The sequence below is a fragment of the Lentzea waywayandensis genome, assembly GCF_900115955.1.
GTDB lineage: Bacteria > Actinomycetota > Actinomycetes > Mycobacteriales > Pseudonocardiaceae > Lentzea > Lentzea waywayandensis.
Genome location: NZ_FOYL01000001.1, coordinates 798,575 through 856,245 on the forward strand (window position 1 = coordinate 798,575; position 57,671 = coordinate 856,245).

At 70.2% G+C, this 57,671-nt stretch carries 15 protein-coding genes and 1 pseudogene (2 of these 16 running past the window's edge); 8 read left to right on the forward strand and 8 right to left on the reverse strand.

The genetic code is table 11. The features are described 5' to 3' along the window. Together BM417_RS48980 and BM417_RS46590 are read right to left on the reverse strand one after the other, a co-directional pair. Nucleotides 1–24,288, reverse strand: the 5' portion of a protein-coding gene (locus BM417_RS48980; protein ID WP_245821662.1) for a type I polyketide synthase. It extends 2,952 nt beyond the left edge of the window; 24,288 of the gene's 27,240 nt are visible here — the first part of the coding sequence; its start codon is at nucleotides 24,286–24,288; the stop codon falls past the left edge of the window. Between the two features lie 36 nt (nucleotides 24,289–24,324). After that, nucleotides 24,325–32,136 (reverse strand): type I polyketide synthase, encoded by a 7,812-nt coding sequence (locus BM417_RS46590; protein ID WP_143138485.1) that lies wholly within the window; start codon nucleotides 32,134–32,136, stop codon nucleotides 24,325–24,327. Nucleotides 32,137–32,412: 276 nt separating this feature from the next. Here BM417_RS46590 and BM417_RS03625 point away from each other — a divergent pair, with 276 nt between their 5' ends. The 3 genes from BM417_RS03625 to mhpA are packed head-to-tail and all read left to right on the forward strand — an operon-like array spanning nucleotide 32,413 to nucleotide 36,279. Continuing rightward, entirely contained in the window at nucleotides 32,413–33,435 is a 1,023-nt protein-coding gene (locus tag BM417_RS03625; protein ID WP_093588251.1) for an FkbO/Hyg5 family chorismatase, read from the forward strand. Between the two features lie 35 nt (nucleotides 33,436–33,470). Beyond that, nucleotides 33,471–34,679 (forward strand): 3-deoxy-7-phosphoheptulonate synthase, encoded by a 1,209-nt coding sequence (locus tag BM417_RS03630; RefSeq protein WP_093588252.1) that lies wholly within the window; start codon nucleotides 33,471–33,473, stop codon nucleotides 34,677–34,679. A 25-nt stretch (nucleotides 34,680–34,704) separates the two neighbouring features. Then, nucleotides 34,705–36,279 (forward strand): bifunctional 3-(3-hydroxy-phenyl)propionate/3-hydroxycinnamic acid hydroxylase MhpA, encoded by a 1,575-nt coding sequence (gene mhpA, locus BM417_RS03635; RefSeq protein WP_093588253.1) that lies wholly within the window; start codon nucleotides 34,705–34,707, stop codon nucleotides 36,277–36,279. A 55-nt stretch (nucleotides 36,280–36,334) separates the two neighbouring features. Here the strand turns inward: mhpA and BM417_RS03640 are convergent, their stop codons facing one another. Both BM417_RS03640 and BM417_RS03645 read right to left on the reverse strand, forming a co-directional pair. After that, nucleotides 36,335–37,633: an HNH endonuclease signature motif containing protein gene (locus tag BM417_RS03640; RefSeq protein WP_093588254.1), complete on the reverse strand. Its 1,299-nt coding sequence runs from the start codon at nucleotides 37,631–37,633 to the stop codon at nucleotides 36,335–36,337. Nucleotides 37,634–37,719: 86 nt separating this feature from the next. After that, nucleotides 37,720–40,470: a helix-turn-helix transcriptional regulator gene (locus BM417_RS03645; protein ID WP_177320258.1), complete on the reverse strand. Its 2,751-nt coding sequence runs from the start codon at nucleotides 40,468–40,470 to the stop codon at nucleotides 37,720–37,722. Nucleotides 40,471–40,755: 285 nt separating this feature from the next. Between BM417_RS03645 and BM417_RS03650 the strand changes: the two genes are divergently transcribed. From BM417_RS03650 to BM417_RS03665, 4 genes are read left to right on the forward strand one after another with little or no spacing between them, the layout of a single operon-like run. After that, on the forward strand, nucleotides 40,756–42,129 hold the full coding sequence (locus BM417_RS03650) for a glycosyltransferase (RefSeq protein ID WP_093588256.1): 1,374 nt from the start codon (nucleotides 40,756–40,758) through the stop codon (nucleotides 42,127–42,129). 7 nt (nucleotides 42,130–42,136) lie between these two features. After that, nucleotides 42,137–43,192 (forward strand): DegT/DnrJ/EryC1/StrS family aminotransferase, encoded by a 1,056-nt coding sequence (locus BM417_RS03655; protein ID WP_093588589.1) that lies wholly within the window; start codon nucleotides 42,137–42,139, stop codon nucleotides 43,190–43,192. A 3-nt stretch (nucleotides 43,193–43,195) separates the two neighbouring features. After that, nucleotides 43,196–44,365, forward strand: a complete 1,170-nt coding sequence (locus BM417_RS03660; protein ID WP_093588257.1) for a cytochrome P450 — start codon at nucleotides 43,196–43,198, stop codon at nucleotides 44,363–44,365. A 19-nt stretch (nucleotides 44,366–44,384) separates the two neighbouring features. After that, the gene (locus BM417_RS03665) at nucleotides 44,385–44,579 is read left to right on the forward strand and encodes a ferredoxin (protein WP_093588258.1); all 195 of its coding nucleotides are present in this window, start codon (nucleotides 44,385–44,387) and stop codon (nucleotides 44,577–44,579) included. A 2-nt stretch (nucleotides 44,580–44,581) separates the two neighbouring features. On the opposite strand, the gene BM417_RS03670 is transcribed toward BM417_RS03665, so the two are convergent. Next, on the reverse strand, nucleotides 44,582–45,292 hold the full coding sequence (locus BM417_RS03670; RefSeq protein ID WP_093588259.1) for a LysR family substrate-binding domain-containing protein: 711 nt from the start codon (nucleotides 45,290–45,292) through the stop codon (nucleotides 44,582–44,584). Nucleotides 45,293–45,348: 56 nt separating this feature from the next. On the opposite strand from BM417_RS03670, the gene BM417_RS03675 reads away from it, so the two are divergent. Continuing rightward, nucleotides 45,349–45,711 (forward strand): DUF5997 family protein, encoded by a 363-nt coding sequence (locus BM417_RS03675; protein ID WP_218164343.1) that lies wholly within the window; start codon nucleotides 45,349–45,351, stop codon nucleotides 45,709–45,711. Nucleotides 45,712–45,732: 21 nt separating this feature from the next. Here BM417_RS03675 and BM417_RS03680 read toward each other — a convergent pair whose 3' ends face one another. From BM417_RS03680 to BM417_RS48985, 3 genes and pseudogenes are all read right to left on the reverse strand, one after another. Further along, nucleotides 45,733–46,917 (reverse strand): cytochrome P450, encoded by a 1,185-nt coding sequence (locus BM417_RS03680; protein WP_093588261.1) that lies wholly within the window; start codon nucleotides 46,915–46,917, stop codon nucleotides 45,733–45,735. Further along, nucleotides 46,914–51,998, reverse strand: a pseudogene (locus tag BM417_RS03685) (SDR family NAD(P)-dependent oxidoreductase); the annotation flags it as partial. The pseudogene BM417_RS03685 and the gene BM417_RS03680, both read right to left, overlap by 4 nt. Before the next feature lie 33 nt (nucleotides 51,999–52,031). Further along, nucleotides 52,032–57,671, reverse strand: partial view of a type I polyketide synthase gene (locus BM417_RS48985; RefSeq protein ID WP_143138486.1) — the end only. 14,184 nt of this gene lie beyond the right edge of the window; the window shows 5,640 of its 19,824 coding nt (coding positions 14,185–19,824); the start codon falls outside the window, past its right edge; its stop codon occupies nucleotides 52,032–52,034.

Sequence of the window (57,671 nt, forward strand, 5' to 3'; positions counted from 1 at the left end):
CACGTCGATCACCGACCAGCCGACGAGCCTGCCGATCGCCGCGTCGCACTCGTTGATCCAGTGCGCGAACGTCTCGTCCTCGTCCAGCAGGTCGACCGCCATGCCGTGCCACTGGCTGCCCTGGCCGGGGAAGATGAACACCGGCGCACTCTCCTGCGCGATGCCTTGGACCACTTCGTCCCCGATGAGCACCGCACGGTGGTCGAACACCGACCTGGTCGTCAGCAACGAGAACGCGAGATCGTGCGCATCGCCCTCCAGTGCGCGCACCTGCTCGATGCGCGCTTTCAACGAGGCCGGCGACTTCGCCGACACGACCAGCGGCACCGCGCCGACCTGCTGAACGAACTCCGGCCGACTGGCCTGACCTGGGGCTTCTTCGAGGATCATGTGGGCGTTCGTGCCCGAGATGCCGAACGCGGAGACGCCCGCGCGGCGCGGGTGGCCGTTGGTCTCCCAGCCACGGGCCTCAGTGAGCAGCTCGACCGTGCCGTCGGACCAGTCGACGTGCGAGGACGGCGCGGCGACGTGCAGCGTCTGCGGCAACAGGTTGTGGCGCAGCGCGAGCACCATCTTGATCACGCCCGCGACGCCCGCCGCCGCCTGCGTGTGGCCGATGTTCGACTTCACCGAACCCAGCCACAGCGGCGACGACCGGTCCGCGCCGTAGGTGTTGATCAGAGCCTGGGCCTCGATCGGGTCACCCAGGGCCGTACCGGTGCCGTGCGCCTCGACGACGTCGACATCGCCCACGGACAGACCGGCGTTCGCGAGAGCAGCACGAATCACGCGCTGCTGTGAGGGGCCGTTGGGTGCGGTCAGGCCGTTGGACGCGCCGTCCTGGTTGACCGCCGAGCCGCGGATCACCGCGAGCACCTGATGCCCGTTGCGCACCGCGTCGGACAGCCGCTCCATCACGACCATGCCGACACCCTCGGACCAACCGGCGCCGTCGGCGTCGTCGGAGAACGCCTTCGACCTGCCGTTCGCCGCGAGAGCACCCTGCCGGGTCAGCTCGGCGAAGGCGAACGGCGTGGTCATGATCGTGGCGCCGCCGGACACGGCCAGCGAACACTCACCGCCGCGCAGTGCCTGCACCGCGAGATGCATCGCAACGAGAGAGGCGGAACATGCCGTGTCGACGGTGACGGCCGGCCCCTCGAAACCGAACGTGTAGGACAGGCGACCCGAGATCACCGACGCCGCGAGACCCGTGGCCGCGTGACCCTCGGTGTCCTCGGCCGACGACGTCAGCAGCGTCGCGTAGTCCTGGCCGTTCGTGCCGACGAAGACACCGGTCTGCGACCCCCGCAACGACAGCGGATCGACGCCGACCCGCTCCAGCGCCTCCCACGTGGTCTCCAGCAGGAACCGCTGCTGCGGATCCATCGCCATCGCCTCACGCGGCGAGATCCCGAAGAACGCCGGGTCGAAGTCCGCTGTCCCGGCGAGGAAACCGGCCTCGCGCGTCACCGACGTCGACAGCACCGATTCGACGTCCCAGTCGCGGTCGACCGGGAACGCGCCCATGCCGTCCCGTCCGTCGACCAGCAGCTGCCACAGCTGTTCCGGCGTGGTGACGTCACCGGGGAAGCGGCAGGCCATGCCGACGATCGCGATCGGTTCGTCGTTACGCGCAACGACGTTCTCCGCCGATTCGGCTTCTCCCCCGCGCAGGTGGTCGGCGAGGCGGCGCGGCGTCGGGTAGTCGTAGACGAGCGACGCGGGCAACGTCCGCCCGGTCGCCGCCGACAGCTGGTTGCGCAGCTCGACCGCGGTCAGCGAGTCGAACCCGAGGTCGCGGAACTCCTTGTCCACGCCCACCGCGTGCGGCCCGGCGTAGCCGAGCACCGCCGCGACGGCCGTCCGGACGACCTCCAGCACGTCACCACTGACCTCGATCTTCTTGCGTGCCTTGGGCTTCTTCTCCGGCAGGATCGCGATGGCGACGGTCGGCGCGTCCTCCGCGACCGCCCGCCACATCGACTCCACGGCCAGGTCAGGCCGCATCGTGATCGCGCTCAGGTCCGCGCCGACACCGTCCGCCATCCCGGAACCGGCCCACGCGCCCCACGCGATCGACGTCGCCGCGAGGCCCTGCGCGCGCCGGTCCCGCGCGATGGCGTCGAGCACGGCGTTGGCGGCCGCGTAGTTGGCCTGACCGGGGTTGCCGAGAGCGCCCGCGACCGACGAGAACAGCACGAACGCGTCCAGTTCCCGATCGCGCGTCAGTTCGTCGAGCACCAGGGCCGAGGCGACCTTCGACCGGAACACGTCCGCGAACCGTTCCGGCGCAAGGCCTTCCAGCACGCCGTCGCTCAGCACGCCGGCCGTGTGCACGATGGCGTTCGGTGAGTACGTGTTCAGCAGGCCGGCAACGGCCGCACGGTCCGCGACATCGCACGCCACGACTTCCGCGCCCAGTTCTTCCTGGAGCTGGGCGGCTCCCGGCGCGTCCAGGCCTCGTCGGCTGACCAGCACGATCTTCTCGACGCCGCGCTGCTTGAGGTCACGGGCGACGTGCGTGCCGAGCGCGCCCGTGCCACCGGTGACGATGACAGTGCCGTGCGGCTCCCACATCGCGTCGGTGGGCTGCGCCGCGTCGTAACGCCTCGCGAACACGCCCTCGGCCCGGATCTCGATCTCGGTCTCGTCGCCGGCGAGCACCGCTGCCAGCTCGGTGATGTCACCGGTGACGTCGACCAGACCGCCCCACTGCGTCGGCAGTTCCAGCGCGGCGACCCGCCCGAGGCCCCAGACCGCGCTCTGCGTCGCGCTGGTCGCGGCACCTCGCGTGACTGCCCACACCGGGGCGCTCACACCCTTGCGCGCCAACGACTGGATCAGCTCCATCGTCGCGATCACGCCGCGCGGCACGCCGTTCTCGTCCGCCTCACCGTCCAACGCGAGCAGCGACACGATCCCGTCGAACGGCGTGTCCGGCACCTCCTGCACCACGATGCCGTTGACGGCCGCCGCGACCTCGCGGGCGAAGTCGTCCTCGGCGCCGAGCACCAGCCACGTCCCGGAGATCGAGCCACGCGCGGTGATCCGCTCCCACGACTCGCGGTGCCGCCAGGAGTCCACAGTGGACTTGGCTCGGTCGACCGGCGCGGCGTCGAGCACAGTCGGCCAGTAGCGCTCGTGCTGGAACGCGTACGTCGGCAGGTCGATCCGCCGCGCTCCCGTGCCCTCGAACAGCGCGCTCCAGTTCACGGTCGCGCCGCTGACGTGCAGGCGGGCGAGCCCGGCGACGAACGCCTGCTCCTCACCGCGATCCCTGCGCAGCAACGGAATGCCGCTGACCATCGCCGACAGCACGCCGTCCGGCCCGATCTCCAGGAACGTGCTGCCGTCGAGCGCGCGCACCGTGTCGTGGAAGCGCACGGTCTCCCGCACGTGCCGCACCCAGTACTCGGATTGTTGAACAATCCCACCAGCCAACAACGGGATCGTCGGATTGTTGAACGAAATCCCGGCGATGGCCGCGCGGAAGTCGTCCAGCATGGGCTCCATCAGCGGCGAGTGGAACGCGTGGCTGACCTGCAACTGCTTGACCTTGCGCGGCCCAGATCCAGACGCGGATCCGGACGTAGGATCGTTGAGTTGTTCAACAATCCTACGTGCCTCTTGTTCCACACCCGCGATCACCACGGCGTTCGGACCGTTGACCGCGGCGATGGACACGCCCTCGGTGAGGAGCGGGGTGATCTCCTCCTCGCCGGCCTCGATCGCGAACATCGCGCCACCGGTCGGCAGCGCCTGCATGAGCGAAGCGCGTGCGGAGATCAGCGTGCACGCGTCCTCGAGGCTGAACACGCCGGCGACGTGCGCGGCCGCGATCTCGCCGATCGAGTGGCCCGCGAGCCGGTCGGCCTTGATGCCGAACGACTCCGCGAACCGGTACAGCGCCACTTCCAGCGCGAAGATCGCGGGTTGGGCGTTGCCGGTCTGGTTCAGCGCGTCCGCGTCCTCGCCCCACATGACCGACCGCAGCGCGGGGTCGAGGTGCACGAGCACGGCGTCGAAGGCGTCCGCGAACACCGGGAACCGCTCGTACAGGTCCCGGCCCATGCCGAGCCGCTGCGACCCCTGCCCCGTGAACAGCAGCGCCAGATCGCGTTCACCCGCCTCTCCCCTGGCGATCTCCACGCCGTCCACCAGCACCACCCGGTGCTCGAACGCACTGCGCGACACCGCCAGCGAATAGGCCAGGTCGAGCCGCGAGGCGTCGACCGAGCCGAGGCCAGCGAGCTGATCGGCCAGCGCCTCCTCGGACCGGCCCGACACGACGAGCGGCACCACCGAGGCGGTCGCCGTGACCTCGGGAACCGCGGCCGCGAACTCCGGCGCCTCCTCGATGATCACGTGCGCGTTCGTGCCGGAGACACCGAACGACGAGACGCCGGCGCGGCGCGGGTGGCCGTTCGCGGGCCAGTCCCGGCGCTCGGTGAGCAGTTCGACGTTGCCGGTCTGCCATTCCACGTTGGACGACGGCGCGTCGACGTGCAGCGTCCGCGGCAGCACTCCGTTGCGCAGCGCCATGATCATCTTGATCACACCGGCGACACCGCCGGCGGACTGCGGGTGGCCGAGGTTCGACTTGATGGAGCCGAGCAGCAGCGGGGTCTCCCGGTTCTGCCCGTACGTCGCGAGCACGGCCTGAGCCTCGATCGGGTCACCCAGGGTCGTGCCCGTGCCGTGCGCCTCGACGGCGTCCACTTCGGACGGTGTCAGCCCGGCGTTCGCCAGCGCCTGTCGGATCACGCGCTGCTGCGACGGGCCGTTCGGCGCGGTCAGGCCGTTCGAGGCGCCGTCCTGGTTGACCGCCGAACCGCGCAGCACGGCGAGCACCTCGTGACCGTGGCGGCGAGCGTCCGACAGGCGTTCCAGCAGAACCACACCGGCGCCTTCGGACCAGCCGGTGCCGTCGGCGGACTCCGCGAACGCCTTGCAGCGACCGTCTGGCGCGAGTCCGCCGGCCGCGGTGAACGCGGAGTAGGCGTTCGGCGTGGTCATCACCGCGACGCCACCGGCCAGTGCCAGGTCGCACTCACCGTTGCGCAGGGCCTGTGCGGCCCAGTGCATCGCGACCAGGGACGACGAGCAGGCCGTGTCGATCGTGACGGCCGGGCCTTCGAGTCCGAGCAGGTAGGAGATGCGGCCGGACAGCACAGAGGCGGAGAACGCCGTCGTCGCGTACGGGCCGGTCTCCTCCAGCGACCGGTTGAGCAGCGACTCGTAGTCCTGGCCGGTGGTGCCGACGAACACGCCGGTCAGGCTGCCCTTCAACGACGTCGGGTCGATGCCCGCGCGTTCCAGCGCCTCCCACGAGGTCTCCAGGAGCAGACGCTGCTGCGGGTCCATCACGACGGCCTCGCGCGGCGAGATGCCGAAGAAGCCCGCGTCGAAGTCGGCGACGGCGTCGAGGAACCCGCCCTCGAACGTCGAACTGGCGAGCCGTGCCAGGTCCCAGCCGCGATCGGCCGGGAACCGCGAGATCACGTCCCGTCCCTCGAAGACCAGGTCCCACAACGACTCCGGCGTCGTCACGCCGCCGGGGTACCGGCAGCCGATGCCAACGATCGCGATCGGGTCGTCGGTGGCGATCGTGGCCGCGCGGACCTCGATCTGTTGTGCGCCGCCGAACAGCTCGTCGCGCAGGTGCTGCGACAGCGTCGTCGCGGTCGGGTAGTCGAAGACGAGCGTCGCGGGCAGTGCGAGTCCAGTCGCGGTCTTCAACCGGTTGCGCATCTCGACCGCGGTGACCGAGTCGAACCCGAGTTCGCGGAACGCGCGGGCCACCGGAACCTGGTCGCTTTCCTGGTAGCCCAACGTCTTGGCGGCTTCGGCGCGCACGAGGTCAAGCAGTGCGCGGTCGCGTTCGGCCTCGGTCAACCGGGCGAGGCGCTGCTTGAGCTCCGACTCCTCGACGACCTCGTCGGCCAGCGCCGCGCGCACCTCGGCGATGCCGCTGAGCAACGGGCTCGGGCGTTCGGCGGTGAAGCTCGGCGCGAACTTCGCCCAGTCGATGTTGGTGACGGTGAGCTGGGTCTGGTCGTCGGCGACGGCCTGGCGCAGCACCTTCATCGCGAGCTCCGGCGGCATCGCGCCAATGCCGATCCGTTGCAGCGCCTCGTACATGCCGTGATCGGCGGCCATGCCGGCGTCCGCCCACGCGCCCCACGCGATCGACGTCGCCTGCAGACCCTGCGAGCGGCGCAGGTGAGCGAGGCCGTCCAGGTAGGCGTTGGCCGCGCCATACGCGGGCTGGCCGCCGCTGCCCCAGCTCGCCGCACCCGACGAGAACAGGATGAAACGGGCCTGTGGCGCGAGTTCGTGCAGTTGACGGGCCGCGGTGATCTTCGTGTCGAGCAGCGCGGTGACGTCCTCGTACCGGATCTCGTCGATCGGGGCGTCGCCGGTGCCGATGCCCGCCGCGTGCACGACCGTCGTGAGGTCGTCGATGCTCGCGAGCAGGGCTGCCAGGGCGTCCCGGTCCGCCGCGTCGCAGGCCGCGATCGTGACGCGGGTGGTCGTTTCGAGCTCCGCCTTGAGTTCTGCCGCGCCGGGCGCGTCCAGGCCGCGGCGGCTGGTGAGCACCAGGTGCTCGGCTCCTGCCTCGGCCATCCAGCGGGCGACGTGCCCGCCGAGCGCGCCCGTGCCGCCGGTGATCAGCACCGTTCCCGACGCCTGGAAGTCCGGGCTGTGGTGGGCGTTCGCGCGGACGAGACGGCGGGCGAACACGCCGTTGTCGCGGATCGCGACCTGGTCCTCCGTACCGGTCAACGCGGCCGCGAACCGTTGTGCGGCCTTGTCGTCCAGCGTCGCGGGCAGGTCGATCAGGCCGCCCCAGCGGCGGGGCAGGTCGAGCGCGGCGACGCGGCCGAGGCCCCAGAGCGCGGTCTGCGCCGGGTCGACCTCCTCGCCACCGACCGCGACGGCGTTGCGGGTGACGGCCCAGATCGGCGCGCTGACACCGGCTTCCGCCAGTGCCTGTACCAGCGTGATCGTCGCCTGCAGGCCGGTCATCGCGATGACGCCGTCGATCGTCTCGGGCAGGCGTGCGATGAGGTCCGCGCGGGTGATCTGCTCGTCGACGTCGAGGTGAACGGCGCCGAGCGCGTCGATCACGTCCTGAGCGGCCGTGCCGGACGTGACGACCAGCCAGGAGCCGGCCGGGGTTCCGCCGACGGTGACCGGGGTCCACTGGTCGCGGTACCGCCAGGTGTCCATTGTGGATTCGGACTTGCGGCGGTTGCGCCACTGCGCGAGCGTGTCCGCGACGCCCTGTCCGACGCCCATCTCCTCCAGGCCGCCGTTGTCGACGAGCTCCCAGAACTCGGCGTCGACCGGGTCGGAGGTGTCCTTGACGAGCGGCTCGGGCCAGAACCTCTGGTGGTCGAACGGATACGTCGGCAGTGCGATGGCCCGGCCGCCGGGGTACTGCCACCGGACGTCGAGGCCCGCGACCCACGCCTCGGCGAGCGAGGTGGTGAACCGGTGGCTGCCGCCCTGGTCGCGGCGCAGCGAGCCGATCGCGACGATCTCGGTGCCGATCGCCTCCGCGGTCTGCTGCGCGGGCAGCATCAGCACGGGGTGCGCGCTCGACTCGATCAGCACGCGGTGGCCGTCCGCGACGAGTTGCTCGACCACCTTCGCGAAGCTGACGGGCTTCCGGGCGTTCTGGAACCAGTACTCGGCGTCGAGGGTCGTGGTGTCGATGCGCCCGGCCGTGACGGTCGAGTAGAACGGCACGGTTCCGGGCTGCGGCGTGATGTCCGCGAACAGCTCCAGGATCCGGTCGCGGAGGCGGTCGACCTGCGCGCAGTGCGAGGCGACCGTCGAGCCGATCACGCGGGCGCGGATGTCCTGGGCGACACAGCTTTCCACGAACTTCTCGAGCGCGGGGACGGCACCGGCGACCGTGCAGGCGTGCGGGCTGTTGACGCCCGCGATCGCCAGCTCCGGCGGCAACAGCTTCTCGACTTCCGGCGCGGGCAACGCGATGCTCGCGACGGCACCGTTGCCGACGAGTTCGTCCGCGAACAGCTGCGACCGCTTGACCACGATCTGCGCGGCCTGGTCGAGGGTGAGCGCTCCCGCGATGTAGGCGGCGGCGATCTCACCCTGCGAGTGGCCGACGACCGCGGCGGGCTCGACGCCGTTCGCGCGCCACGTCTGGGCGAGCGAGATCATGATCGCGAACAGGGCGGGCTGCAGGACCTCGATGCGGTCCAGGAGTGCGGCCTCGCCGCGCAGCACGTCGATGACCGACCAGCCGACGTGTCCGGCGATCGCCCGGTCGGCCTCGGCCATCCACCGCGCGAACGTCTCGTCCTCGTCGAGCAGCGCGACCGCCATGCCGTGCCACTGGCTGCCCTGGCCGGGGAACACGAACACCGGCCCCGGCCCGGCGTCTGCCACCGCACCCTCGACGACCTCGTCGCCGACGATCACCGCGCGCTGGTCGAACCTGCTGCGCGCGGCCAGCGAGAACCCGACGTCGACCGGGTCGGCCTCGACCGCCCGAATCCGTTCGACCTGCGCCCGCAGCGAACCCGCCGACTTCGCCGAGACGGCGAGCGGTACGGCGCCGCCCTGCTGAGTCGATGCCGGTCGGGCGGCTGCCTGGGGCGGCGCTTCCAAGATCACGTGGGCGTTCGTGCCGCTGATGCCGAACGACGACACACCGCCGCGACGAGGCCGGTCCACCTCGGGCCAGTCGCGGGACGAGGTGAGCAGTTCCACGGCGCCCGCGTCCCACTCGATGTGCGACGACGGCGCGGACACGTGCAGCGTCTGCGGCAGCACGCCGTGGCGCAGCGCCATGATCATCTTGATGACGCCGGCGACACCGGCCGCCGACTGGGTGTGGCCGATGTTCGACTTGATCGAGCCCAGGTAGAGGGGTTCGGCGCGGTCCTGCCCGTAAACGGCGAGCAGCGCCTGAGCCTCGATCGGGTCGCCCAGGGAGGTGCCCGTGCCGTGCGCTTCGACGGCGTCGACATCTAGCGGGGTCAAGCCGGCGGACGTGAGCGCCGCGCGGATCACCCGCTGCTGCGACGGGCCGTTCGGCGCGGTCAGGCCGTTGGACGCGCCGTCCTGGTTGACGGCGGTGCCCTTCAGGACCGCGAGGACGTTGTGGCCGTTTCGCAGGGCGTCCGACTGGCGTTCCAGCACGAGCAGGCCGACGCCCTCGGAGAACCCGGTGCCGTCCGCGCCCTCCGAGAACGCCTTGCACCGCCCGTCCGACGAGACGCCGCGCTGCCGGGAGATCTCGATGAACGTCGCCGGCGTCGACATCACCGCGACACCACCGGCGAGAGCCAGCGACGACTCCCCCGTCCGCAGCGACTGCGCCGCGAGATGCATTGCGACCAAAGAGGAAGAGCAGGCCGTGTCGATCGTGACGGCCGGGCCTTCCAGACCGAGCACATAGGACACTCGGCCGGACGCGACCGACGGCGACGAGCCGGTGCCGTGGTGGCCCTCGAACTCACCGCCGAGCAGCTGCGCGTAGTCGTTGTACATGACGCCCGCGAACACGCCGGTGTCGCTGCCGCGCAACGAGACCGGGTCGATCCCGGCACGTTCGAACGCCTCCCACGCGGTCTCCAGCAGCAGGCGCTGCTGCGAGTCCGTCGCGAGGGCCTCGCGCGGCGACATCCCGAAGAACGCCGGGTCGAACTCGCCCGCGTCGTGCAGGAAGCCGCCGAGACGTGTCGAGGAGGTGCCGATGTCGTTGCCGGAGAACAGGGTGTCAAGGTCCCAGCCGCGGTCGGACGGGAACTCGGAGATCGCGTCCGTGCCGTCCAGCACCAGCCGCCACAGGTCCTCGGGCGTGCTGACCCCGCCTGGGAAGCGGCAGGCCATGCCGACGACGACGATCGGGTCGTCGTCCGACACCGTCCGCGTGGTGACGACATCGCCGCCGTCCGCGCCGAACAGCTCGTCACGCAGGAACGTCGCGAGCACGTGAGCGGTCGGGTAGTCGAACACCAGGGTCGCGGGGAGCCGCAGTCCGGTGACGGCGGTGAGGCGGTTGCGCAGGTCGACTGCGGTCAGCGAGTCGAACCCGAGGTCGCGGAACGCCCGTGAGGCGTCGAAGTTCTCCAACGCCAGCACGGCGCCGACCTGCGCGCGGATCAGGTCGAGCAGCGCGTCGAGACGCTCGGCGTCGCCCAGCGGGCGCAGCTTCGCGGCCAGACCGGTCGCCGCGTCCGAACCGGCGACCGCGCGGCGGGCGCGAGTCCGGATCAGACCGCGCAGCAACGAGGGAACCTCGCCCTGCGCCCGCAGCGTCGCGAGGTCGAGGCGTGCGGGCAGCAGCACCGCTTCCCCGGTCGCGAGCGCCGCGTCGAACAACGCGGTGCCCTGCGCCGGCGTGATCGGCGGCATTCCGGCGCGCACCAGGCGTTCCCGGTCGGCGTCGGTCAGCGAACCGGTGAGCCCGACCGTCGCCTCCCACGTTCCCCAGGCCAGCGAGACGGCGTTGCCGCGATGCTCGGCTAGCGCGTCGAGGAACGCGTTGCTGGCCGCGTAGTTGCCCTGGCCCGCGCCGCCGAGAATGCCGGCGGCGGAGGAGAAGAACACGATCCTGGCGTCGGGCAACAACTCGTGCAGGTGCCACGCGGCATCGACCTTGGGCCGCAACACCGTGTCGAACTGCTCGGGCGTGAGCGACTCGATCACGCCGTCGTCCAGCACGCCCGCCGTGTGCACGACCGACTTGACCGTGTGCTTCTTCAGCAGCCGCTGCAGCGCCTTGCGGTCACTGACATCGCATTTGACGACCTTGACGGCCGCGTCGACCTCCCAGTCGGGCTTGCGACCGCTCCTGCTGGCCAGGATCAGCTCCGTGACGCCGTGCTCGGCGACGAGGTGCTGGGCGATCACGCCACCGAGCCCGCCGGCGCCGGTGATCAGCACCGGGCTCTCCCAGACGGTCTCCTGGGCCGCCACAGCGCGCTGAAGCCGGGGCGCGAAGAGCTGTCCCTGCCTGATGCGCACCTGCGGCTCGTCCGCGGCAAGCGCTTGCGGCAGAAGAGCTTCGTCGTCGATGTCGGCCAGCACGAACCGGCCGGGATGCTCGGTCTGCGCCGACCGCACCAGGCCCCACACGGCCTGCCCGGCCAGATCGCCTTCGCGGGTCACGAAAGCCAGGCGCTCGGTACGTTCGCCGGAGATCCACTCCTGGAGTTTGGCGAGCACTCGGGTCGTCAGTGTGCGCGTCGACTCGATGACGTTGCCGTCTCCTGCGACGTGCTCGATGACGAAGTTCTCGGCGGCCTCGGACGGCAGGGCCACGGACGTCCACTCGATGCGGAACAGCGAGTCGCGGTCGACCTCGTTGCGCGGCAACGCGACGGGCCGCACGACGAGCGACTCGACGGTCGCGACGGGCTGGCCGGTGGTGTCGGCGAGCGCGATCTCCATCGTGTCACCGCGGGAGCGCAACCGAACCCGCAGCTCCGTCGCTCCGGTGGCGTGCAGTGACACGCCTTCCCACGAGAACGGCAGCCCTGCGCCGTCCTTCGCGAGCAACGCGGCGTGCAGCGCGGAGTCCAGCAACGCCGGGTGCAGGCCGAAGCCAGCGGTCTCCTCGGACGTGGTGACCTCGGCGTACACATCGTCACCGGAACGCCACACCGCCCGCAGGCCCTGGAACGCGGGCCCGTACTCGAAGCCCATGTCCGCGAAGCGTTCGTAGGCTCCTTCGACGTCGACACTTTCGGCCTGAGGAGGCCATGCGGTCGCGTCGAAGTCGCTGGTAGCGCTGCCGGTCGACACCGTGCCGGACGCGTGCTGCGTCCACGGCGCGTCGTTCTCGGTGCGCGAGTAGATCGCGACCTGGCGGCGTCCACTGGCGTCCTCGGACTTCACCGCGACCTGTAGCTGCACGGATCCGTCGAGGACGAGCGGTGCGGAGATCGTGAGCTCGTCGAGTGTGTCGCAGCCGACCTCGTCACCGGCGCGGACCGCGAGCTCGACGAAAGCCGTGCCGGGCAACAGAACCGTGCCGCTGACTGCGTGATCCGCGAGCCACGGGTGCGAACGCGCCGACAGCCTCGACGTGAACAGCACATCCTCGCTGCCCGCGACGCTGACCGCCGCGCCGAGCAGCGGGTGTTCGCCGGGCCGTACCTGCCCGGACGGCCAGAACCGCCGCCGCTGGAACGCGTACGTGGGCAGGTCGATCAGCTTGCCACCGGGGAAGTCCCATCGAACGTCGAGGCCGTTGACGTGTGCCTGTGCGAGCGCGGTGAGCAGATGCGCGCCTTCGTTGCGCCGCAACGTTCCGAGCACCACTGCCTCGGTGTCGTGGTGCTCGACGGTCTGCTCGACGCCGAACGTCAGCACCGGGTGCGCGCTCGGCTCGACGAAGAACCGGAAGCCGTCGCGCAGCAACGCGCTGGTGGCGTTCTGGAACTCGACGGTCTGCCGCAGGTTCGTGAACCAGTAGCCGGCGTCCATGATCGCGGTGTCGATCGGTTCGCCGGTCACCGTGGAGTACAACGGAATCGTGCCGGTGCGCGGCTGCAGCTCCGCCAGATCCGCCAGCACCCGCTCGCGGATCGCCTCGACCTGCGGGGTGTGCGAGGCGTAGTCGACCGCGATCATGCGCGCCCGGATGCCCTGCGTCTCGCACTCCAGCACGATCTCCGCGAGTGCCTCGACCTCGCCCGCGACGACCGTCGCCCTCGGCCCGTTGACGGCCGCGACCGCGACCCGATCCTCGAACCGCGCGATCCGCGGCCGCACCTCGTCCACCGGCAACGGCACCGACAACATGCCGCCCTTGCGCGACAACGCCTCGTCCACGGCCTGCGAGCGCAGCGCGACCACACGAGCCGCGTCGTCGAGGGAGAGCGCCCCGGCGACCGCCGCCGCCGCGATCTCACCCTGCGAGTGCCCGACGACCGCCTGCGGCTCGACTCCGTGCGAACGCCACACCTCGGCCAGCGACACCATGACCGCCCACAGCACGGGCTGCACGACGTCTACCTGGTCCAGCGGCAGTTCGTCGCGGAGGACCTCGATCAACGACCAGGTCACGAACGGCCGCAGCGCCGCGTCGCACTCGGCGATCTTCTGTGCGAAGACCTCGTTGGTGGCGAGCAGTTCGCTGCCCATGCCGACCCACTGCGAACCCTGGCCGGGGAACACGAAGACGGTCTTGCCCGCGGTCTTGACCTGGCCGGTGACCACGTCCTCACCGATGACGACCGCGCGGTGCTCGAACGCCGTCCGGGCGGCCAGCGTGAACCCGACGTCGACCGGGTCGGCCTCGACCGCTCGGATCCGCTCGACCTGGGCTTCCAGCGCCTCCGCGGACTTCGCCGACACCAGCCACGGCACCGGACCGGTCTGGGGCGATCCGGACTGGGTTTCAGGAAGGCTCGGGGCCTCCAAGATCACGTGCGCGTTCGTGCCGGAGACGCCGAACGACGAGACACCGGCGCGGCGCGGGCGGGAGACCGAAGGCCACTCGCGCGTCGAGGTCAGCAGTTCGACGGCCCCGGCTTCCCAGTCGACGTGTGACGACGGCTCGGTGACGTGCAGGGTGCGCGGCAGCACGCCGTGGTGCAGTGCCTGCACCATCTTGATCACCGACGCGACACCGGCGGCGGCCTGCGAGTGGCCGATGTTCGACTTGATGGAGCCGAGCAACAGCGGTTCGGCGCGGTCCTGGCCGTAGACGGCGAGCAGGGCCTGGGCCTCGATCGGGTCGCCCAGCGGCGTTCCGGTGCCGTGCGCCTCGACGGCGTCGACATCGGTGACCGAGAGACCGGCGGATGCCAGGGCCGCGCGGATGACTCGTTGCTGCGACGGGCCGTTCGGTGCGGTGAGGCCGTTGGAGGCGCCGTCCTGGTTGACCGCGGATCCACGGACGACCGCAAGGATGCGGTGACCGTTGCGCAGCGCGTCGGACTGGCGTTCCAGCACGACCTGGCCGATGCCCTCGGCCCAGCCGACGCCGTCCGCGGAGTCGGAGAACGCCTTCGAGCGCCCGTCCTCGGAAACGCCGCGCTGCCGGGAGAACTCGATGAACGTCGACGGCGTGGACATCACGGTCACACCGCCGGCCAGCGCAAGCGAGCACTCCCCCGACCGCAGCGACTGGATCGCCCAGTGCATCGCGACCAGCGACGACGAACACGCCGTGTCGACCGTGACGGCAGGGCCCTCAAGCCCGAACACGTAGGACACGCGGCCCGAGGCGACGCTGCCCGCGCTGCCCTGGCCCTGGTGTCCTTCCATGTCGCCGCCACCGACGACGGACTGGTAGTCGTTGTACATCAGGCCGGTGAACACGCCGGTCGCGCTGCCCCGCAACGACGCCGGGTCGATTCCCGCGCGCTCCAGGGCTTCCCAGGCGGTCTCCAGCAGCAGGCGCTGCTGGGTGTCGGTCGCCAGCGCCTCCCGCGGCGACATGCCGAAGAACGACGGATCGAACTCGGCCGCGTCGTGCAGGAACCCGCCGGAGCGCGTGTAGGACGTGCCGATGTGGTCGGGATCCGGGTGGTACAGGCCTTCGAGGTCCCAGCCTCGATCGGACGGGAACCCGGTGACGGCGTCGACCTCGTCCATCACGAGCCGCCACAGCTCTTCCGGCGTCGTGACGCCGCCGGGATAGCGGCAGGCCATGCCGACGATCACGATCGGATCGTCCGAAGTGGACACCAACGCGGGCAGATCCGTTGTGGCGGCAACGGCTCCGAGCAGCTCGTCGCGCAGGTAGGACGCCAGCGCGCCGGACGTCGGGTAGTCGAAGATCAGCGTCGCGGGCAGGCGGATGCCGGTCGACGCGGTGAGGCGGTTGCGCAGTTCGACGGCGGTCAGCGAGTCGAAGCCGAGGTCGCGGAACCGCTGCGCGGGGTCGATCACCTGGGCGTTGACGTGCCCGAGAACCCCGGCGACCTCCACGCGGACGACGTCGAGCAGCGCTTCGAGCCGGTCGGCCTCGGAGAGCGCGGAAAGCCGCGAGACGAGCGTGACCGCGGTGTCCGAGCCGGCGACCGAACGCTTCGAGCGCGTCCGGACCAGGCCGCGCAGCACCGGCGCCACCTCGCCCTTGGCCCGCAGCACGGCGAGGTCGAGCCGGAACGGCGCCAGCGCTCCGCCGCCGTGCGCTACGGCCGTGTCGAACAGCTCGACGCCCTGCTGCACCGAGATCGGTGGCATGCCGGCGCGGCGCATGCGTTCGACGTCCACTTCGGACAGATGCCCGGCCATGCCGCCTTCCCAGGCGCCCCAGGCGAGGGAGACGGTGTTCGGCCGGTGTTCGGCGAGCGCGTCGAGGAACGCGTTGGCCGCGGCGTAGTTGCCCTGGCCCGCGCTGCCGAGCGTGCCGGCGACGGACGAGAACAGCACGAACCTGTCCAGGTCACCCGCCAGTTCGTGCAGGTTCCACGCGGCGTCGACCTTGGGCTTGAGCACGGTCGCGAGGCGCTCGGGCGTGAGCGACTCGATCACGCCGTCGTCCAGCACACCGGCGGCGTGCACGATCGACCGGACCGGGTGCTTCTTCAGCAGCTTCTGCACGGCTTTGCGGTCCGACACATCGCACTTCGCGACGGTGACGCGTGCGTCCAACTCGGCGACCCACGCGGGTTTCTCGCCGCGTCGGCTGACCAGCACCAGCTCCTCGACGCCCTGCGCGACAAGGTGTTTCGCGATGACGCCACCCAGTCCGCCGGTGCCGCCGGTGATCAGCACCGGTCCCTGCCAGGTGACCTCGCTCGAAACGCTGGCCGCCCGTGCGAGCCTGGTGGCCTTCACCACGCCATCGCGGATGATCAGCTCGGGCTCGTCGATGCCCGACGCCCGTGCGACGAGCTCACCGGAGTCGGTGTCGATGATGCCGAACCGGCCGGGGTGCTCGGTCTGTGCCGACCGCACCAGACCCCGCACCGCCGCTCCTGCCAGGCAGCCCTCGCCGGTGACGAACACGAGCTTCTCGGGCCGTTCGCCGGCGATCCACTCCTGCAACCGCGCCAGAGCCCGCGCCACGAGCGCGTGCGTGGCCTGGACGACCTCGCCTTCGGCGACGACGTGCTCCACCACGACGTTCGCGGCGGGTTCGGCGGGCAGGCCGACCTCGACCCAGTCCAGCTGGAACAGCGAGTCGCGATCGGTCGTGCTGAGCTGCTCGGCCGAGACGGCGCGCACCACCAGCGCGTCCACCGAGGCGACCGGTGCGCCGGTGGTGTCGGCGAGCGCGATGGCGAGGTTGCCGCCGTCGCGGGTCAGCTTCACGCGCAACGCCGTCGCACCCGTCGCGTGCAGTTGGACGCCCTCCCACGAGAACGGGAGCCCGGCGCCGTCGTCCACGAGCAGCGCGGCGTGCAGCGCGGAGTCCAGTAGCGCGGGGTGCAGCCCGAAGCCGCTCACCGACACGCCCTCGGGCAACGCGACCTCGGCGAACACGGTGTCGCCGCTCCGCCACGCCGCCCGCAGCCCCTGGAACGCGGGCCCGTACTCGAACCCGTTCTCCGCGAACCGCTCGTAGGCGTCCACGACGTCGATCGCCTCGGCGCGTGGCGGCCATTCACCGACCTCGGCGACGGTCCCGCCGGATCCGAGCACACCGGTGGCGTGCTCCGTCCACGGCTCGTCGACCGCGACCTCGGGGCGTGAGTAGACGGTGATCGACCGGCGGCCGTTCTCCTCGACGCCCACGATCAGCTGAACCTGGACGCCGCCGCTCTCCGGCAGCACCAGCGGCGCGGCGAGCGTGAGCTCCTCGACGCGATCCAGCCCGACCTCGTCGGCCGCCCGGACCGCCAGTTCGACCAGCGCGGCGCCCGGCACGAGCACCGTGCCGTGCACGGTGTGGTCGGCGAGCCACGACCGGCGCGACAGCCGCGCCGTGAACAGGTAGCCCGCGCCACCCGCGAGCTCAACCGCCGCACCGAGCAGCGGGTGCCCCACCGCGCCGAGCCCGGCCGACCTGACGTCGGACTTCGCGGTGTTCTCCGGCCAGTACGACTGGTGCTCGAACGCGTACGTCGGCACGTCGACCCGTCGACCGCCGGTGTACAGCTGTGCCCAATCAACGTTGATTCCGTCAACGTGTACATGACCGAGTGCAGTCAACATTGACTCAACATCAGACTTGACCCGCGTCAACGTCGGAATCAACCCGTCGACCATCGCCGTCAACTGCGCGTCCGGTCCGATCTCGACCAGCGTGACATCGCCCAGTTGCGTGACGTTGTCGTGGAAACGAACGGTGTCGCGGACGTGGTCGACCCAGTAGCCAACAGTCGTGACATCGCCGGAGGTCGACATTCCCACAACCGGCTCGTGGAACTGGATGCCGCTGATCGCCTCACGGAAATCGTCCAGCATCGGCTCCATGAGCGGCGAGTGGAACGCGTGGCTGACCTTCAGCCGCTTGTTCTTCCAGTTCTCCGCGAGTACCAGAACCTCTGCTTCCACGCCGGCGATGACCACGGACCGAGGCCCGTTGATGGCGGCAATGGCCACGCCCTCGGTCAGCTGAGCGCGCACTTCCTCCTCGGACGCGATCACCGACACCATCGCGCCACCGGCCGGCAACGCCTGCATGAGAGCGGCGCGCATCTGGACGAGCTTCGCCGCGTCTTCAAGGCTGAGCACTCCGGCGACGTGCGCGGCGGCGATCTCACCGATGGAATGCCCGGCGACCTGGCCCGGCTTCACACCGAACGACTCCAGCAGCCGGAACAGCGCCACCTCGACCGCGAAGATCGCAGGCTGCGCGTAGCCGGTCTGGTTCAGCGCCTCGGCGTCGTCGCCCCACATGACTTCACGGACGCCTTGGAGGTGCTCCAACACCTCGTCCAACGCACGCGCGAACGCCGGGAACGCCTCGTACAACTCGCGGCCCATGCCCAGCCGCTGCGAACCCTGCCCGGAGAAGACGAAAGCGAGCGGCTTCCCGGTCACCGCGCCCTGGGCGACGGCCTGCCCGCCGAGCACCACGGCCCGATGGTCGAAGGTCGTCTTCAGCGCGAGCGAGTACCCGATGTCCCGCGCGTCGCCTTCCAGCGTCAGCACTCGGCCGACCTGGGCGTCCAGCGAGGCCGCGGACTTCGCCGAAACCAGCCACGGCACTACGCCGTTCGGCGGAATCGATTCCGACTGCCTGGCCCCCAGGGGGCTTTCGACCCCCATCTCAATCATCTCAGGCGGGTCTGACAGTTCTGGCGCGCTCGGCGATTCCAAGATCACGTGCGCGTTCGTGCCCGAGACGCCGAACGACGAGATGCCTGCGCGGCGGGGACGAGCGGCTTCCGGCCACGACGTGGGCTCGGTGACCAGGGTGATGTCGCCGGCTTCCCAGTCCACGTGCGTGGAGGGCTCGGCCGCGTGCAGGGTCGCGGGGACGAGACCGTGGTGCATCGCGTGCACCATCTTGATCACGCCCGCGACGCCCGCGGCGGCCTGGGAGTGGCCGATGTTCGACTTGATGGAGCCGAGCAGCAGCGGCGACGGCCGGTCCTGGCCGTACGTGGCGAGGAGTGCCTGGGCTTCGATCGGGTCGCCCAGAGTCGTGCCGGTGCCATGGGCTTCGACCACGTCGACATCGGCGACCGACAGACCCGCGGAGGCCAGGGCCGAGCGGATCACGCGTTGCTGTGAGGGGCCGTTCGGGGCGGTCAGGCCGTTCGAGGCGCCGTCCTGGTTGATGGCCGAACCTCGCACGACGGCGAGGATGGTGTGGCCGTTGCGAATGGCGTCGGACTGGCGTTCCAGGACCAGGAGGCCGACGCCCTCGGACCAGCCCACTCCATCAGCGGTGTCGGAGAAGGACTTGCAGCGGCCGTCGGCGGACAGGCCGCGCTGACGGGAGAACTCGATGAACGTGGACGGGGTCGACATCACCGTCACGCCGCCCGCGAGGGCGAGGGTGCACTCGCCGTTGCGCAGGGCCTGCGAGGCCAGGTGCAGTGCCACCAAAGAGGACGAGCAGGCGGTGTCGACCGTGACGGCCGGGCCCTCGAAGCCGAAGGTGTAGGAGACGCGGCCGGACGCGAACGTTCCGGCGCTGCCCATGCTCTGGTAGCCCTCGAACTCGCTGCCGCTGATCACGACCGAGTAGTCCGTGTACATGACGCCCGCGAAGACACCGGTCGCGCTGCCTCGCAGGGAGACCGGGTCGATGCCGGCGCGTTCCAGGGATTCCCAGGCGGTTTCGAGCAGCAGGCGCTGCTGCGAGTCGGTCGCGAGGGCTTCGCGCGGGGACATGCCGAAGAACGCCGGGTCGAACAGCGGTGCGTCGTGCAGGAAGCCGCCCGAGCGGGTGTAGGAGGTGCCGATGTGGTCGGGATCCGGGTGGTAGAGCGCGTCGACGTCCCAGCCGCGGTTGGACGGCATGTCGGTGACGGCGTCGACGCCGTCGACCACGAGGCGCCACAGGTCTTCCGGCGACGACACGCCTCCGGGGTAGCGGCAGGCCATGCCGACGATGACGATCGGGTCGTCGGAGACCGCGGAACGGGCCTGCGCGACAGGAACGACCGCGTCCGAGCCGAAGAGCTCGTCGCGCAGGTAGGAGGCGAGCACACCGGCGTTCGGGTAGTCGAAGATCAGGGTCGCGGGCAGGCGCAGGCCCGTGACGGCGGTGAGCTGGTTGCGGAACTCGATGGCGGTGAGCGAGTCGAAGCCGAGTGACTGGAACGCGCGGCCGGGGTCGATCTCGTCCGTGCCCGCGTGGCCGAGGACGGTGGCGACCTGGCCGCGCACGAGGTCCAGCAACGCTTCCAGGCGCGCGGTGCCGTCGAGCGACGCCAGGCGGCCGGTGAGCGAGACGGCGGTGTCCGAGCCCGCGACGACACGGCGTGGGCGGGTCTTGATCAGACCGCGCAGCATCGGCGGAATGTCGCCGCGGCCACGCAGCACGGGCAGGTCGAGGCGCACGGGGACGGCGTTGCCGGCGGTGATGGCCGCGTCGAAGAGCTCGACGCCCTGCTCGACGGTGATCCCGGGGATTCCGGTGCGCGCCATGCGTTCCGCGTCGGCACCGGACAGCATGCCCGCGATCCACGGACCCCACGCGAGCGACGTGCCGGGCAGGCCGTTCGCGCGGCGGTGTTCCGTGAGACCGTCGAGGAACGCGTTGGCGCCGGCGTAGTTGCCCTGGCCCGCCGTGCCGATCGTGCCCGCGACCGAGGAGAACACGACGAACGCGTCGAGGTCCGTGGCCAGCTCGTGCAGGTGCCAGGCGGCGTCCACCTTGGCGCGCAGCACGGTGCCGACGCGGTCAGGCGTCAGGGACTCCACGGTGCCGTCGTCGAGGACGCCCGCGGTGTGCACGATCGCGCGAACCTCGTGGCGTGCCAGCAGATCGGCAACGGCGGTACGGTCGGAGACGTCACACGCCTCGACGGTGACCTGCGCTCCCAGCGCTTCCAGTTCCGTGACGTCAGCCTCGCCGCGCCGGGAGACGAGCAGCAGCTCGCGGACGCCGTGCGTGGCGACGAGGTGGCGTGCGATCACCAGGCCGAGTCCACCGGTGCCGCCGGTGATGAGAACCTTGCCCTGCCAGGCGAACTCTCCGGCCGGAGTCAGGCGGGCCAAGCGCGGCACGAACACCTCGTTGCCGCGCAACCGGAGCTGCGGCTCGTCCAGCGCGAAGACCTCCGCCGGAACGTCGCCGTCCGCCTCCACCAGCACGAAACGGCCGGGGTGTTCGGTCTGCGCCGACCGCACCAGGCCCCACACGGCCGCCGCGCCCAGGTCGCCGGGGCGGGTGACGAACGCCAGGCGGTCCTGTCGTTCGTCGGCGATCCACTGCTGCAGGCGCGCGAGCACCCGCGACGTCAGGGCGTGCGCGGACTCGATCGGAGAGCCTTCGGAGACGACGTGCTCAACCTCGGCCGCGGCGGTCTCGGCAGGGAGCGCGACGGGGGTCCAGTCGACGTGGAACAGCGCCTCGCGCGCGATTCCGGAGTCGTCGGCGGGGATCGGGCGGGTGACGAGGGAGTCGATCGAGACGACCGGGGTGCCGTGGGGGTCCGTCGCGGCGATCGCGAACGACTCGCCCTGGGGCCGGATCCGCACGCGTAGCGCGGACGCACCGGTCGCGTGCAGCGAGACGCCTTGCCACGCGAAGGGCATGCCTCCCTCGGACGTGCTGAGGTCGGCAGCGTGCAGGGCCGCGTCCAGCAGGGCGGGGTGCAGGCCGTAGCGGTCGGTCTCGTCCGCGATGGTGACCTCGGCGTAGACGTCGTCACCGACTCGCCAGGCCGCTTGCAGGCCTTGGAACGCCGGTCCGTACGCGAAGCCGTTGTCCGTGAAACGCTCGTAGAACCCTTCCAGGGAAACGGGTTCCGCTCCCTGCGGCGGCCACACCGAGGTGTCGAGAGCGGTCGCGGTGCCCGAGGTCAGGTAGCCGGTGCAGTGTTCGAGCCACGGCGTGTCCGGGTCGAGCCGTGAGTACACGGCGATGGAACGGCGTCCTGTCGTGTCCTGGGCGCCGACCGCGACCTGGAGCTGCACCGGGTCGGTGAGCACGAGCGGCGCGGAGAGGGTGAGTTCGTCCAGGCGGTCGAGGCCGAGCTCGTCGGCGGCGCGCAACGCGAGTTCGACGAAAGCGGTGCCGGGGAACAGGATTCGGCCGCCGACGACGTGGTCCGCGAGCCACGGCTGGGTGGTGGCCGAGAGCCTGCTGGTGAACACGACTCCCTGGCCGTCGGCCAGTTCCACCGCCGCGCCGAGCAGCGGGTGGGAGACGGAGGTGAGGCCGAGTCCGGAGGCGTCGGCGTTCTTCGCGGTCGACGGCCAGAAACGCTGGCGCTGGAACGCGTACGTCGGCAGGTCGGTCCTGGTGGCGCCTTCGTAGAACGGCGTCCAGTCGACGTCGGTGCCCGCGACGTGGAGGCGGGCGAGCGCGGTGATCAGGGTCTGGGCTTCGGGGCGGCCCTTGCGCAGCGAGGGGATGCCGTCGACCAGCGCGGACAGCACGCCGTCCGGGCCGATCTCCAGGAACCTCTTGTCGCCCAGGGCTTGCACGGTGTCGTGGAAGCGGACCGCGGCGCGGACGTGGCGGACCCAGTAGTCGGCGTTCGCGACGTCGCCCAGCCCCGGGATGGTGGGGGCGTGGAAGGTCAGGTGCGCGATGGCGGCGCGGAAGTCGTCGAGCATCGGGTCCATCAGCGGCGAGTGGAACGCATGGCTGACCTGGAGCTGCTTCGACTTGCGATCCTCGAACCTGGCCACGACCGCGCGGGCTTCGTCTTCCACACCGGCGACGACGAGCGAGTCCGGGCCGTTGATCGCGGCGATCGACACGCCCGTGGTGAGGTGCGGGGTCACCTCGGCTTCGGTGGCCTGGAGCGCGATCATCACGCCGCCTTGCGGCAGGGCCTGCATGAGCCGGGCCCGGGCCTTGATGAGGGTGCAGGCGTCTTCGAGGCTGAGCACGCCCGCGACGTGTGCGGCGGCGATCTCGCCGATCGAGTGGCCGGCGACGTGGTCGGCCCGGACCCCGAACCCCTCCAGCAGGCGGTAGAGCGCGACCTCCAGCGCGAAGATCGCGGGTTGCGCGGTGCCGGTCTGGTTCAGCGCTTCGGCGTCGTCGCCCCACATCGCGCTCAGGTCGAGGTGCTGGGCGACCTCGTCGAACGCGCTGCGGAACACCGGGAACGCCTCGTACAGCTCTCGACCCATGCCGAGGCGCTGCGAGCCCTGCCCGGTGAACAGCATCGCCAACTGCTTCTCGCCGGCGACGCCGCGCGCGATCTCGGTGCCGTCGAGCAGGACCGCGCGGTGCTCGAACAGCGTGCGCGCCGACAGGGCGCGGCCGACGTCCTTCGCGTCTGCGGTGACGTCGCGCAGCCGGGCGACCTGAGCGGTGAGCGCCGCCTCGGACTTGGCCGAGACGAGCCAGGGGCTTTCGGCCCCCATCTCCATCGTCTCAGGCAGATCTGACAGTTCCGGGGCGGGCGGCGCTTCCAGGATCAGGTGCGAGTTCGTGCCCGAGACGCCGAACGACGAGATGCCGATGCGGCGCGGCCGGTCGACGGACGGCCACGGGGTGGCCGAGGTGAGCAGCGAGACCGAGCCCGCCGTCCAGTCGACGTGGGAGGAGGGCTCGGTGACGTGCAGGGTGCGCGGCAGGAGGCCGTGTCGCATCGCCTGCACGACTTTGATCACCGAGGCGACGCCCGCCGCCGCCTGCGTGTGACCGATGTTGGACTTGATGGAGCCGATGTAGAGCGGGACGGCGCGGTCCTGCCCGTAGGTGGCGATCAGGGCGGCCGCCTCGATCGGGTCACCCAGGGTGGTGCCGGTGCCGTGCGCCTCCACGGCGTCGACGTCGGCCGGCGCCAGACCGGCGGAGGCCAGCGCGGCGCGGATCACGCGTTGCTGCGACGGGCCGTTCGGCGCGGTCAGGCCGTTGGACGCGCCGTCCTGGTTGACGGCCGAACCGCGCAGCAGACCCAGCACCTGGTGGCCGGCGGCGACGGCGTCCGACAGCCGTTCCAGCACCAGCATGCCGGCGCCCTCGGCCCAGCCGACGCCGTCGGCCGAGTCGGAGAAGGCCTTGCAGCGGCCGTCGGAGGCGAGGCCGCGCTGCAGGGTGAACTCGATGAACGAGCTCGGCGTGGCCATGATCGTCACGCCGCCGGCCAGCGCCAGCGAGCACTCACCGCCGCGCAGGGCCTGCATGGCGAGGTGCATGGCGACGGAAGACGAGGAGCAGGCGGTGTCGACGGAGACCGCGGGACCCTCGAAGCCGAACGTGTAGGAGAGACGGCCCGACAGCACGGACGCGATGAGGCCGGTGGAGGCGTGCCCGTCGCCGTCCACCGACACCAGGTCCGCGTAGTCCTGGCCGTTCGTGCCCACGAAGACGCCGGTCTGCGAGCCGCGCAGCTCCGCGGGATCCAGGCCCGCGCGTTCCAGGGCCTCCCACGTCAGCTCCAGCATCATGCGCTGCTGCGGGTCCATGCCCAGGGCCTCGCGCGGCGAGATGCCGAAGAAGTCCGCGTCGAACGAGGCCAGGTCGGTCAGGAAGCCTCCTTCCTGCGCCAGCGACTGGTCACGCAGCGAGGACAGGTCCCAGCCGCGATCCGCCGGGAACGGGGAGACCAGGTCCCGTTCGGAGACGACGGCCTCCCACAGCTGCTCGGGTGTGGTCACCCCGCCGGGGAAGCGGCACGACATGCCCACGATCGCGATGGGCTCGCTGTGCTTCTGCTCCAGTTCGAGGACGCGTTCGCGAGACCGGCGCAACTCGACCGTGACTCGCCTCAGGTAGTCGGCAACCTTGTCCTGCTGCTCTTCCTGCACTGGTCCGTCCTCATTTCGTGCGGGCAAACACTGCTTCTACGAGAGGTCGAGCAACTCGTCGTCGATGATGTTCAGGAGGTCCTCGACGGAGACGTTGCGGATGTCGTCGTCCGAAGTGGACACCGGCTTCTTCAGGCGCCCGAGCAGCTTCTCGAGGCGCTCGCGGATCGCGTCGTGGTCGGCGGACGACGACGCCACCGCGGCTTCGAGCCTGGTGAGCTCGGCCAGCGCGGAGCCGTCCGTCGCGGTGGACAGACCGGTCAGCAGGTGCTCGGCGACCAGGCGTGGCGTCGGGTAGTCGAACACCAGCGCCGACGGCACGGGCAGGCCCGTCGCGGACTTCAGGCGGTCGCGCATCTCCACGGCGGTCAGCGAGTCGAAACCCTGGTCGCGGAACGCCTTCTCGGCGTGGATCGACTCGACACCGGAGTAACCGAGCACCGCGGCGGCCTCGGAGCGCACCAGGTCCAGCAGCACCCGCGAGCGATCGTCCTTCGACAGGCCCGCGAGCTTCTCCCGCAACGCCACCTCGGTGCCGGCCACGTCGGCATCGGGCACCAGGGCCGCGACGACCTCGGGAATCGACGAGAACAGCGGCGACGGGCGCGACGCGGTGAAGCCCGGCGCGAACCGGGCCCAGTCGGTGTTCGTGACGGTCAGCACGGTCTCGCCGTCCGACACCGCCTGCACCAGCGCGGTCAGCGCCAGCTCGGGATCCATCGGCAGCACGCCGTGGCGGCGCAGCTGGTCGTAGGCGTGCGGGTCGGTGGCCATGCCGGCCTCGGCCCACGCGCCCCACTGCACGGACGTCGCCACCAGGCCCTGGCCGCGCCGGAACTGCGCGAGACCGTCCAGGTAGGCGTTCGCGGTCGAGTAGGCGGGCTGGCCACCGCTGCCCCACGCCGCCGCACCGGACGAGAACAGCACGAACGCGTCGAGGCTCCCGGTCAGCTCGTGCAGGTTCCGCGCCGCCACCATCTTGGCGCGCAACAGATCCCTGAGCTGGTCGGCGGACAACTCCAGCAGAGGTGCGTCGCCACTGTCGATTCCGGCGCAGTGCACAACGGCCGTCAGCTCGGGCAGGCCTTCCAGCAACTCCGCGAGGGCGGCACGATCGGCGACGTCGCAGGCCTCGACGGAGACCTCGGCGCCGAAGCCTTCGAGCTGCGCCACCAGGTGCTCGATCCCCGGAGTGAGCGAACCACGACGGGAGGTCAGCACGATGTGCGAAGCACCCCGCGCGGCAACGGAACGAGCCACGAACCCACCCAGCGCGCCGGTGCCGCCGGTGATCAGGACCGTGCCGGACGGCTCCCAGTCGTCGCCGTGCTCACCGCGCGGCGCGGGCACCAGGCGACGTGCGAACACACCGTTGCCGCGCACCGCGATCTGGTCCTCGCCCAGCGAGTTCCGCAACGCGGCCTGCAGCCCCTGTGCGATCTGGTTGTCCACGCCGCCCGGCAGGTCGATCAAGCCACCCCACCGGCGCGGCATCTCCAGAGCGGCGACCCGGCCCATGCCCCACAACGCGGCCTGCACCGGTGACGTCACGATGTCCCCGTGACCGGTCGACACGGCACCGCGTGTCACCGTCCACAACGGAGCCTCGACGCCTTCAAGGGCCTTCAGCAGCTCCAACGTTCCGGACAGCGGATAAGGCACGTCACCCGTATCGTCCGCGACGCCGAGCAACGACACGACGCCCGTGAACTCCCGGCCGGCCAGCCCCGAGACCTTGTCCAGCGGCACGGCGACGCCGCCGAGGATCTCCACGACGTCCCGCGTCCAGCTGTCCTGTTCCCCCGGCGGTACGACGACCAGCCACGACCCGGAGAAGGCGTCGGACAGCGAGAGCCGGTTCCACGACTCCCTGAACCGCCAGGAATCCACAATGGACTGCGAGCGCTGCCGTGTTCGCCACGACGCCAAGGCCGGTACCACCGCCGCCGCGACCTCGGGATCCAGCTCCAGCACGGACGCCAGCTCGTCGTTCTCGACGAGCTGCCAGAACGCCGCGTCCAGCGGATCGGCCTTGCCGACCGCGACCTCGGGCTCCGGCCAGAAACGAGAACGCTGGAACGCGTAGGTCGGCAGGTCGACGCGCACCGCGCCGGTGCCGTCGAACAGCACGGTCCAGTCGACCGGCACACCCACGACGTGCATGCGTGCCAACGCCGACACCGCCGACGCATCCTCCGGCCGTTCGCGGCGCAGCATCGGCACGACAACGGTGTCCAGCGGCACCGCGCCCGTCTCGGTCATCTCCGCCACCAGCGCCGACAGCACGCCGTCAGGTCCGAGTTCCAGGAACGCCGACACGCCCTGACGTCCCAGCGCCCGCACGCCATCGGCGAAACGGACAGCCTCGCGCACGTGCCGCACCCAGTACTCCGGTGAGGTCAGCTGTTCGCGCACGGCGAGCTGCCCGGTCACGTTCGACACGACCGGGATCTGCGGCTCGGAGAACGACAGTCCCTCGACGACCGCGCGGAAGTCGTCCAGCATCGGGTTCATCAAGGGCGAGTGAAACGCATGGCTGACCGGGAGACGCTTAGTCTTGCGATCGGCGAACCTGGCCACGACCGCCTCAACACCGTCCTCGGTGCCCGCGATGACGACGGAACGAGGCCCGTTCACCGCCGCGACAGACACCTCGGAACCCAGCAGCGGCAGCAGTTCCTCTTCCGTGGCCTGCACCGCGACCATCGCACCACCCGACGGCAGCGCCTGCATCAGCCGCGACCGCGCGTCGACCAGCCGGCACGCGTCCTCCAGGGAGAGCACTCCGGAGACGTGCGCGGCGACGATCTCGCCGATGGAGTGCCCGCCCACGAAGTCCGGCCGCACACCGAACGACTGGGCGAACCGGAACAGCGCCACCTCGATCGCGAACAACGCCGGCTGCGTGTACCGGGTCTCGTTCAGCGCGTCGAAGTCGTGGCCCCACATGACATCGCGCAGCGTGCTGTCCAGGTGCTCCAGCACCGCGTCGAACGCCGCGGCGAACACGGGGAACCGCTCGTACAGCTCGCGTCCCATGCCGAGCCGCTGCGACCCCTGCCCGGAGAACAGCACCGCGAGCGGACGCTCCGAGGCCACGCCGCGCGCGATCTCCGTGCCGTCCACGACCACAGCGCGGTGTTCCAGCTGTGTCCGCGTCGACACCAGCGACGCCGCGACGTCCAGAACGGGAGCCTGCACCGCCCGGAACCGCTCCAGCTGCGCGTCCAACGCGACGGAGTTCTTGGCCGACACCACCCACGGCACCACCGAGAGCACCGACGACGGCTCCTCCGGTGTCACCTCGACCTCGGGCGCCTCCTCCAGGATCACGTGCGCGTTCGTGCCGGAGACACCGAAACCCGACACGGCGGCGCGGCGTTCCCGCGACACCGACGGCCACGGCTGTTCCGAGGTCAGCAGCTCGACACGGCCACTCCCCCACTCCACGTGGGTCGACGGCGAGGTCACGTGCAGGGTGCGCGGCAACGTGCCGTGCCGCAACGCCATCACCATCTTGATCACGCCCGCGACACCCGCCGCGGCCTGAGTGTGGCCGATGTTGGACTTGACCGATCCCAGCCACAGCGGCCCGGAGGAATGGGGCCCAGTCCGGTCCTGGCCGTAGGTCGCCAGCAATGCCTGCGCCTCGATCGGGTCACCCAGGGTCGTGCCGGTGCCGTGCGCCTCCACCGCGTCCACGTCCGAAGTGGACAAACCGGCGGACGCAAGCGCTTGCCGGATCACGCGCTGCTGCGACGGGCCGTTGGGCGCGGTCAATCCGTTCGACGCGCCGTCCTGGTTGATCGCCGAGCCGCGCAGCACCGCGAGAACCGTGTGACCGTGGCGGCGAGCGTCGGACAACCGCTCCAGCACGACCAGACCGGCGCCCTCGGACCAGCCCGTGCCGTCGGCGGAGTCGGAGAACGCCTTGCACCGGCCGTCCGCCGACAGTCCGCCCTGCCGGGAGAACTCCACGAACGTCTGCGGCGTCGACATGATCGTCACGCCGCCGGCCAGCGCGATCGACGACTCGCCCGACCGCAGCGACTGCGCGGCCCAGTGCAGGGCGACCAGGGACGAGGAGCACGCGGTGTCGACGGTGACGGCCGGCCCTTGCAGCCCCAGGGTGTAGGCGACGCGGCCGGACACGACGCTGCCCGCGGTACCGGTCGTCCAGTACCCCTCGGTCCCGGCGGGCGCGTCCAGCAGCCCGGCGCCGTAGTCGTGGTACATCACGCCCGCGAACACGCCACCGTTGGTGCCGCGCAACGTCGAGGGGTCGATGCCCGCGCGTTCCAGGGCCTCCCACGAGACTTCGAGCAGCACCCGCTGCTGCGGGTCCATCGCCAGCGCCTCGCGTGGCGAGATCCCGAAGAACTCGGCGTCGAAGTCGGCGGCGTCGTGCAGGAACCCGCCGCTGCGCGTGTGCGAGGCGCCGTCGAACAGCTTCTCCAGGTCCCAGTTGCGGTCTGCGGGGAACGGCGACACGACGTCGCCGCCCGCCATCACCAGCCGCCACAGGTCCTCCGGCGACGACACCCCACCGGGATAGCGGCAGGCCATGCCGACGATCGCGATCGGCTCGTCCGGCGCCGACCGCACCATCTCCAGCGGCACGACGGAAGCCCGTTCGCCCAGCAGCTCGGCCCGCAGATGCCGGGCCAGCACGACCGGGGTCGGGTAGTCGAACGCGACCGGCGCGGACAGGTGCAGTCCGGTCGCGGCGGTCAGTCTGTTGCGCAGGTCGACCGCCGTCACCGAGGTCAGGCCGAGCTCGCGGAACGTCTTCTTCGACTCGGCACGCTCGGCGCCGGTCAGTCCGAGCACGCCCGCGACCTCGGTGCGCACCAGGTTGAGCAGGAAGATGTCCTGCTCCTCCGGTGACATCGCGACCAGGCGCTGGCGTAAGGCGGAGAGGTCACGCTCGTCCGGGGTGGCGAGCCGCGCGGAGACGTCGATCAGGCCGCGCAGCAACGCCGGCACCTCGGTCGACGACGTCTGCTCCCGCAGCGCCGCGCTGTTGATCCGCATGATGACGGCCTGCGCGAGCCCGGCCGAGGTCGCGACGTCGAACATCGCGCTGAACTCGTGCGCCGACAGCTCGCCCACCCGCGACGCCGTGGTCGGCGCGTCCGTCGACCCGACCGCGAGGAACGTCGCGGCAAGCTCGCGCTTGCGGCGGTAGCGGGCCAGCGCGTCGAGGAACGAGTTCGCCGCCGCCTGCTCGCCGGAGCCGACCAGGCCCAGCGCGCCGGCGACCGTGCAGAGCATGACGAACGCGGTGACGTCGCCGCTCTTAGTGAGCTGGTGCAGGTTCACCGCACCGTCCACAACGGACCGGAACACGTCGGAGCGCGGCACGTTCGCCATCGGCTTCGCGGGATGCTCTCCCTCGCCGTGGATGACCGCGGTGATCGGCCGCTTGAGCTTGCCCAGCACCTCGGCCAGTGCCGCGCGGTCCGCCACCTCGCAGGCCGCGACCGCGACCTTCGCGCCCAGCCCGGACAGTTCCGACTCCAACCGCGCCGTCGCCTCGTCGGCGCGGCCACGCGGGCTGATCAGCAGCAGGTGGCGCGCACCGTACGCGGCGACGAGATGCCGGGTCAGCGCGGAGCCCATGGTGCCGTCCGCGCCGGTGACGACCACGGTGCGCCTGGGATCGATGCGCAGCACCTCGTCGCTGTCGACCGACGCCGAAACGCGCTTCAGCCGCGGCATCAACGCGATGCCCGACCGGATCGCGAGCTGCGGTTCATCGGCGGCGACCGCGCGCGGCAGCACACTGGTGGACGGCGGCAGGTCGTCGATGTCGATCAGCGTGAACCGGTTCGGGAACTCGACCTGCAACGACCGCAACAGTCCCCACACCGGCGCGTGCACGAGGTCGCGCACGTCCTCGACACCGGCCGCGACCGCGCCGCGCGTCAGCACGACCAGGCGGGAGTGCGCGAACCAGTCGTCGTTCACCCACGTCCGCAGCACACCGCCGACCTTGCGCAACGCCTCCTGCGCCGCCGTCGTGAGCCTGCCGCCGGTGTCCATGTCGTCGGGACAGCACAGCACCGCGACGTCCGGTGCGGGCTCTCCGTCCACAACGGACACGTGCAGCGAGGCCGCGTCGGGATGCGTGGCGACGTGCACACCGGCCGAGGCCAGCGACGCGGTCAGCCCGAACATGTCGGGGCCGACGACCGCCCAGCGCCTGGCCAGTTCGAGCGAACTGGTGCGCACGGACGGCATCGGCGCCCAGTCCATGCGCAGCAACGACTCGTGCTGCCCGCCACTCGCGGCCCGCAACCGGGCCGGGCGGTCGAGCAGCACGTGCCGCGTGATCTTGCCCGAGGTCGTGCGCGGGATGTGGTCGATCTCGTACAGCTCGTCCGGCACCTTGAAGTTCGACAGCTGCTCGCGGCAGGCGTCGTACAGTCGCACGGGGTCGAGGCCCTGTTTGCCGGGCACGACGAACGCGATCGGCACCTCGCCGAGGATGTCGTGCGGCTTGCCGACCACGGCGGCGTCGGCGACACCGGGGACCTTGAGCAGCACCTCCTCCACCTCGCCGGGGTGGATGTTCTCGCCGCCGCGGATGATGAGCTCCTTGACGCGACCGGTGATCGTCACGTAGCCGTAAAGGTCGCGCTTGGCCAGGTCGCCGGTGCGGTACCAGCCGTTCGGCATCGCCTGCGCCGTCGCCTCCGGCTGGTTGTGGTAGCCCGCCATGAGGCTCGGGCCGCGCACCCACACCTCGCCCTCGGCCTCCACGTCGACGTCGACGTCGACACCGGTGTCCGGGTCGACGAGCCGCACCGCGAGACCCGGCACCGGCAGGCCGACCGAACCCGGAACCCTGGTGCCCTGCGGCCAGTTCACCGCGATCAGGCCACACGTCTCGGTGCTGCCGTAGCCGTCGAGCAGCGCGACGCCGAACAGGGCCTCGAACTCGACGCGCAACGCAGGCGGGCACGCGGCACCCGCGGTCAGGCAGCGTTTCAAGGTGCCGGACGAGACCTCGCGCGTGCGCGCGACTTCCAGAAGATGGTGGTACATGGCGGGAACACCGCACATGAACGTGTAGTCGTCGCCTTCCAGCGCGGTCAGCACCTCGTCCGCGGCGAACCCGTCGAGGACGCGGGCCGAGGCACCGACCGCCGTGACGCCGACGACGCACAGCACGTGGGCGAGAGAGTGGTGCAGCGGCAACGGCCACAGCACCTTGTCCTCGTGGTTCAGGCCGATGACCGGGGCGTAGCAGGCGGCGACCGACCACAGGCAGCTGCGCTGGGTCGACAGCACGCCCTTCGGTTTGCCGGTGGTACCGGAGGTGTAGAGCATGAACGCCACGTCGTCGAGGCCTTGGTCGTCCCGCGCGGGCACAGCCGGGTCCGTCGAGGTCAGATCCTGGTACGACACAACGGAACCGCCACGCGGGAGCGGTTCGTCGCCGCTCACGACCACCTGGAGGTAGGGACGGCCCGGCAGGAGCTTGCGGACCTGATCGAGGTGCGCGAAGTCGGTGATCACGACGCGGGCGCCGCTGTCGTCCAGCACGTAGGCGAGCTCGGCGTCGGCGGAGTGCGGGTTGAACGGCACCGCGACCGCGTTCGCGCGCGTGACGCCCAGGTAGCTCTCGATGATGTCGACGCTGTTGCCCAGGAAGATCAGCGCCCGGTCACCCGGCTGCAGCCGCAGGCCGGCGAGATGACCGCCGAGCCGCCAGGTGCGCCGCTCCAGTTCCGCGTACGTGACCGCGCGGCGCGAGTCCGCGAACGCGACCTTCTCCGGCACGTTCGCGGCGTGGTAGCGCAGCAGTTCGGACAACGGCCGGATCAGTTCGGTTCGAAACATCCCGACGTCGCTCCCTATTTACTGGCTTACTGGAGACGTGGCCTGCACCTCGAGCGATGCTAGCCTCGGCCTCATCGAGCCGGTAAGTAGGAAATCCCCTAGCACCCCCCTAGGACCCCCCTATCATCCGGCCGAAAGTGCTTTCTCCTGGCGCAGGAGTTTTGCGGAGCCCGCCCGGTGGCTAATCTTTGATCACCGGCCCGGAAGAGCAGCCGGAAACAATAAATCGGCTCCACTCCGCAAAATGATTTACCTACTCCTCGGAGGGGCATTCCAATGACTCAGGCGCAGCAGACGGTGAACCTTCCCAGCTCGGTGTTCACCGGCCTCACCGAAGTCAGCGACGTCGCGGCGACCGGAAACGTTCTCGGAGTCATCAACTACACGACCGAGTGCACGGACCCGCGTGTCGAGAATGGCCTCCTCACGCTCGACCTGCACATGGCGAGCGACCTCGGCGAGGCATTCGCGGAGGTGTGGACGACCACCGGCGCCGTCGAGACCGGCGAGCACCACGGCGTCGTTTACGCCCACGACGGCGAGTACCTCCTCGTCGCCGGGCGGATCGCCCCGACGGGCCGCTACACCGAGGACACCCGCGCCGCCTACGTCGCCGCCCTCGACCTGATGGACGGGCTCGGCTACAAGAACTGCTTCCGCATGTGGAACTTCCTCAACGACATCAACGGCGACAACGCCGAGGGCCTGGAGATCTACCGGGACTTCTGCAAGGGCCGCGCCGAGGCGTTCGAACTCTTCCACTTCGGCGACAAGGAGGTCCCGAGCGCGACCGGAATCGGGTCGCAGGGCGGCGGGATCGCGTTCTACTTCCTCGCCTCCCGCTCCGCCGCGCTGACGTCGGTGGAGAACTCCAAGCAGATGGCCGCCTACCACTACCCGCGCCAGTACGGCCCGCGCCCGCCCAAGTTCGCGCGGGCCACCTACCTCGCCGGCACGCACACCGACCGCAGGTCAGGACAGATCTACGTGGCCGGCACCGCCAGCATCCGCGGCCACGAGACCCTGCACGACGGCGACATCGTGGCGCAGGTGAAGTTGTCACTCGACAACATCGAGCACCTCATTTCCGACGAGAACCTGGCGGACTACGAGATCACGCAGGGCAATTCCTTGCTGAACCTCGACAACATCAAGGTGTACGTCCGTCACCGTTCCGACATCCCGGCGGTCCGCAGGATGTGCGAGGAGCGTTTCTCCCCGAACGCCCGGATCCAGTACCTGAACGTCGACGTCTGCCGCGCCGATCTCCTCGTGGAGATCGAGGGCGTCATCGCCTGACTCGTCCAGCCGAACCAGATACAGGAGCGAGAACAATGCCTCAGACGGTGAAGCTGACCGAGTTCACGCAGACGCAGACGGCGGCCCCGTGGATGACGTTGCCGGCGACCCAGCAGCCGCACTGGCACCACCACCCCGACTACGACCTGATCGAAGCCGAACTGTCCGGCGCGCTCCCCCTGGTCGCGCATTCCGAAATTCGCGAGGCGAAACGTGCCCTGGGTCTCGCCGCCCTCGGCGAGGCACGCGTCCTGCAGCTCGGCGACTGCGCGGAATCGTTTTCGGACGTCGACCCGGTGACAACTTCCGGAAAGGTGCGCAACATCGGGCGCATCGCGTCCCGCCTGGCGGAACGGACCGGGCAGCAGGTGGCTCGTTTCGGACGCATGGCCGGGCAGTACGCGAAGCCCCGTTCGAGCAACTTCGAAACGATCGACGGCGTCGATCTGCCGTCGTTCCGCGGCGAGCTCGTTAATTCCTTCGAGCCCGACGTTTTCGCCCGCCGCCACGACCCCGAACGAATGCTTCAGGCCTACGACGCATCGGCTTCCGTCATCCGAGAAGTGCGCGCCCATTGGTCGGGAAGTGTCGAGGAACTGTCCGGTGGTCCGTGGGTGGCCCACGAGGCATTGGTGCTGGACTACGAGAACGCGCTCATTCGCACCGACGAGCGCACCGGCGAGCAGTTCCTCACCTCGACGCACTTCCCGTGGATCGGTGAGCGCACCCGCCAGCTCGAGAACGCGCACGTCAGCATGTTCTCCGCGATCGCGAACCCGATCGGCGTGAAGGTCGGCCCGACCGCCGACCCGGAGACCGTCGTGCGGCTGTGCCAGCTGCTCGACCCGCGCCACACGCCCGGCCGTCTGACGCTCATCGTCCGCATGGGCCGCGAGGACATCCACGTCGCCCTGGCGCCGATCGTGCGTGCCGTGCAGCGCGCCGGCCACCCCGTCGTCTGGATCTCGGACCCCATGCACGGCAACACGGTCACCGCCGAATCTGGGCGAAAGACTCGACATGTCACCCATATCATCGAGGAGGCCACGGCGTTCCGGCACATCCTCGAGACCGAGGGCGCGCACGCGGCCGGCTTGCACCTGGAAGTGGCCGCGACCGACGTGACGGAGTGCGTCGGCGGGTCCGTCCCCGACGAGAACGCTCTCTCCGCGCGCTACGAGACCCTCTGCGACCCGCGGCTGAACCCCGAACAGGCGCTCGGAGTGATCGACTCGGTGTTCTGATTCCCCCAGGCAGACAGGGAAACTGATGAAGTCACACACCGCCGACGTCGCGGTAGTCGGCTGCGGCCCGGTCGGCCTCGTACTGTCGATCCTCCTCGCGCACAAGGGATGGCGGGTCGTCCTCCTGGAGAAGTACCGCGGCCAGTACCCGTTCCCGCGCGTCGTCGCGTTCGACGGGGAGACCGCGCGCTCGTTCGCCTCGGCCGGCATCGGCGCCGACCTGATGGAGCTCGGCGAACCCCTGGGGCAGTACATGTTCCAGAACGCCGAGGGCCGCGAGCTCTTCTCCTTCGAGGCGCCGTACGAGCCCGGCCGCGACGGCTGGCCGATCGCGACCGTGATGCACCAGCCGACGTTCGAACGGGCGTTGCGCGAGCACGTCCTGACCTTGCCGAACATCACGACGTTGTTCGGGCACAAGGTGGAGGCGGTCGAGGACCACGGCTCGCACGTGTCGATCACCGCGCCCGGCCCGGACCACGAGGGTGACGTCACGGCCTCCTTCGTCATCGGGTGCGACGGCGCCAACAGCTTCGTCCGCGATGTCATGGGCTCGCGGATGATCGACCTGAACTTCAAGCACGACTGGCTGCTGGTCGACGTCGTCTTCCACGAGAAGCGCGCGTTCCGGCCGAACGACGTGCAGGTGTGCGACCCGGCCCGCCCGACGACGATCGTCGCGTCCGGCCGAGGGCACCGGCGCTGGGAGTTCATGCGGCTGCCCGGCGAGTCCATCGAAGAGATGTCCACCGTGGAGCGCATGTGGGAGCTTCTGGCGCCCTATGACGTGACTCCCGCGAACGCCGACCTGACGCGCAACATCGTCTACACCTTCCAGGCGGCGATGGCGGACAAGTGGCGCAACGGCAGGATGTTGCTGGCCGGGGACTCCGCGCACCTGATGCCGCCGTTCGCCGGCCAGGGCATGTGTTCCGGCATCCGCGACTCGGTGAACCTGGCGTGGAAGCTCGACCTGGTGCTGCGGGACCTGGCCTCTGACTCGTTGCTCGACGCGTACCAGGCCGAGCGTGCGCTGCAGGTGCGGCACACGATCGAGATGTCCATCGAGGTCGGCAAGATCGTGTCGGAGCTGGACCCGGTGGCCGCCGCCCGGCGGGACGCGTTCCTCATCGCGATGCAGGCCAAGCCCGAAGGCGTGGACCTCGCGCCGTCCGCCTACGCGCTGGAGGACGGCATCGTCCGGCGCACTCCGGACATCACCCTGCCGCACGGCGAGCTGTCGCCCCAGGGCGTGGTGGCGCGGGGAACCCAGCGGGACCGGTTCGACGACGTCGTCGGACGCGGGTGGCAGCTGATCACGACGCTCGACCCGTACGAGGCGCTGGGCGAGGACGAACTGGAGTTCCTGAAGTCACTGGGAACGCACCTGGTGCGGGTGATGCCGGCCGGGATTCCGCCGAAGATCGCTCGGGCGCACGAGGTCGTGGACGTCGAGCGGCTGTACCTGCCTTGGCTGGCCGGGTACAGGAAGGTGGCTGCTCTGGTGCGGCCGGACTACTACGTGTTCGGGTTCGCGGCGGACAGGGCCGACCTGCCCGCGCTGGTGAACGACCTGAAGGCGCAGCTGCCGTTGCTGTGAGCACGGTGGAGCGCAAGGACTCCCGTGTCCGGGGAGCCCTTGCGCGAGGTACGTGCTAGACCAAGGCAGGGTGAGGGCGCGGTTGCGGCAGTACCCAGGCGGGCGTCAGCGTGCCCGTTCTGTCGGTGCGGTTCGCTGAGGGTTGGGTCCCCTCGAAGCCGTGGAGCACGTTGCGGCGGGCCGCGCGGTCCGGATCCAGCCAGCCCGGTGGGTAGAAGCGCGGCAGGCCCTGCACCATCCTGATCTCCCACTCGCTGTGGTGGATCAGGCGGTGGTGGTTGCGGCACAGCAGCACGGCGTTGTCGACGGAGGTCTCGCCTCCGTTGGACCAGAACCGGACGTGGTGGGCGTCGCAGTGTTTCGGCGGGCGCTCGCAGCCGGGGAAGGCGCAGCCCTGGTCGCGCGCCACCAGCACTCGGCGGATCGCGGCGGGGAAGGTGCGGGCCTTGCGGCCGATGTCCATCGGCTGTGAGCGTTCGCCCAGCACCAGCGGAATGATGCCGGCGTTGCAGGCGAGCTGACGGGCCTCGGCGGCCGGGATGCGCTCGCGGTTGTCGAGCATCGCCTGGCCCGCCTGGCTCACCAGGTCCTCGTAGCGCATCGTCAGAGTGAGGCTGACCGGTTCGCCGCCGTGTTCGGGCAGCTGGTCGGCGCGCAGCATCAGGTCGACGAGCTCGGCCAGGGCGTCGCCTTCGCGTTCGGAGCGGGTGCGGAGGTCTGGCCCTTCCTCGAGCGTTTCCGGCCGCGGCTTGGCCAGCGGGTCGAGCAGGGCCTCGTACTTCGCGCCGGTGATCTTGTCGAGCTTCGCCCAGATCTCCAGGCACTCACCCTTCCAGCGCATCACGTGCTGGTTCGTCGGCGGTGCGGGCTCGGTGTCGCGGGGCTCCGGATCGTCCTGGTACAGGCGGTAGGCCAGTTCCTTGCCGAAGGAGCGGACCGCGCTCGGCTCGTGGGCCTGCGCGAACTCCACCACCGGGCCTTCGGCTTCGGCGGGCAGCTTCTTCATCACCTCGGCGACGGCGGAGATGTGGTCGGTGGAGAGCGTGCCCTCCGCGACCGCGGCGGCGGTGACCGGGAGATCCGGCTCCAGCCTGCTGCCCGTCGGGGTGATCTCGTGGCTCAGGGCGTGCGCGTTCGCGAGCCACTGCCGCGCGGTCTTCAGGTCCCAGCGGACCGCGTGCCGCAGCACCTGCGGCAGGTCCTTGTAACCCAGTTCCTCGGCCGCGCCGCGACGGTCCAGCTCGGCGAGCTTCCGCAGCACGGCGTGCTCGCGGACCCGGATCTCCACGACCTCGCTGACGACGCTGCTGAGCAGCTCGTCGGTCGAGAGGAAGCAGGGGTCGGGTTCGCTCATGTGTTCGACACTACCGCAAGATCACGTTTTGATAACGGGCGAGAGCGGACACGATCGAGTGAAAGCGCGGCGTCCTCAGTGGAGGATCAGGCCGTGCTGGGCAGGTACGAGTGCAGATCCGCCGGCAAGTCCTTGCGGTACTTGACGTTCAGCTTCCGGTACACCCGCGTCAGGTGCTGCTCGATGGTCGACGGCGTGATGTAGAGCTTCGACGCGATCTCCCGGTTCGTGTAGCCCACCGCGGCCAGCGCGGCCACCCGCCGTTCCGCGTCGGTCAGCGTCGCGATCGGATCGGCCGGCTTCTCCTCGGCCGGCGCGTCTTCGCCGTCGACCTTCCCGCGCGAGGGCAGCAGCTCCTCGCACAACTCGGCGGCATCGCACACGTTCGCCACGTGCCATGCCCGCCGGGCGACGGTCCACGCGCGCCGATGTTCCCGCAGGGCCTGATGTGCCTTGGACAGGTCGGCCAGAGCACGCGCGAGCTCGTACTGGTCCCCGTACTCCTCCAGGATCACCACGGCGTCCTGCAACAGCTGCGGCCGGTTGTGCGGCTGGTTGGTGGCGGCCAGCAACCGCAACGCCACCCCACGGGTGCGCGAGGCGTCCGGGCCCAGCCGGGCGAGCTGCTCGTTGATCAGCCGCTTGGCCTCGTCCCGGTTCGCCCCGTGCAGCAGCCACGCCTCCGCGGCCGACGTCCGCCACGGCACCACCCCTGGCTGGTCCACGCCCCAGGACGTCATCAGCTCGCCGCACGACAGAAAGTCCGCGAGCGCCGCGTAGTGCCGGGAGGTCGCCAAGTAGTGATGGCCGCGTGCGTACAGGTAGTGCAACCCGTACCGCGACTGGAACATCGCCTCGGGCACCGGCTGTTCCAGGAACGAGGCGGCGTCCTCGTGCCGGCCCATCTTGGTGGCCGCGTTGATGAGGATCCCCAGCGGCATGCCCAGCGCCACGCCCCACCCACCTGCGGGCATGAGGTCGAGGGCGTTCTGGGCGTGCTCGAAGGCGGTGGTCAGGTCGCCGCGCCGCAGTGACACCTCGGCGCGCACGCAGGAGAAGAAGGCGCGCGCGACCGCGAGGTTCTTGGCCCGCGCCTCGTCCAGCAGCTTGTCGCACCACTGCGCCGCCACGTCGAGCCGGTCCGCGTAGACCAGGGCCTGCAACGCCAGCATCGCCGACTCCGGACCCCACCAGCCGCTGTCGGACGGCCGCGCGGCCTGGAGCACGTGCTCGGCGTCGGTGGCCGAAGCATCGTTGTTGCCGTACGTCAGGACGTTCGCGAGGGCGGTGACGGCCTTCAGCATCGGTCCGGAGGTCAGGCTCACCGTCCGGGTCTTCACGGTCTCCGGGGTGGACGTCGCCCGGCGGGCCAGGGTCGGGTGCGAGCAGGCGAGCCAGAGTTCCATGGCGCGCAGGCCGTTGCTCGACGTGGTGGTGCGCCGCACGCGGTCCATCGCCTCGGTGGACTCGTCGACCTGGCAGTTCCACAGCATCGGCTGCACCAGCGACGTGACGTCCCGGTCGGAGAGCTGCCCGGCCCGCATCGCCGGCACCACCGTGCCGAGCCTCCGGCCGGCCGCGGACGGGTTGACCCGCCACTCGACCCGTACCAGCTTCGCCGCGATCGCCGCGCGCCCGTGCACCTCGACGCACGCCCGATGGGCCAGCTCCAGGTAGCGCAACGCCGTGTCGATCTGCTCGTCGCGCAGGGCGTGCTCGGCGGCCTCCTCGAAGACCGGCACCATCCACGGGTTCTCGGAGTGGTCGGCCATCACCAGATAGGGGGCGACCTCGGTGGCGGGCGCGCCTTCGTCGTGCAGCAGCAACGCCGCGCCGAGGTACATCTCCTTGCGGTCCTGAGTGGACAGATCGTCCAGCACGGCGCCCCGCGCGGCCGGGTCGCGGAACCAGCCGTCGCACAGCAGCCCGGCCTCGTTCATCACGTCCAGCGCGGACGCCACGGTCTCGGTGTCGGCGCGGGCCAGGCGCCCCAACGACTCCCGCGTCGCCTGCTCCCCCGTCACGGCCAGCGCCCGCGCGACGGGCAGCACGTGGTGGTCGCTGCGATGCAGACAGCTGACCAGCGCCCGCCGGTAGCTGGGCCCGATCACCAGACCACCGTCGTCGCGCGGCTTGCAGAGCCGTTGGTCGTCGAGCAACGACCGCACCAGCAACGGGTTCCCGCCGGACAACGCCATCGCGTCCACGGCGTGCACGGAGGCCTCGAACAGCTCGCCCAACGACCCCAGCGGCGCCAGCTGGACGTCGCGGCAGTGCGGGTGGCGCAACAGCTCGGTGTGCAGCGCGGTGTGCGCGGCACGCGGTGAGGCGGTCTCGCTGAGCATCAGCAGCACCTTCGCCTGGCCGAGCCGGCGGATCAGGTACAGCAGCCAGTGCAGCGACGACGAGTCAGCGTGCTGCACGTCGTCGATGCCGATCACCAGTGGCGTCTCGGCCGTCAGATCCAGCAAGGCCAGGCACAACGCGTGCAACTGGCGGGCGGTCGGCCCGTCGGCACTGCGGGCGGCGGCGTCGAGCAGTTCGCCGACCTCGTCCGGTGCGTCCAGGGGGTGGAAGATCTGGCTCGCCACCCCGAACGGCAGGTCGCGCTCGAACGCCGAGCAGGTGGCCTTGACGAAGCCGACGCCGGAGGCCTCACCGAACGCGTGCAGCAGCTCGGTCTTCCCCGACGCCACAGGGCCTGTGAGTAACGCGACCCTTCCGGATCCTGACAGGGAGTCTGTCAACAACGTCTCCAAGGTGGCCCACTGGTCGTCCCGCTCGATCAGGCCCGCGAGCCTCGCCTTGGTCATGCTGTTGTCAGACGTCCCGGTCATGATGATGTACCTCTCGCCAGGAAAGCCGCCGTGCCGCAGCGCGGTGCGTGCTGATGAGGCACCACCACGGTCCCCCAGGAGCGCGGGCATGACGGGTCGGCACCGAGCGTCGCAGGCCAACGCATCCCCATCAAATCGATACGCGCCAGTTCTAGGTGTTCTCCTGGAGTCCCGGTGCTTTCGAACACTAGGTCTTCTTCTGGAGAAGACCGCCGCCCTGGGACAGGGCACCCCGGGGTCCGGCAGGCTCGCGGTCACCAGGCGTCAGTCCGAAGGGTGAAGTCCATGAGCCAGCGGCCGATCCTGTTCGTCAGTCTGCCGGAGAGCGGCCTGCTGAACCCGATGCTCGTGCTAGCCGAGGAACTGTCGCGCCGCGGCGTCGAGAACCTGTGGTTCGCCACCGACGACAAGGGTCGCGAGGAGGTCGAGGCGGCGGCGGTCGGCTCGCCGATCGAGTTCTTCTCGCTGGGGGACGTGATCCCGGAGATGTCCTCGGTCACCTGGCCGGACGACGTCTACGCGAAGGTGACGCAGCGGTCGCGGTTCAAGGCGCGCAAGGCCGTCATCGAGCAGACGAACCGGCCGGAGCAGCGGATTCCCAAGTACCGCGGGCTTTCGGAGCTGGTCGACGAGATCCGGCCGGCGCTGATGATCGTCGAGTCGATGTGCATGTTCGGCTACGAGGTCGCCATCACCAAGGGAATTCCTTACGTGATCAGCAACCCGTTCGTCGCGTCGAACCTCGTGACGTCCGCGATCCCGATCGGTCCGTCGTACACGCCGAAGGACTTCCCTCGCCCGCACACCGGGCTGCCCGCCGACATGTCCTGGACCCAGCGCTGGGCCAACAGGTTCTTCGGCTGGCGCACGCTCGCGACCGCGTTCACGAAGGCCAACAAGGACCGCAACGCGCGCAACGCCAAGGTGATCGCCGAGCTGGGCATCTCCCCCAAGGCGTCCGGCCAGTTCGCGCGGGTCGAGCAGGCCGAGATGGTGCTGTGCTACTCGATCCCGGAGATGGACTACCCGTTCGACGTCCCGGAGAAGATCCGCACGGTCGGCGCGCTGGTGCCGCCGCTCCCCCAGGCCGAGCCGGGCGAGCTGGGCACGTGGCTGGACGCGCAGAAGTCCGTTGTCTACATGGGTTTCGGCACGATCACGCGGCTGACCCGGGACCAGGTCGAGGCGTTCGTCCAGGTCGCCCGCAGCCTCGACGGCCGGCACTCGGTCCTGTGGAAGCTGCCGCGCGACCAGCAGAAGTTCCTGCCCTCCGTGCTTCCCGGCAACCTGCGCATCGAGACGTGGGTGCCGTCGCAGCTTGACGTGCTGGCGCACCCGAACGTCAAGCTGTTCTTCACGCACGCGGGCGGAAACGCCTACACCGAAAGCATCTACTTCGGCAAGCCGATGGTGTCGCGGCCGTTGTGGGTCGACTGCTACGACCAGGCGATCCGCGCCACGAGCTTCGGCGTCGGGCTGACGCTGGACAAGCCGCACACCGTCGACCCGCACGACGTCGTGGACAAGCTGACCCGCGTCCTGGACGACCCGGCGTTCACCGAGAACGCCGAACGGCTCGCGGCACTGCAGCACTCCGCGGGCGGCCGGAAGACCGCCGCCGACCTGATCCTCTCTCTGCCCGCACTGGCCTCGAAGTGAGTTGACGATGAGCTATCGCTATCCCGTTTCGATGCCTTCGTTGCGCGGCAACGAGCTCGAGTACACGACGAAGGCCGTGACGGACGGCTGGATCTCCTCGCAGGGGCCGTACGTGCCTCAGTTCGAGGAGGCCTTCGCCGCCTACAACGACGTCAAGTACGGCGTCGCGTGTTCCTCCGGCACAACGGCTCTGACGCTCGCACTCCGCGCCCTGGGCGTCGGCCCCGGCGACGAGGTGATCGTTCCCGAGTTCACCATGATCGCCTCGGCGTGGGCCGTGACCTACACCGGCGCCACCCCGGTCTTCGTGGACTGCGCGGACGACCTCGACATCGACGTCACGAAGATCGAGGAGAAGATCACCCCGCGCACCAAGGTGATCATGCCGGTGCACGTCTACGGCCGGCAGTGCGACATGGACCCGATCCTCGAACTGGCCTACGAGTACAACCTGCGCGTGGTCGAGGACTCGGCCGAGGCGCACGGCGTCAAGCCGACCGGTGACATCGCCGCGTTCTCGTTGTTCGCCAACAAGGTCATCACCTCGGGCGAGGGCGGTGTCTGCGTGACGAACGACCCGCACCTGGCGCGGCAGATGGCGCACCTGCGCGGCATGGCGTTCACCCGCGACCACAGCTTCCTGCACAAGAAGCTCGCCTACAACTTCCGGATGACCAACCTGCAGGCCGCGGTCGCGCTCGCGCAGACCGAACGCCTCGACGAGATCATCGCCACGCGCGCACAGATCGAGAAGCGGTACGACGAAGGTCTTCGGGGCATCGAGGGCATCACCCTCATGCCGCCGCGTGACGTGTTGTGGATGTACGACCTGCGCGCGCAGCGCCGTGAGGAGCTCATGAGGTTCCTCGCGGAGGAAGGGATCGAGACCCGCCTCTTCTTCAAGCCGATGAGCAGGCAGCCCGGCTATCTCGACCCGGTGTGGCCGACGCTGAACGCGAACCGGTTCGCCGACGACGGGTTGTACCTCCCGACCCACGCCGAGCTGACCGAGGCCGACCAGGACTACATCGTGGCGCGAGTCCGCCAGTTCTACGGGGTGTGAGACATGACGAGCACTGACCTGGTCCCGTTCATGATGCGGCGCCCCGGCGTGCCGTTCCCTCCTCCCGAGTACGAGGGGTTCCGCACGAAACCCGGCCTGACTAAGGCCGCGTTGCCGTCCGGTGAGACGGTGTGGCTGGTGACCAGGCACGAGGAGGTGCGCGCGGTCCTCACCGATCCGCGCATCAGCTCCAACCCGACGCACGAAGGGTTTCCACGCCCGTCACGGACCGTCGGCGCGCCGTCCGCGGACGACGTGCCGGGCTGGTTCGTGTCGCTGGACCCGCCTGACCACAACAGGTTCCGCAAGGCGTTGATCCCCGAGTTCACGGTGCGCCGCATCAGGGCGTTGCGGCCGGCGGTCGAGCAGATCGTCGACCACGCCATCGACCAGATGCTGGCCAAGGGCAACACGGCCGAGCTGGTCGAGGACTTCTCGCTGACGGTGCCGTCGCTGGTGATCTCCGCGCTGCTGGGCGTGCCGAAGGTGGACCGCGACTTCTTCGAGGAGAAGACGAAGGTCCTCGTGACGCTGACGTCGACCGACGAGCAGCGGGACAAGGCGTCCGAACACCTGCTGCGCTACATCAACCGGCTGATCACGATCAAGTCCAAGCGTCCCGGCGACGACCTGATCAGCAAGCTGCTGCAGGGCGGTCTGCTGACGCCGCAGGAGCTCTCGGGTGTCTCGATGCTGCTGCTGATCGCGGGCCACGAGACGACCGCGAACAACATCTCGCTCGGCGTCGTCACCTTGTTGCAGCAGAAGCAGTGGATCGACGACGACCGCATGATCGAGGAACTGCTGCGCTACCACTCGGTGGCGGACCTGGTGGCGTTGCGGGTGGCGATCGAGGACGTCGAGATCGGCGGCCAGCTCGTCAGGGCGGGCGAGGGCATCGTGCCACTCGTGGCCGGTGCCAACCACGACCCGGACATGTTCGAGCGGCCGGACGAGTTCGACCCGTCCCGTTCGGCCACCGGGCACGTGGCGTTCGGGTACGGCGTGCACCAGTGCCTCGGGCAGAACCTGGTGCGGCTGGAGATGGACGTGGCCTACCGCGGCCTGTTCAGGCGGATCCCGACTCTCGAGGTCGCGGTGCCGCTGGAGGAGCTGCGGTTCAAGTACGACGGAGTCCTCTTCGGACTCCACGCGCTACCAGTGCGCTGGTGAATCTCGGAAAGGGTGCGTCATGGCTCGGATCAGTGTGGACACCGGCAAGTGCATCGGCTCGGCTCAGTGCGTGCTGGCCGCGCCGGACGTGTTCGACCAGGACGACGACGGGTTCGTCACGGTGCTCGACGCCAGCCCGTCGGGCGACGCGGAGTCGACCGCCAGGACGGCCAGGGGCATCTGCCCGGCCCAGGCGATCACGGTGCACGACTGAGTTCAGCGACCGCGACGGGGTTTCGCGCGCTTGGCAGGCTGCTTCTTCTGCTGGGGTGCGGGGCCCCGTCGCTGCTGCTGCTTGGGCGCCTGCTTCTTCTTCTCAGGCTCCGGCGCGGGGCCTCGGGTGCTGTTGACCGTGCGGCCGCGGACGATGCCGATCATGTGCTCGATCAGCTCGGGGTTCTCGTCGCGGATCGGGAACGACAGCGCCACGCGGGACTGCGGCGCGTCCGAGAGCGGCACGTACTTGAGGTCCTTGCGGTGGTGCAGCCGAGCCAGTGACTGCGGCACGACCAGCATGCCGACGCCCGCGGCCACGATCTGAATCGCGTCGGCGGTGGTCTCCGGCCGTTCGACCGGCGGCTGGCCCGGCTGCGCGTCCCAGTCGAGCGGGTCGTCGAGCGGCTGCCACAGGACGTGTTCCGCCAGGTCCTCAAGGGACAGTTCGTCGGCCGCGGCGAACTCGTGGTCCTTCGGGAACACGACGACGCTGGTCTCGGTGTAGAGCGGGATCGCGTGCAGGTCCTCGCGGTCGCCGGGCAGCCTGAGCAGCGCGGCGTCGGCCTCGCCCGAGCGCACCTTTGCGGCGGCTTCGGCGACGGGCACCTGCACGAGGGTCAGCTCGGTCTCCGGCAGGCGTTCCTGCCAGACCCGTGCCCACTTGCCCGGCGTCACGCCTGGGACGTACGCGAGCGTGAACGATCCGGTCACGCGCTGAGGCTACCGGACGCAACGGTTACTCTTTGCGCATGAAGTCGCAGCAGACGATGAAGCCAGCCACCGCCGCCAAGAAGCTCGGCGTGTACCTCGAGGCCACCCCCGAGGAGTTCCAGGCCGGCGTCGTGTCGCGCGACGAGCTGAACGAGCTGCAGGCGAACCCGCCGGAGTGGCTGGCGGACCTGCGCCGCAACGGCCCGCACCCCAAGCAGCTCATCGCGCAGAAGCTCGGTATCTCGGCGTCGGGCCTGGTGCGCGCCGGCATCACCGAGGCGCTGACCACCGACCAGATCACCGCGCTCAAGGACGAGAACCCGGAGTGGCTGGTGCGCGAGCGCGCCACCTACAAGGAGTTCAAGGCCGAAGAGGCGCGCCTGGCGGAGAAGGCGCGCCTCGAGGAAGAAGCGGAGTGACGGCGCTCACCCGACCAGCGCTCACCAGGTGACGGGGAACCTCTCCAGGCCGCCGGCGAGGCGTCCGCCGGGGTGCGACTCGAGCTCGGACTCCGGCACCGCGAGCCGCAGCGTGGGCAGGCGTTCGAACAGCGTGGTGTAGGCGACGGCGAGGATGATCCGCACGAGCGGGGCGCCGGTGCAGTGCCGCATGCCGTGACCGAACGTGAAGTGGTGGTTCGGCGAGCGGGTGACGTCGAAGTCGTGCGGGTTCTCGAACGCGCGCGGGTCGAAGTTCGCGAGGCTGAAGTCCAGCATCACGAGGTCGCCCTCTTTGATGGTGACGCCCCCGATCTCGATGTCCTCGCTGGCGTAGCGGGGCAGGACGGGCGAGCTGATCGTGGCGCGCATGACCTCGTCGACGGCGCGGGCCATGATCTCCGGGTCGGCCATGGCCTTCGCACGCTGCTCGGGGTTGCGCAGGAACAGCAGCACGCCGAAGTCGAGGTGGCTGGCGAGGCCCGCGAGGCCGGTGAACAGCAGCGTGACGACGTGGAGGCCGATCTCCTCGTTGGTCAGACCGGTCTCGATGAACCGTGAGATGACGTCGTCGCCGAGCTCTGACCTGCGACGTTCGCCGATGTCGGCCGCGAAGCCGAACAGCGGGTCCATGCCGGCCTCGGCGGACTCCTGGTCGGAGGCTCCGACGGTGTCCATCATCTCGAGGAGCTTGGCGCGGTCCTCGACGGGGATGCCGACCATGTCGCACAGCGCCTGCTGCGAGTAGTCCATCGAGTAGGCGTCGTGCAGGTCGGCTGGCTGACCGGCGGCGATGATCGCGTCGAGCTTCTCGTTCGCGATGCCGACGACGCGCTCGCGGCGTTCGATGACGCGGCGGGCGGCGAAGCTCTTGGTGTAGAGGACGCGCTTCTTCTCGTGGCGCTCCTTCTCGACCTCGATGTCGTCGGCGGTGATGAGCATGTCGAGCATCGGGTTGCGGAAGTACCTCGGCGCGTTGGCCGGGTCCTTGTGGCTGCGGCCGAGTTTCTGGTTCTGCAGCAGCGCCTTCACCTCGGCGTGGCGGGTCACGAGCCAGCCCTCATCGCCCGCGGGCGTCCGGATGCGGCACACCGGCGCCTGTTCCTGCAACCGCAGCCGGAGTTCGCTGAACGTCAGGATCGACGGCAGTTCGACCCCGATCAGGGGCAGTTCCTGCGATGTGGTCATCGGACGCCTTCCAGTTTCTCGATACGGGTGCTGAGCCAGTCCTCCATCACGTCCGCGATGACGCCCGCGTCCTCCTTGACCATCGCCATGTGGTCGGTGGCGACGACGCGGATCTCGTCGGCGGGCACGTCGACGTCCTGGTTCGTCGTGACGAGGTCGGTGCCCTTGACTTCGTTGGCGCAGCGGATGAGCAACTTCGGGACCGTCGTGTGGAGGCCGGTGTCGATGATGAGCGGGAACCAGTGCGCCATCGCGGACAGGCGCGTGCTGTTCATGTTCACCGCGGGCGAGTCCATGGTGTTGAAGTAGTTCGTGGTGACGGCGCCGAAGTCCATGCCCTCGCTGGAGTTGTAGTTCATGCTCAGGGTGTCGAGCATGATCACCGCTTCCGGGGTGATCCCCCAGGTCTCTTCGAGCACGGCGGCCGCGAAGTAGGCGAGGGTGCCGCCGGAGGAGTGTCCGACGAGGACGAACGGGTCGCCGTCGGTGCCGTTGAGGATGCTCTCCGCGACGAACCTGGCGGCGGCCTCCGTGGTGCGCGGCAGCGCTTCGCCTTCGTTGAAACCGATCAGTGGAAGTGCTGAGACGTGGCGTTTGCCGCGCAGGTGGGCGGCGAGCCGCGCGTACATGTGCACGCCGGCGGTGGCGCCGGGTGCGCTGACGCAAACGAGTTTCGGCAGCTTCGGGCCGTCGGCGAGGGTGACGGGGACGGGCAGGTCCTCCAGCTCGGCCGGGCTGTCGAACATGGGGCGCAGCTGGGCGACGGCCTTGAGCAGCCTGAGGCCTTCGACGACCTTGCCGCCCGAGACGCTGTCCATGAACAGCCCGAACACCGTGTCGTGCGCGCTGACCGTCATGCCGTTGCTCGTGGCGGGCCCGGCGATGGTGCCCAGTTCGGCGTCGACCCTCGCGGCCAGCACGGCGGGGGTGCCGCTGTCGAACACGGCGCTGCCGGGAAGCTTGAGGGCGAGCATGTCGTTGAGCTGGTTGCGCAGCTCCACGGCGATGAGGCTGTCGAAACCCAGTTCCAGGAAGTTCTTCTCGGCGTCCACTGTGGACGCGTCGTTGTGGCCGAGCAGCGCGGCGCACGTGCCGACGACGAGCTCGCGGACCTGGTCGACGCGTTCGTCGCCGTCGAGGTCGCGCAGCCGGTCGAGGACCGTGACGGCCGCCATCTGGCTCTGCTGCGGGAGGAGCTGCTCGTCGACGATGTCGCGCAGCAGCGGGGCGACGCGCTGCTGGTTGCGGTTGACGTGCATGGGAACGACGACGCGCCTGTTCTCGACGAGTGCGGCGTCGAACAGCGCGAGGCCCTGTTCGACGGCCAGTGGCGGCATGCCGGAGCGGGCGATGCGGTCCATGGCGGCGTCGCTCAGGCCCGCGGTCATGCCGCTGTCCTGCGCCCACGGGCCCCAGGCGAGGCTGATGGTGTTCGGCCTGGTCCGGGCGAGGGCGTCGAGGTAGGAGTTGGCGGCGGCGTAGTTGCCCTGGCCGGGCGCGCCCATGACGTTGGAGACGGAGCTGTAGAGCACGAGCAGCTTGAGGTCGTGCTGGGCGAGCAGGTGTGCGGCGTCGACCTTGGGCGTGAGGACCGCTGTGAGGCGGTCGGGGGTGAGCGCGTCGACCAGGGCGTCGTCCAGCACGCCCGCCGTGTGGATAACGGTGGTGAGCGGGCGTTCCGCGGCGGCGAACAGGGTCTGGACGTCGTTGGGGTTCGAGACGTCGGCGGCCGCGATGGTGACGGTGGCGCCCTTGTTCTCCAGGTCCTGCTTCAGGTTCTGCGCGCCGGGGGCCTCCTCGCCGCGGCGGCTGGCGAGCAGGAGGTGCCTGACTCCGTGCCGGGTGACGAGGTGCTTCGCCAGTTCGGCGCCGAGGCCGCCAGTGCCGCCGGTGATGAGGACGGTGTCGTCCTCGCTCCACTCGAACCTGGCGTCGGGGTTCGCGGGCAGTTCCCTGAGGCGGGCGACCTGGACCCTGCCCTCGCGGACGACGACCTGCGGTTCGTCGCCGTTGACGAGCGAGGTGAGCAGGGCGCCGGAGACGTCGAGACCGTCGCTGTCGACGAGCAGGAAGCGGCCGGGGTTCTCGGCCTGCGCGGTGCGGACCAGGCCCCACACGGCCGCCGCGGCCAGGTCTTCGCCTGCTGCGGCGCCGCGGCTGACGAAGACGACGCGGGAGTTCTCGAACTTCAGCGCCTCCTGAAGGATGCTCAGCGCTCGCTGGGTCTGCGCGTGGGTCGTCTCCGGGGTGTCGTCGCCCGTGACGGCAACGACGAACACGTCCGGTGTGGTGTTCTGGGCGGCTTCGGTGAGGGTTTCGCCGTAGCCGCTGACGGACTGGCCCGCTGCGTACAGGACGTGGGCGAGGTCGAACTCGTCGCCGCCGATGATCGCCCAGCGCGCACCCGTGATGGCCGATGCGTCCACAGTGGACTTCACCCAGTTCAGCTCGTAGAGAGCGGGACGGCTGGCGTTCGGCTGGGCGCCGGGAGCCATGGTGCTCTGCGGCCAGAACCGCTCGGTGTCGAACGGGTAGGTGGGCAGCGCCGTCTTCCTGCCCTGCTTCGGCCAGGCGATCCTGGCACCGGCGGTGTAGAGCGTGGCCAGCGCCGTGATGAACGCCGTGGCCTCGTCCTTGTCCTTGCGCATCGTCGGGATGGCGCGGTCCACGAGGGCGGCCAGGACGGCACCGGGGCCGATCTCGACGTGGGTGGCGTCGCCGATGGTCCCGACGTTCTCGGCGAAGCGGACGGTGTCGCGGACGTGGCTGACCCAGTACTCGGGGTTCGTGACGTCGCCGGTGGTGCTGAACGGGATCTTCGGCGGGTTCAGCGCGATGGTCCTGATGGCGGCGCGGAAGTCGTCGAGCATCGGCTCCATCAGCGGCGAGTGGAACGCGTGGCTGACTTTCAGCTGCTTGGTCCTGCGGTCGCCGAACCGCGCGGCGACCTCCCGCGCCTCTTCTTCGACACCGGCGATGACGACCGAGTCCTCGGCGTTGACGGCGGCCAGGGAGACGCCCGCGGTGAGGTGCGGCGTGACCTCGGTCTCGGTGGCCCGGAGCGCGATCATCACGCCGCCGGCGGGGAGGTTCTGCATGAGGCTGGCCCTGGCCGTGACGAGCTTCGCGGCGTCTTCGAGGCTCAGCACGCCGGCGACGTGCGCGGCGGCGATCTCGCCGATGGAGTGGCCCGCGACGTGGTCTGCCTTGAAGCCGTAACTCTCCAGCAGCCGGTACAGCGCGACCTCGAACGCGAACAGCGCGGGCTGGGTGTGGCCGGTCTGGTCGAGCCGGGTCTCGTCCTCCCACATCACCTGCCTGAGGCCGGCGGGGAGGTGCTGGAGGGCGGCGTCGAGGGCCTCCTGGAAGGCGGGGAACGCCTCGTACAGCTCCTTGCCCATGCCGACGCGCTGAGCACCCTGGCCGGAGAACAGCGCGGCGAACGGCTTGCGCCGCACGGTCCCGGTCGCGATGACGTCACCGTCGAGGAGGACCGCGCGATGGTCGAACGTCGTCGGCCTCGTGGTGAGCAGCGAGTACGCGATGTCCCGCGGCTCTCCTTCGAGCGCCTTGACCTGCTCGACACGGGCCTTCAGGGCGTTCACCGACTTCGCCGACACCACGAGAGGATGCCTGCCCGCCAATCCCTGGATCGATTCCGGTTGCCCGGCCCCCAGGGGGCTTTTGGCCCCCATCCCAATCATCTCAGGGAGGTCTGACAGTTCTGGCGCCTCTTGGATGATCACGTGGGCGTTGGTGCCGCTCACCCCGAACGAGGAGATGCCGGCGCGGCGAGGCTTGCCGTTGCGCGGCCACGAGGTGGTCTCCGTCAGAAGGGACACGCTGCCAGCCGACCAGTCGACGTGCGACGAGGGTTCGCTGACGTGCAGGGTCGGCGGGAGGGTGTCGTGGCGCAGTGCTTCCACGATCTTGATGACGCCCGCGACGCCGGCCGCGGCCTGGGTGTGGCCGATGTTGGACTTGATCGCGCCGAGCCGCAGCGGCGTCGCGCGGTCCTGGCCATAGGTGGCGAGCAAGGCCTCGGCCTCGATCGGATCTCCCAGCACCGTGCCGGTGCCATGGGCCTCGACGGCGTCCACATCGGACGCGGACAGTCCCGCCGAGGCCAGCGCGGCTTTGATCACCTCGCGCTGGGCCGGGCCGTTCGGGGCGGAAAGGCCGTTGGAGGCGCCGTCCTGGTTGATCGCGCTGCCGGCGACGACGGCGAGCACCGGGTGGCCGTTGCGCAGGGCGTCGGAGAGCTTCTCCACGAGCAGCACGCCGATGCCCTCCGCCCAGCCGGTGCCGTCCGCTTCGTCCGAGAACGCCTTGCAGCGGCCCGAGGTCGCGAGACCGCCCTGCCGGGTGAATCCGGCGAAGTTCGAGGAGGTCGCCATGACGGTGACGCCGCCGGCCAGCGCGAGGGAGCACTCGCCGTTGCGCAGGGCTTGAGAGGCCAGGTGCAGGGCCACCAAAGACGAGGAGCAGGCGGTGTCGACGGTGACGGCCGGGCCTTCGAAGCCGAACGTGTAGGAGATGCGGCCGGAGATGACGCTGGCCGCGGTGCCCATGCCCGCGTGACCTTCGACGTCCTCCTGGGAGGCGATCAGGACGTGGCCGTAGTCCTGGCCGTTGGTGCCGACGAACACGCCGGTCCGCGAGCCGCGCAGCGACGTCGGGTCGATGCCCGCGCGTTCGACGGCCTCCCACGTGGTCTGCAGGAGGAGTCGCTGCTGCGGGTCCATCGCCAGGGCCTCGCGCGGCGAGATGCCGAAGAAGCCGGGGTCGAAGTCGGCGGCGTCGTAGAGGAACCCGCCCTGCAGCGTCGCGCTGGTGCCGCCGGCCAGGGTGCCCAGGTCCCAGCCGCGGTCGGTCGGGAACCCGGTGATGGCGTCGCGGCCCTGCGACACCAGCTCCCACAGGTCCTCCGGCGACCGGACGTCGCCGGGGAAGCGGCAGGCGATGCCCACGATCGCGACCGGCTCGTGCCTGCCGGACTCGACGGCCTCCAGGCGCTGGCGGGTCTGGGCGAGATCGGCGGTGACCCACTTCAGGTACTCAACGAGCTTCTCTTCGTTCGGCATCGCCGGAAACCTTCCGTCCGCGTGATGGGGTCAGCGCTCGGTGCGTCGGCCGAGTTCGTTGTCGATGAAGGCGAACACGTCGTCCACGGTCGCCGAGTTGATGCGGTCGTTCACGGCTTCCTCGGACTTCGCGCCGCCGTACTGGGCGAGCAGGGTGCGCAGGCGGGCGGCGATTCCGGCCCTGTCCTCGTCGGGGCTCGCGGCCAGCACGGCCTCGAACCTGTCGAGCTCGCTCGCGAGCGACGGCCCGGTGTCGTCGCCGAGCAGTTCGCCCGCGAGGTAGACGGCGAGCTCGTCGGGTGTCGGGTAGTCGAAGACGAGGCCGGCGGGCAGTTTCAGGCCCGTGGCGGACGCGAGGCTGTTGCGCAGTTCCACGGCGGTCAGCGAGTCGAAGCCGAGGTCGCGGAACTGCTTGTCGTTGTCGATCGCCGCGGGGGTCGCGTGGCCGAGGACGCCCGCCGCGTGGCCGCGCACGAGGTCGACCAGGTATTTCGCCCGATCCTCCGCTGGAACCGCGTCGAGCGTGGCCGCGAAGTCCACAGTGGACGTCTCACCGGCACCGGCCGCGCGCTTTCCGCCGCGCACCAGACCACGCAGCACCGCTGCGACCGGACCGTTCGTGCGGCCGGTGGTGATGCGGGCGGGAACGAGCACCGCGTCCTCGCGTGAGGTCGCGTCGTCGAACAGCGCCATGCCCTGCCGGACCGACAGCGGCGGCATGCCGGTGCGGCCGATGCGGTCCATCGCGCCGTCCTGCAGATGTGCCGTCATGCCACCGGTTTGCGCCCACGGACCCCACGCCAGCGACGTCGCCGGCAGGCCCTGCGCGCGCCGATGTCCGGCCAGTGCGTCGAGGAACGCGTTGGCCGCGGCGTAGTTGCCCTGACCCGCGCTGCCGAGCACGCCCGACACCGACGAGTAGAGCACGAACGCCTGAAGCTTCTGCTTCTTCGTGGCCTCGTGGAGGTTCCAGGCGCCGTCGACCTTGGGCTTGAAGACGGTGGCGAGCCGCTCGGGCGTCAGCGAACCGATGATGCCGTCGTCGAGGACGCCGGCGGTGTGGATGACGGCGGTCAGCTTGACGCCCTTGACCACCTTCTTCACCGCCTTGAGGTCCGCGGTGTCGCAGGCGGCGATCGTGACGTCGGCGCCGTGTGCCGTGAGTTCTGCTTGCAGTGCAACGGCTTCCGGCGCTTCCTGGCCGCGCCGGGAGACGAGCAGCAGGCGCTGGACGTTGCGTTCGGCGACGAGGTGACGTGCCAGTTCCGCGCCCAGACCACCGGTGCCGCCGGTGATCAGGACGGTGCCTTCCGGGTCCCACTCGGCCGTGGCGACCGTGTCGGTGACGCGGGCGAGGCGGGCGACGTAGGTCTTGCCATCGCGGACGCGGACCTGGGTCTCCCCCGCGTCGAGCAGCCCGGTGGGCAGCGGGGTGCTGCCGTCGGTGTCGACGAGCAGGAAACGTCCCGGGTTCTCCGTCTGTGCCGTGCGGACCAGGCCTTCGACGGTCGCGCTCGCCAGGCCGCTCGTCACGAACGCCAGCCGTTCCTCGGACTGCTGGAGGAGCTCCAACGCCTTGGCGGCCAGCTCATGCGCCTGGTCGACGCTCTCGCCGGTGAACCGCACCTCGCGCACGTCCGCGGCAGGCTGGGTCTCGGGTGCGGGCACCCATTCCAGGCGGAACAGCGAGTCCTGGTGGTGCTGGGCCGCGAGCGGTGCGCCGAAGGCGATGTTCCGCGCCGACACGACCGGCGAACCGCTGGTGTCGACGGCGGCGAACTCGCCGTCGCGCAGCCTGACCCGCACGGTGTCGGCGCCGACCGCGTGCAGGCTGACGCCGTGCCATTCCAGCGGTACCTGGGTGTCCTCGGTGATCCGGGTCGCACAGTCGAGCAGTGCCGGGTGGACGCCGTAGAACTGGGCGTCGGTAGCGCCTTCCGGCAACGTGACCTCCGCGTAGACGGCGTCGCCGGCCTGCCAGATCTGCTCGCCGATCGCCGTCGCGCCCTTCGGCGGCCACTCGCTGACCGTGAAGCCGGCCCGATACTCGCCTTCCGCGAGCGTTCCGCTCGCGATCTTGACGAACGGCTGCTCGTCGTTCAGTCGCGTGTAGACGGTGAGGGAGCGTTTTCCGTTGTCCGGTGCGCCGATCCACACCTGCAGCACGCCGGGGGTGAGCGGTCCGGTGACGGTGAGCTCCTCGACCGAGCCGTACCCGACCTGGTCGGCGGCCCGGAACGCGATCTCCGCGAACGCCGTCTCCGGGAACGCCACCGCGAGCCGGTTGGTGAACACGACGGCGTCCTCCTGCGCGACGCTCATCGCGGCGCCGAGCAACGGATGGTCGGCCGGGCCGAGGCCGAGCCCGGCGGCGTCGGCGGCCTGGGCCATCGGCGTCGGCCAGTAGTGGTCGTGGTCGAACGCGTAGGTGGGGAGGTCGACGCGCCGGGCGCCGGTGCCCTCGAAGGCTTCCGCCCAGTCGACGTTCGTGCCCGCGACGTGCAGCCGCGCGAGGGCGGTGAGCCAGGCCGTGGTCTCGTCGCGATCCTTGCGCAGCGCGGGAACGGCGTCGTCCACGAGCGCGGACAGCACGCCGTCCGGCCCGATCTCCAGGAACGCGGTGACCCCCGCCGCTTCGAGCGTCGTGACGCCGTCGGCGAACCGCACCGTCTCCCGGACGTGCCGCACCCAGTACTCCGGCTCGGTGAGCTCCGCGTCCGCGATGGCGCCGGTGAGGGTGGAGACGACGGGGATGCGCGGCGCGGCGAGGTCCAGCGCCGTGACCACGGCGCGGAAGTCGTCCAGCATCGGCTCCATCAACGGCGAGTGAAACGCATGGCTGACCGGCAAACGCTTAGTCTTGCGGCCCATCGCCTCGAACCTGTCAGCGATCTGGTGGACCGCTTCCTCCTCGCCGGCGAGCACCAGCGACCTGGGCCCGTTGATGGCTGCGATCGACACCTGGTCGGTCGTCGTGATCTCTTCCTCGGAGGCCTCGACCGCGATCATGGCTCCCCCTGCCGGGAGTGCCTGCATGAGCGCGGCGCGCGCGTTGACGAGCTTCGCGGCGTCGCCGAGGCTCAGGACGCCGGCGACGTGCGCGGCGGCGATCTCCCCGACGGAGTGGCCGCCGACGTAGTCCGGCTCGATGCCGAACGTCTCGGCGAGCCGGTACAGCGCGACCTCGATCGCGAACAGCGCGCGCTGCGTGTTCCCGGTCTGGTCGAGCGCCGCGGCGTCGTCGCCCCACATGACGTCGCGGACGTCGACGTGGTCGAACACCTCGTCGAGCGCCTGCTTGAACGCCGGGAACCGCTCGTACAACTCGCGCCCCATGCCCAGCCGCTGCGAGCCCTGCCCGGAGAACAACACGGCGAGCTTGCGCCGCGACGCCTGCCCCTGCGCGACCTCCGCACCGTCCAGCAGCACCGCGCGATGCTCGAACCGCGAGCGCTTCAGCAGCGAGAACCCGACGTCGAACGCGTCGGCCTCGACCGCGCTGACCCTCTCGATCTGAGCGCGCAGCGAAGCGGGGGACTTCGCCGAAAAAACGAGAGGCGCCCCCTTGGGGGGACGTGAGGTCCCCTTTCCAATCATCTCAAGCGGGTCTGACAATTCCTGAGCGACGGGAGCGGCCTCCAAGATCACGTGCGCGTTGGTGCCCGAGATGCCGAACGACGAGACGCCGGCGCGACGCACCCTGTCCGCTGCGGGCCACGGGGTGTTCTCCCGCAGCAGCGCGACCGAACCAGCCGTCCAGTCGACGTGGGACGACGGCGCGGTGAAGTTGATCGTGCGGGGCAACAGGCCGTGGCGCAGCGCCATCACCATCTTGATCACGCCGGCGGCACCCGCGGCGGCCTGCGTGTGACCGATGTTGGACTTGATCGAGCCGAGCAGCAGTGGCTCCGAGCGGTCCTGGCCGTAGGTCGCGAGCAACGCCTGGGCCTCGATCGGGTCACCCAGGGTCGTGCCCGTGCCGTGCGCCTCGACCGCGTCGACGTCGGCGAACTTCAAACCCGCCGAGGCCAGCGCCTGGCGGATCACTCGCTGCTGTGAGGGTCCGTTGGGTGCGGTCAGGCCGTTGGACGCACCGTCCTGGTTGACGGCCGAACCACGCACGACCGCGAGCACGTCGTGCCCGGCGGCGACCGCGTCGGACAGACGCTCGACCACGAGCACACCGATGCCCTCGGACCATGCCGTGCCATCGGCGGTGTCGGAGAACGGCTTGCACCGGCCGTCCCGCGCGAGGCCGTCCTGGAGCGAGAACTCCATGAACGCACCCGGTGCCGACATGACCTGCACACCGCCGGCCAGCGCCAAGGAACACTCGCCGTTGCGCAGCGCCTGAACCGCCAGGTGCAACGCGACCAACGCCGACGAGCACGCCGTGTCGATCGTCATCGACGGGCCTTCCAGCCCCAGCGCGTACGACACCCGGCCGGCGATCACGCTCGGCGAGGTCCCGGTGCCCGAGTACCCCTCCAGCGCCTGCTCGGACGCGAGCATCAGGTGCGCGTAGTCCTGCCCGGACGCGCCGACGTAGACGCCGGTCCGCGAGCCGCGCAACGCCAGCGGGTCGATGCCCGTGCGCTCCAACGCCTCCCACGACGTCTCCAGCACGAGCCGCTGATGCGGGTCCATCGACACGGCCTCCCGCGGCGAGATCCCGAAGAACGCCGGGTCGAACGACGCGATGCCCTCGATGAACCCGCCCTGCCCGGTGACGGACTGCCCCGCGCCGTCACCGACGAGGTTCTCGTCCCAGCCGCGATCGGCCGGGAACCCGCCGATCGCGTCCCGCCCGCCCAGCACCAGCTCCCACAACTCCTCAGGAGACGACACCCCACCGGGGAACTTGCAGGCGATACCCACGATCGCGATGGCCTCGTCCGACACCCGGACCGAGTCCTCGACCTCGGCGGTTCCGCCGAACAGCTCGGCGATGAGGTGTTCGGCCAGCGCCTGGGGGGTCGGGTAGTCGAACACCAGCGTCGCGGGCAACGTCAGCCCCGTCGCGGTGCCGAGCCGGTTGCGCAGCTCCACCGACGTCAACGAGTCGAAGCCGAGCTGCCGGAACTCGCGGTCGCCGTCGATCGCGTCAGCCGAGGCATGTCCCAGCACGGCGGCGGCCTCACCCCGCACCAGGTCCACCAGCGTGCGCACCCGCTCCGCCGGGCGAACGTCCTGCAAGCCCTGCAACGCAACGGTTCCCTGCGCACGCGCCGCGGTTCGGCGGCCGCCGCGCAGGAGGTTGCGCAGCAACGGCGGCACCATCGTCGTGCCGGCACCGGTGATGATCCGCGCGGGCACGACGAGCGGTTCGTCGACGCCGATCGCCGCGTCGAACAACGCCAGTCCGTGCTCCAGCGAGATCGGCGGCATGGACGACTTCTCCAGCCGCTCCAACGCGGACGCGTCCATCGTCTTGGTCATGCCGACCTCGGACGTCCACGCGCCCCACGCGAGCGACACCGCGGGCAGCCCCAGCGAACGCCTGTACTGGGCCAGGGCGTCGAGGAACGCGTTGCCGGCCGCATAGTTGCCTTGACCGGCAGTGCCGAGCACGCCGGACACCGACGAGTACAGGACGAAGTGCGCGTCCGGCACGAGCGAGTGCAGGTTCCAGGCCGCGTCCACCTTGGGCCGCAGCACCTTCTCCAGCCG

What these genes read in the sequence shown, in the direction of transcription:
- BM417_RS03675 (WP_218164343.1), top strand. Translation starts at nt 45,349, where the DNA reads ATGAAGCCAGCCACCGCCGCCAAGAAGCTCGGCGTGTACCTCGAGGCC.
- BM417_RS03660 (WP_093588257.1), top strand. Translation starts at nt 43,196, where the DNA reads ATGACGAGCACTGACCTGGTCCCGTTCATGATGCGGCGCCCCGGCGTG.
- BM417_RS03625 (WP_093588251.1), top strand. Translation starts at nt 32,413, where the DNA reads ATGACTCAGGCGCAGCAGACGGTGAACCTTCCCAGCTCGGTGTTCACC.
- BM417_RS03650 (WP_093588256.1), top strand. Translation starts at nt 40,756, where the DNA reads ATGAGCCAGCGGCCGATCCTGTTCGTCAGTCTGCCGGAGAGCGGCCTG.
- BM417_RS03630 (WP_093588252.1), top strand. Translation starts at nt 33,471, where the DNA reads ATGCCTCAGACGGTGAAGCTGACCGAGTTCACGCAGACGCAGACGGCG.
- BM417_RS03640 (WP_093588254.1), bottom strand. Translation starts at nt 37,633, where the DNA reads ATGAGCGAACCCGACCCCTGCTTCCTCTCGACCGACGAGCTGCTCAGC.
- BM417_RS03680 (WP_093588261.1), bottom strand. Translation starts at nt 46,917, where the DNA reads ATGACCACATCGCAGGAACTGCCCCTGATCGGGGTCGAACTGCCGTCG.
- mhpA (WP_093588253.1), top strand. Translation starts at nt 34,705, where the DNA reads ATGAAGTCACACACCGCCGACGTCGCGGTAGTCGGCTGCGGCCCGGTC.
- BM417_RS03665 (WP_093588258.1), top strand. Translation starts at nt 44,385, where the DNA reads ATGGCTCGGATCAGTGTGGACACCGGCAAGTGCATCGGCTCGGCTCAG.
- BM417_RS03645 (WP_177320258.1), bottom strand. Translation starts at nt 40,470, where the DNA reads ATGACCGGGACGTCTGACAACAGCATGACCAAGGCGAGGCTCGCGGGC.
- BM417_RS03655 (WP_093588589.1), top strand. Translation starts at nt 42,137, where the DNA reads ATGAGCTATCGCTATCCCGTTTCGATGCCTTCGTTGCGCGGCAACGAG.
- BM417_RS46590 (WP_143138485.1), bottom strand. Translation starts at nt 32,136, where the DNA reads ATGTTTCGAACCGAACTGATCCGGCCGTTGTCCGAACTGCTGCGCTAC.